Genomic DNA, 57,671 nt, shown 5'->3' on the forward strand with positions numbered 1-57,671 from the left:
TGATGGCCTGGCCAACGTCGCCTTCAATCCGCGCCGCCTCACCCCCGCCGACGCCGGCAAGATGCGCGCCCGCATGGAGAAGCTGTACGGCGACCCCGGCACCACCCTCTTCGACATGGCAGCCAGCACCAACGCCGCCCTGCACGCCAATCCCTTCCCCCAGGCGCCGCAAAACCCGTCGTCCTCCCCGCCGCGCGTAGACACCGTCACACCCGCGGTCGGAACGCCGGCCACCGACACCCGGGCCATGCCCGCCGAATGGCAACAGGCCTACGACGACGCCCCGCCCTACCAGCTCCGCACCGAGCGCTACGTCCCCTCGAAACAGCCCTTCGTCGCCGGCACCCACCAGATGGCCGGCGAGAACACGACCATCAACTTCCGGGTACGCGAGTTCACCGCCCCCGACGGCACACCCGTCCGCGCGTACGACCTCAACCTCGACCTGGTCTCGAAAAACGACGCCGTCACACCGCAGCAACGCCTCGACTACGCACGAGCAGTCCAGAACACCGTCAACGAAATGGTCAACGGCCGCCACACCTTCCCCGACGGCCGCCAACTCCACGTCAACGTCACCTTCAACACCCTCGCCTGGCGCGACGGCATGCTCAACGACTGGCAGGACGACCCCCGCCGCAACCCCCCGATCGAGCTCGTCACCGACCCCACCGCGGACACCCACCAGCACCAGTGGAACACCAACGACAGCGTCGCCGTCGCGGTCCACGAGCTCATGCACTACCTCGGCGACAACGAGGGTTACAAGTCCGACGAACGCCTCCTGCGCACCGAGATCCGCCCCGGTGTCATGGGCCAGGACGTCCGCAAGCTGCCCGTCTCCCGCAGCGAGGCCGACGAGTTCCGGCAACAGAACCGGCCGACGGACTACCTCACCGACGCGGACCTCCGCCTGATGCAGGACGTCGCACAAACCGCAGGCCCCGTACGCGACCCCGCCCCGAAAAGCGCACCCGCCCCGAAAAGCACACCCGCCACCGAGACCACGAGCAGTATGCAGTCGCCGTCCCGCGCACCCCGCGTGGAACCCGACTACGAGCTCGACGACATGTCCCTGCCCATCGGCACAGCGCTCACCACCGACGGCGACGTCGCCGAAGAGATCGGCACAGCCCTGACCACGGAGGGCGACACAGCCGAGCCGGCCCCCCAGCCCCCCGAAGACCGCCTCCCGACGATCCACGAGGAGGAGGAAGAAGAAGACACGATCAACGAGGAGGAGGAGTCCGAACAAGTCCGCGATGAAGAGCCGCCACCACCGGCGAACAACCTCCCCGGCCTCTACTCCCGCCGCCCCGAACTCCTCCGCGACATCGATCTCGACCCCTTCGACGACCCCGACACCCTGATCCGCGACGTCCGCGCCAACACCGTCGCCGCGGTCGACCGGCACGCCCGGGCCACCCACGGCCGCGGCCCCGGCGCGATCGACGTCAGCGAGATCACCCGCGCCCTCAGCGACGAGCCGCAGTCCTTCTTCGACTCCGGCGGCCGCAGCTTCGACGTCCGCGCCGGCCGCTTCGGGCGCCACTACCGCGTGACCGTCGTGCCCGAGTGGGACGCCGCCACGGCGACCGTGCTGCCCAGCTCGCACAAGCCGAAGTACGACACCAAGACCGACGGCGTCACCCAGGCCAAGGAGAAGACGACGGCCGGTCAGGCGCAGACGATCGGCGGCGGCGTCCTGGTGCCCCGGCTGGGCGGGATCGGCGGTGGCGTCAGCGCGGACGTCCAGCTGGCCGAGACGGTCGACGAGCACAGCCGGTCGACCAAACTGCTCAACTCCTCCACCGTACGCAGCGGCGGCGGCTCGCAGGTCGTCAGCGCCCCCACCTCGTTCCGCATCGTCGTCTCGAAGGCCCGCGGTCCCGTGCCCGACCTGTCGAACCCGGGTCCCGCCTGGACGGAAGGCACCCCGGCGACGACCAACACCCGTTTCCGGGCCGTGGACGACATCGCCGGGGCCCAGCCGCGGGACGAGCCGGGCGAGCAGGGGGCGCCGACCATCACGCTGACCGAGCAGACCTCGCTGTTCGTCGAGAACTTCACGCCGGAGCACATCCTCGAGGCGCGGATGGGCAACGACGGGCCGCAGACCCTCAACGGCGTACGCGAAACCCTCCTCAACCGGTTCGCGCCGACCGGCACCACCGACCCGGGCAGCAACGGCGCCGGCCGGTTCCGCGGGATCTTCTCGGACAAGTCGCTGGTCGCCACCGTGATCGGCGCGCTGGAGAACCCGGCCCACCCGGAGCAGATCAACAGCAAGCACGGCCTGGCCGCCCTGTTCCTGGAGCTCGGCGGCACGTTGACCGGGGTCGACGGGCACTCGGACATCGGCAAGTCGACGTTCCGGATGCAGACCGGCGTGACCGAGAGCGCGGCGCGGTCGCAGACCAGCCCGGCCGGCTTCACAGTCAACGTCATCCCGGTCCGGGGCGGCCTGTCCGTCGGCTACGTGCAGCTGCGGGTCATCGGCGGGGTGAGCAAGACGCAGAGCGCCGAGTCGGGGTCGGCGGGTCAGGTGCGGTCCGGCACCGAGTTCAAGGACGTGCCGAACGTGGCGGTGGAGGCCCGCATCCGGCTCGGTGTCTCGTCGACGCTCAACGCCCTGCCCCTCGCCGGCGACCGCCCGCCGCCGGACACGTCGATCGAGCTCGTCGTCTCCGGCCGGATGCCCACGGACAAGGTGCGGCAGCTCTACAGTGCGGCCCCGGCGGCGGCACCGGAAGGCTCGAAGCACGCCCCCTCGTACCTGTCCTACGGCGGGCGCTCGGCGGTCTCGGGCACGACCGGGTACGCCGACCTCCGGCAAGAGGTCACCGATCTGCTCCGGCAGGCGGCTCCGCAGTTTCTCCCCCGCTATGACAAGCCGTCGAAGCGGGGGCGGATGTTCCGGCGCCGGTCGGCGAGCGAGCGCAACAACAACCAGCTCGAGCTCGACAACGTCCTGTCGCCGCTGCGCTTCCGGTCCGATCCGGCCGGGCTCGCCACCACCGGCGTGCCCGCGATCCTCACGCGGACCCGGCCGCACGGCACCGACACCGTCGTGCTGGTCGCGCGCAGCAGTCAGCAGGGCGCCCCGGCCCACCAGGGCATCACGCAGAACGTCGGCGTCCGGGCGGCGACGGCCGGCCGGCGTACGTTCAAGCAGTCCACCGGCATCATGGGCCGCTGGGGTCTCGGCGTCGAGGGCGGCGGCCGGCTCGTCAAGGTGGGCGAGGTCACCGGCATCGTCGTGCCCGGCGGCGCGATCGAGTACTCCGGACAGTACGGCCGCCGGGGCACCACGAAGCTCGCCGGCCAGGAGATGCACCTCCAGGGCGGCACCCAGCACTCGGAGACGTTCACCGGCGACCAGCGGATCACCGTCGACGTGTACGCCTGGAAGCGCCGCTTCGGCTTCGACCCCACCGCCCGTCTCAAGTTCGGCCGCCGCCTCCGCCCCCTGAATGTGACGCCACCGGATGCATCCCGGCTGCAGCGGGTCCGCAAGCTGGTGTGGCACGTCGACAAGGGCGCCGCCACCGACACTCCGGCGCCTCCGCTGCGCCCGCGGCTGCACCCCGCCGACGGCGCCCTCCCCTCCCAGCGCCAGACCCAGCTCGACGCCGGCGGCCTCCGCCAGTGGGTCGACGGTCAGGGCCGGCCGACGGTCGCCCTCAAGCCCGCCGACATCATCTCGGTGCTGGCGATGCCGGGCAGCGAGGGCGTCCTCCAGCTCGCCCAGAACGCGCTGACCGACCTGCAGACCCGCACCGACGCCGAGGGCAACCCGGTCCGCGAGTCGCGCACCCGGCTGCGCGGGGAGCGGGGCACGGCCGGTCTGCGGCCCGGCATGCCCGCCGCCGCCGACCTGTTGAACAGGCTCACCGCGGGTCAGCAGATCGGCATGGTCTCCGGCGCGCTGGCTGATCTCGGGCACATCGACAACCTAACCGACGACTCCGACGGCGTCCGCGTCGACATGGCGCTCGCGCTGGCGCTCACCGATCCGGCGCTGCTGCCCGGCTACACCACCGGCGTCGCGGAGCGTACCTCCGGGGGCGAGGTCGAGGTGGGCAGCTCGCGCACCAAGCACTGGCAGGTCGCCGCGCGCGCGTTCGTCAACGGCCTGGTCCGGCAGAACAGGCAGGAGGGCCAGCCCAGCCGGGTGGCGGCCAGCGCGGGCGCCGCGTACGAACGCCTCCTGCACGCCTCCACCCGCCGCGACGGCGAGACGGTCGCCGGGGCCATCGAGCGCAACATGGTCAACCGCAAGGGCCGCGCCCGGTCGGTGGCCGTGAAGTTCAACCTCAACGCCTCGCTCGGCGCCGACGTCCGCCGCACGCTGGGCCGCACCGCCCCGATCCCGCTGCGCTGGGGCAGCTGGCGCTTCCGGCACCGGTCGATCCAGCGCAACGGCACGATCGACGACGGTCTCGTGGTCGCCGTGACGCCGGCCGCGGCGACGCGGCTCAACCTCTTCCAGCCGTTGCGCGGGGACAACGGCGCGATCGGGGACGGGTGGCAGCCCAGCGGCGCCCGGCCCGACCTGCGGCTGCCGCCGGGGCACAGCGTCGGGCTCGGCCTCTACAACCTCACGGCGGCGCCGGGGCTCAACGACCGGCTGGACACGGCACTGCGCGAGGCGATCCAGCGGCACCGGGACGAGCGGCGGGCGGCCGCGCACGGGTTCCTCGGCCGGATGCGTGACCTGCTGCGCATCGGGCGGCCGGTGACCGCGCTGGAGGCGGCCGAGGCCGGGCTGGACGCGACCGGGCTGCGCAACCCGATCCTCAACGGCCGGCAGCTGCGCCACCTGGCCACCGACCAGGGCGTCGCCCAGCACTTCTCGGCACTGACCGACGGCGGCGCGGCGGCCCTGATCACCCGGCCCAACCTCTTCAGCCGTTCCCCGTACGAGGCCGTGCTCGTCGCCGAGGAGGACGGCGACCCGGAGTTCCTCGGCTTCGTGGCCGACCACGGCGACATCGACGTCAAGGCGACCCTGCGGAACGACACCTCCCGTACGCACCGGACCGCGCACGGCGACGCGGTCGTGGCCTCGGCGGGCGTCGCCGGGCTCGCCAACTCGACCAATGTCGCCGCCGGCCCGGGCGACCGGGTGGGCGCGGGTACGCAGAGCGCGCAGACCGACAGCGACACCTCGAGCACCAGCCGGGTCGCGATCAGCTCCGCCCGCGGCGTCAAGGCGCGGATGCGCTTCCCGATGAAGTTCTCGCTGAAGGTCTATCGGGACGGCAAGCTGCAGGACACCATCGAGGTCGCCCGGGACAGCGTCGAGCAGGAACGCTGGGCCGACGACCTGCGCGCCGCGCCGCAGCAGCCGGAAGCACCTGCCCCGCCGGCGACGTACGAGATCCCGGGAACCGTCCCCCCGGGCTGGACCGAGGCGAACGGCCTGCCCCTCCCCCAGCTCTACACCCCCGAGAACATCGCCCGGCTGGACGTGATCCGGGTCCAGGTCGCCCAGCAGCTCGCCGACGCGGCCCGGCAGCTGTGGCAGCGCACGACCGGCGGCACCGCGCGGTACGCCGGTGAGGGCGGCTTCCCCGAGGCGCACCAGATCCGTCAGCGGCTCACGCCGGAGCTACTGCTGCCGGCCGTCCACGAGCTGTTCTCCGACGCCGGCTTCACGCTGCCCCCGGCGGTCAGCGACCGCATCCTCGGCCGCCGCGCGTCGATCACCGTCAAGCTGACCCCGGAGTCCGCCACGCTGAGCGGGGTCAGCTCCGGCGTCTATCGCGAGCACGCCGGCCTGACGTCCTCCGAGGCCGGATCGTCGCATCAGGACACGAGCCGGGCGCTGCGCGGTCCCGGGCTGTCGGTGACGCAGGCCGGCACCGGGGACCTGCTCGACCCGACCGAGGGCTCCAACCCGGGCGCGCTGAGCAACGACATCATCAGCCAGGCCGAGGGCGCCGAGATCGGCTCGTCGGCCGCGGGGGTGGTCAAGCCGGAGGACCGGTCGGCGCTGCTGGAGTACCAGGCGCGCTCGTCGGTCTCGGTCACCCTGGCCGGGGGCGCGGCGACCACGTCGACGTACTCCAGCGGTCCGAGCGACTCGCTGATCCCGGTGCAGCTGCGGATGGCGCTCAGCGACGCGGAGACCGCGCTCGGGCTGACCGACGGCACCGACCAGCACCGCGACTTCCAGACGGTCGCCCGGCACGAGACGGATCTGGCCGCGGCCGCCGCCCGGTTCGTCACCGCCAACGAGGCGCTGGAGGACGCCCGGATCCAGGGCTTGACGCTGCCGCAGGACAGCGACGCGCGCCGGGCCGTCGAGGACTCGCTCCCCGCGCTGCACCGGGCCCGTGACGAGGCCGGCCAGGCGTGGTGGACCCAGCTCGCCGATCACCATCGGCGCCTGGACGACTTCGCCGCCCGTCATCAGGGCGTCCCGGCCGGCACCGCGCCCGCGCCCCGCTCGCTCTACGAGTCGATCGCCGGGGCGCTGCCGCCCGCGGACGGAGTCACCGCCGACCAGCTCGCCGCCGCGGCGCCGTACCGGACACCGCCGGGTGACCGGGACGCCCGGCTGCAGGCGGCGGCCGACGCGGCGAAGGTCCACTTGGTCGTCCACAACCCGGACGGCACCTCGGAGCAGTTCCGGGCGACCGGCGGGCGGCCGCGCGGCACGCTGAACCTGACCCGCGGCGTGAGCCCGACCGGCGAGATCTCGTACGAAGCCGGCCTGCCCCCGGCGCCCGTCACGCTGCTCGCCCACGACGAGCCGCACCCGCCCGCCCCGACCGGCGCACCAGCGGCGGCCCCGGCCCCGGCACATGTCCCGGGCGGCGGCCTGATCTTCCCGGGCCGCGGCATCCTGGGCCCGCCGCAGCACCCGCCGGTCACGACGGACCGGTACGTGGTCGAGGCCCACGGCAACCGGAACGTCATCTTCTCGGACAGCACCCCGGTCACCCCGGCCGAACTGGCGGCGATCATCCGGGCCGACCCGGAGTGGGGCAGCCGGCCGATCGTGCTCATCGCCTGCGACACCGGCGTCGACAAGGAGAACGGGTTCGCCGCCCAGCTGGCCCGCGAGCTGCCCGGCACCCGCGTTCTCGCCCCGGCCGGGCTCGCCTGGACCGGCAAGCCGGGCTTCGTCACCGTCACGAGCACCCCGGACCACGCGGAGCCGACCTCCGACGACGTCCGCTACTACGAGTTCTTCGTCGCCCCGCACGACCCGGAGCTGCGGGCCGTCGTGCCCGGCCCGTTCTACTTCGACGGGGTCACCCCGCTCGACGCGCCGGCCGATCACGCCCCGCTGGTCTCGACGGTGCAGAGCCTGGGACAGCAGGTGCAGCGTCTGCACGACCGGCGCGCCGGGACGATGAGCGACCTGCACCGCGTCGCCACCGGGGACGACGGTCACCGCGACGCGGCCGACCGGCTCAAGGAGACCGCGAACCGGCTGGAGGAGCAGGTCGATGACGGCCTCGATCCGATCGAGGAACGGCAGTCCGACGCGCGGGACGCGATCGACGAGCTCATCGACCACCCGGCCCTGACCGATGGCGTACGCGACCAGCTGCGCGAGCACCAGGCAGCAGTGAAGGAGTCCTTCGACGCCGCCCGCGCCGCCCGGAAGACGATGCGTGCGCTGTGGCGGGCCGCCGACGAGGCCCGGGACTCCGCCGACATCACGCGCGAGATGCGGACGCAGGCCGCCGACCTGCACACCGCCCTGGAGCCCGCGTGGCAGGGGCTGAAGGCGATCTCCCCGCTGTCCGCGCAGATCGCGAACCTCGTCCCGCTGACCGCCGCGATGCCGCCCGGCGACAGCCGCAGCCACCTGCTGTCGACGTCCCTGCGACAGGCCATCAGTACGGCGAACGAGGCCTATCTGCTCGACAACCGGATGGCGGTGGAACTCAACCAGTACCCGCGCGATTTCCTCCGGTCGGTGGCCGAGCAGGAGCAGGAGGCCGGGCAGCTGCTCGAGGGGGCGAAACAGGCGGAACCAGCCGCGGTCGCCGCGCTCACGACCGCCCGGGACCGCCTCGCCGAGGCCGGCGCCCGGCTCACGACGCTCGAAGCCCTGCTCGACGACGTCGTCGGCCGCCTCGAATCCGCGACCCCGGCCGGGGTCACCCTGCCACCCATCACCCCCGCGCCCCCGGTCCTCACCCTGGACGAAGCCGTGGCCGGGCGGATCGCCGGTACCACGCCCGCCCAGATCCGCGACATCACCGGCGGTGAGACCGGGACGGCCGCTCTCCGGCGGATCGCCGATGCCACCGGTACGGCCCTGCGCGTGCACCGTCCCGGCGGCGGCACCGAGGACATCCGCCCGGTCGGCACCCGCGCCCGGCAGCTGATCGTGCTCGACTCCGATGTGGACCTGGGCAACCCGGCGCAGGTCGTCGCGCACTCGGCGCCGGCGCCGATGCACCTGCCGGGCGGCGGCCTGATCTTCCCAGGCCGCAACCTCGGCCCGCGCTCGCTCGGCGACTCCCCGAGCCAGGTGCCCGACCGCTACTACGTCGTCGGCCACGGCAGCCGGGACGCGATGTCCTCCTTCGACGTCTCACTGTCCCCGGCCGAGGTGGCTGCGCAGATCCGCGCCGACCCGGAGTGGCGCGGGCGGCCGATCCTGCTCGTCGCCTGTCACACCGGCGAGGACCGGGAGAACGGCTTCGCCGCCCGGCTGGCCCGCGAGCTGCCCGGCACCCGGATCTTCGCGCCCGGGGGCATCGGGTGGTACTCCGAGTCGGGGTTCGTCGTCGTGGCCGACCCGCGCCGGCCCGGGGGCGAGCTGCCGCCGGAGAACCGGTTCTACGAGTTCCGGGCCGACCCCGATCACCCGGAACAGCTGACCGTGCACCCGGGCCCGGTCTACTTCGGCCCGGCCACGCCGCTCGACGGCCCGGCCGACCCGGCGCCGGCGCTCCGGACGATCGAGGCGCTGGACCGACCGATCCAGGAGATCCACGACTTCTGGCACGCGGAGCTGGCGGACCTGCACAGCCTGGCCACCGGCGACGACAGCCCGGGCGAGCGGGCCGGCACGCTGTACGGCACAGCCGACGACCTGGACAGCGAGGTCGAGGACGATCTGAATCGCGCCCGGCGCCGGCTGCGGATCGCCCTGGCCGACCTGCCCGACCAGGCCCGGGCGCAGATCGCCGAGACCGCGGCAGCCGTCCGCGCGGCGATCCGGGCCGCCGAGGACGAGCACGAGCGGATCAAGCCCCTGTGGCAGGCCGCGGCGGCCGCCCAGGAGTCCGCCGAGGGCACGGCCGAGCTGCGGGGAGTGGCCGCCGCCCTGTACGCCCGGCTCGACCGCTACTGGCAGCTCGGTCAGGGCATCGACGTCACCAGCCGCGACGCCGTACGGGCGGCCCGGGACGCCGCGACGCTGCCGCCCGGCGACGATCGGGACCGCCTGATCGCCACGGCCTTCCGCGACGTCTTCGGGGCCACCAACGACAACGCCGACATGCACGAGCGGATGGCCGCCGTGCTGGGCCGGGTCGAGCCCCACTTCACCGCGCTGGCCGTCGCCCAGCGCACCAGGACCGGCGACCTCATCAAAGCCGCGGCCGAGCTCGAGGCGGCCGCGGTCGACGCCCACCGGGCCGCCCGGGCGCGGATCGCCGAGGCCGAGGCCGGGCTGACCGCGATCGAGAGACAGGCCGCCCGCAACGCCGCGCTGTCGGCGGCCGGTCCGACCCGGTTCACACTGGCGCCCATCTCCCCGGCGCCCGCGCTGCCGGCGACGGTTCACGCCACTGCCACGACGAGCCGCCCGGCGACCGCGGTGGTCAGCTACGACCCGCAGGGCCGGCCCCGGCTCGCCGTCGCCCGTCACGCGCCCGCGGCCGTGGAGATCCCGGGCGGCCTGGCGCTGCTCGACGACGGCGACGGGCCCGGGTGGGACATGGCCCGGAAACACCAACCGCGCCCCGGCGAGTACGCCGTCTTCGTCGGGGGCCGGCCGGACAGCCCGGAGCGGCTCGTCGAGCGGATCAACGCCGACCCGCGCTCGTACGGCAAGGAGATCGTGCTGGTCGGCGTCGGCGGCGACTATGCCGACCGGCTCGCCGGGCAGCCCGGCATCGGCGCGGTCCGGATCGCATGGATGTCCCCGGCCGGGCGCCTGCTGAGTGCCGGCCCCGGCGCCCGCCTCGGATCCTGGCGCCGCCACGACGAGGGTCAGCGCCCTCACGACGCCGTCCTGACGGCATGACCGCTTCGGGAAAGGGAGTCATGGTCGCCTACGGGGCCGAGTTCCACCGCCTGCTGCTGAAGATCGCCGGGCACGCCCCGGCCGACCGGCTGGTGGCCGCCCGCCGGGCGCTGGCGCGGGACCGGACGGCCGAGACGGCGCTGGCCCTGGGCGACATCATGGCCGCCGCCGGGCTGCCACCCTCCGAAGAGGAGTTCGCCCTGCTCGGCGCCGCGGAACCGGACTCGGTCGAGCCGCTGTCCGACACCCAGCCGGGCGCGTGGCCCGTACCCTCCGTATGGTTCCGGCCCGTCGTGGACGACCGCCCGGACCTGCCGCCGGTGCTGGACCTCACGACCGCCTCCGCGGCGACCGCCGCCGGCCTGACCGATGCCGTCGACCGGACCGCGATCGCGGCGGCGGGCCGGCTGCCCGGCGCCCGCGCGCTGTGGCGGGCCTGGCGCTCCGGGCCCGAGCCGATGCGCGTCTTCCTCCTCGAAGCCGCCCGCCCGGCGGCCGAGCTGCCCACGCTGACCGGTGCCCTGCAGGAGGAGCTGACGGCCGCCGGCCTGCCGCACCCGCTGGTCGAGACGTACGCCCCCGGCGACGAGCTGCCCAGCTATCAGGACCAGGCCCGTGAGGCCGCCGCGCTGCTCTGGACGGCGGAACGGCCGGAGCCCATCGTCGTCGCCCGGGTCTTCGACGGCGCCGACCCGGTCACCGGCCCCTGGTTCGCCCCCGGCCACCCCGTGCTCGCCGGCGCGGAGCGGGATCTGGTGCTGGCCCGGCTGGAGGGTGGTCGCCCGCTGCTGACCACCACGGAACGCGCGGACGATGTCGTGGCGCCGGGGCGGGGCGCGGCGGTGCCGCTCTCCTACCGTACGGACGGCGCCTGGATCTGGACCGACACCGCCGTCTACTACCTGCGCGAACACGGGCTGGCGCCGGACCCCGAGCTGCTCGCCCACTTCCGCGACAAGCCGCCGCTCGAGCCGGATGCGGCGGCTCTCCATCGGGCCCTGGCCACGCTGTTCCCGCTGGACGGGTAAGAACGGGCATCTCCGCCCCGGCGCCGGTCCGCCGCCAGCGCCGTTATGGTCGAATGCTGGGCTATGAGCGACGTGTCCGCCCTGCACTCCACCCTGCTCACCCTCGGCGGCCGGCTGCCGGACGCGGCGCTGGCGGCGGCCCGCCTGACGCTGGCCGAGTCCGGCACGGCGAGCGTCCCGGAGCCCGGCTCGCTGCTGGAGATCGCCTTCACCTTCGTGCCGGCCCTGCCGGACGAGCGTACCTTCGGCCGCAACGTGCCTCCACTGCTCGACCTGGTGGGACGCGAGCTGGGCGACGACGCCGACAAGGCGGCCGTACGCGCGGTGGCCGAGCTGCCCGACGCGGTGGCCCTGTGGCGGGCCTGGCGCCTCGCCCCGCAGTGGGCCGCGGCGACGATCCCGCCCACCCGCGTCTACGTGCTGGAGGCCAACGGGCCGCAGGCGGGGACCACCGCCACGATGATGCGCGAGCTGGAGGCGGCCGGGGTGCAGTGGCCGCAGGTCGAGGTCTACCGCTCCGGCGAGGAGCTGCCCCCGTACGCCCGGCAGGCCCGCAACAGCGGCGCCCTGCTCTGGGTCGAGGGCACCCCGCCGCCGCCCCGCATCGCCCGGGTCTTCGACGTCGTGGACGAGGCCGGCGCCCGTTTCGAGCCCGGGCACGAGCGGCTGACCGGCGACGACCTGGTCCATGTCGCCCGCTATCTGGACGCGGGGGCGCCCGTGCTGGCAACCACCGCCCGGCTCCGCGACGAGGTGGACCCGGCCCGGGGCGAGGTCGTGCCGATGAGCTACCGGACGGACGGCAGCTGGGTGTGGCCCGAGTCGGTGCACTACTACCTGGTCACGCACGGCTTCGCGCCGGAGCCGGAGCTGCTGGCCCGCGCCCGGGCCGCCGGGGCGCTGTTGCCCGCCCCTGACCCGGCCGAGGAGCACCGGGCGCTCGCGCTGCTGTTCCAGTCGGCGGCGTTCGCCCCGGCCGCCGCCTGACGCCGAACCGCACACGTATCGACGCGAGCCTTTGTCGCATTGTGAGCGATAACAAGAATTGATTCGCGACCTGAATTAAGGTCCGCACCTCTCGACAACGCTCTCACCAGCGCATATAAGACGCCCGAACGCCCCGCTGCAACAGCGGGGCGTTCGTTTGTGGTGCCTTGCGCGCGGACCCTTGACAGAAAAAGTTCGAGAGTGCGTGAATGTGTTACGGGATCGTTTCAGGTCGATACCAAGATCATCCTTTGAGGAGCCCCGCCATGAGTGTCCTCTCCGGCCGCTTCAAGCCGGTCGCCGTCGCCTTCGGTGCCACGTTGTTGTTGATCAGTGCCTGCGCCAAGAGCGAGGACGAGCCGGGCAGCGGCACCGCCGCCCCGGCCGACCCGTCCGCCGGCGCGCAGGTCGTCCAGTCGGCGGCGCCCGGCGCCAAGAGCTGCACGCTCGAGCAGTTCGGCGGGCAGAAGATCGACCTCAAGACCGCGAAGATCGGCTTCTCCCAGTCGGAGAAGGAGGCCAACCCGTTCCGCATCGCCGAGACCCAGTCCATCAAGGACGAGGCGGCGAAGCTGGGCATCCCGGCCGCCAACCTGCAGACCACGAACGCCAACTCGCAGTTCAACAAGCAGATCAGCGACGTCGAGCAGATGATCGACTCGGGCGTCCAGCTGCTGGTCATCGCCCCGCTCAACTCCGACGGCTGGGACTCGGTCTTCGCCAAGGCATCGGCCAAGAAGATCCCGATCATCACCATCGACCGGAAGATCAACGCCGAGTCCTGCACCGACTACCTGACCTTCATCGGGTCGGACTTCGAGGAGCAGGGCAAGCGCGCCGCCGACAAGATGGCCGCGGCCCTGGGCAACAAGGGCTCGGTGGCGATCCTGCTCGGCGCGCCCGGCAACAACGTCACCACGCTGCGGACCAAGGGCTTCAAGGACCAGATCGCCAAGGTCGCGCCGGACGTCAAGATCACGTTCGAGCAGACCGGGCAGTTCTCCCGCGAGGAGGGTCAGAAGGTCACCGAGCAGCTGCTGCAGTCCAACTCGGACATCAACGGCATCTACGCGGAGAACGATGAGATGGCCCTCGGCGCCGAGGTCGCCCTCAAGGGCGCCGGCAAGCAGAAGGGCGACGTCAAGATCGTGTCCATCGACGGGACGAAGGGCGCCGTGCAGGGCATCGTCGACGGCTGGATCTACTCGGTGATCGAGAGCAACCCGCGCTTCGGGCCGCTGGCCTTCGAGACCGCCACCAAGTTCTTCAACGGTGAGCCGATCCCCGAGGACATCATCATCAGCGACCGCGAGTACGACGAGTCGACCGCCAAGACCGACATCAACTCCGCCTACTAACAATAGATGTTCGTCTATTGATTGTCGGTGTTCGGACGCGTAACTATGTGTTCAATCCCCCGCTACTCCTGACCCCCCAGAAGGAGAGGCACGTGACCGGACACCGACAGAGGCCCTGGCACCGGCTGCTCGCCGGAGCCGCGGCCGCCCTGACCGCCACGGCCGGCGCACTCATCGCCACCACCGCGCCGGCCGCGGCGTTCGTCCCCAAGACGCCGCCGCTCACCACCCCGTGGACCAGCCAGGTGTCCACGACCAACCCGCTCCCCGAATATCCCCGGCCCCAGCTCACCCGGCCCGACTGGCAGAGCCTCAACGGCATCTGGCAGTTCGCCGGCGCGAGCAACATCAACACTCCGCCCACCGGGCAGACGCTCGGCGAGGAGATCCTGGTCCCGTACCCGATCGAGAGCGCGCTCTCCGGGATCATGCGCCGCCAGGACTACTCCTACTACCGGCGCACCTTCACAGTTCCCGCCGGCTGGTCGGGCCGCAACGTGCAGCTCAACTTCGGCGCCGTCGACTGGCAGTCGAAGGTGTGGGTCAACGGCACGCTGCTCGGCACCCACGAGGGCGGTTACGACAAGTTCTCGTACGACATCACCAGCGCCCTCCGCGCCGGCAGCAACGAGATCATCGTGGGCGTCTGGGACCCGACCGACTCGCAGGACATCCCGGTCGGGAAGCAGCGCATCAACCGGGGCGGCATCTGGTACACCCCGTACTCGGGCATCTGGCAGACCGTCTGGCTCGAGCCGACCAACGCCGCCCGGATCACCCGCCTCGACACGACCCCGAACACCACCGGGCTCGACCTGGTCGTGCAGGCCGCCAACGCCTCGGGCCAGTCGGTCACCGCGCAGGTGCTCACCAACGGCACCGTGGTCGGCACGGCGACGGGCACGGTCGGTTCGTCGATAAGGGTCAATGTCACCAACCCGCACCTCTGGACCCCCGACGACCCCTTCCTGTACGACCTCCGCGTCACCCTCAGCAGCGGTGACACGGTCGGCGGCTACACGGGTCTACGCTCGGTCGGCAAGGCCGTGCTCGGCGGGGTCCTGCGCCCGACGCTCAACGGCAAGTTCGTCTATCAGCTCGGCACCCTCGACCAGGGCTACTGGCCCGACGGGGTGTCGACGGCGCCCACCGACGCGGCCCTGCGCTTCGACCTGGAGCAGCAGAAGGCGCTCGGCTTCAACATGGTCCGCAAGCACATCAAGGTCGAGAGCGACCGCTGGTTCTACTGGGCCGACCGGCTCGGGCTGATGGTGTGGCAGGACATGCCGGCGCTGGCGAGCGGCAAGGAGCCTTCGACGGCCGGGCGCACCCGCTTCGAGAAGGAGCTCAAGGAGCTGATCGACGAGCACAAGGGCATCACGTCGATCGTCCAGTGGGTGCCGTTCAACGAGGGCTGGGGCGAGTACGACGCCGGCCGCATCGCCGACCTCGTCAAGAGCTGGGACCCGACGCGGCTGGTCAACCACAACTCCGGCTCCAACTGCTGCGACTCCGACCCCGACCCGGGCAACGGCGACGTGATCGACGACCACCTGTACGTCGGCCCGGGCATCTCCCGCGCGCCGTCGGCCACCCGCATCGCGGTCAACGGCGAGTACGGCGGTCTCGGCCTGCGCACCTCCCACGAGTTCCCGACCAGCGGCAAGTTCGCGTACGAGTGGCTGCCCGACAGCACGGCCCTCACCAACCGTTACCTCCAGATCACGAGCCGGCTGATCGACCTGATCAACGGCAACGGCCTGTCGGGTTCCGTCTACACCGAGCCGACGGACGTGGAGGAGGAGCTCAACGGCTTCTTCACGTACGACCGGCAGGTCCAGAAGATGGACTTCGCCCGCGTCCGCGCCCTCCACCAGCAGATCCTGGGCGCGGCGAACGGCACGACGCTCCCGGTCAACAAGCTCGCCAGCCTGCGCGTGACTACGCCCGGTTACACCGACCGCTACCTGCGGCACCAGGACGGCGCGGCGCGTACCGATGTCATCAGCGGCACGACGGCTCGCCAGGACGCGACGTTCTGGGTGCGGCCGGGGCTCAGCAACAGCTCTTGCTACTCCTTCGAGTCGCGCAACTTCCCGGGCCGCTACCTGCGGCACCGCAACAACCGGGTCTACAGCGAGGCCAGCACCGGCGGCACGTTCAACGCCGACGCGACCTTCTGCGCCCGGCCCGGCCTCTCCGGCGGCGGCACCTCGCTCGAGTCGGTCAACCTGCCCGGCTCCTACCTGCGGCACCGCAACTCGGAGGTCTGGGTCGAGGCGAGCACCGGCGGCTCGTTCACCAACGACGCCACCTGGGCGGTCTCCCCGGCGCTGTGGAAGAGCGGCGCCGACCTGACCGTGGGCCAGAACCGGTCCTTCCGGGTCACCACGGCCGGCTTCGACACCCGTTACCTGCGGCATCGGGACGGCCTGGCCCGCACGGACGTCATCACCACGGCCAGCGCGGCCACCGACCGGCAGGACGCCACCTTCACCGTACGGGCGGGGCTCGCCAACGACAGCTGCTTCTCGTTCGAGTCGGTCAACTACCCCGGCCAGTACCTGCGGCACGCCAACTACCGGCTGCAGAAGGCCACCAACGACGGGACGACGACGTTCCAGCAGGACGCCACGTTCTGCGCCCAGCCGGCCCTGAACGGCGGCAGCGGCAACCTGTCGCTGGAGTCGTTCAACTACCCCGGCTACTTCTGGCGGCACTACTCCGAGGCCGTCTACATCGCCACCAACGGCGGTGGCAACACGTGGGACTCGGCGAGCAGCTTCGCCGCGGACGCCACTTGGAACAACGCCGCACCACTGGGCTGAGCACAAAGGGGAACCATGGCGTTACTTGAGGTTGCCGGGGTGAGCAAGGTGTTTCCGGGGGTGCGCGCGCTCGACGGCGTCTCCTTCACCTTGCAGCCCGGCGAGGTGCATGCGCTGGTCGGGGAGAACGGCGCCGGGAAGTCGACCTTGATCAAGGTGCTGACCGGCGTCTACACCCCGGACGAGGGCGAGGTGCGCTATCAGGACCGGCCGGTCCGGTTCGGCACCCCGATGGACGCCCAGCGGGCCGGCATCTCGACCATCTATCAGGAGGTCAACCTCGTCCCCTTGATGAGCGTGGCGCACAACCTGTTCCTGGGCCGCGAGCCCAGGAACAGGTTCGGCCTCGTCGACGGGAAGCGGATGGCCGCCGAAGCGCACGAGGTGCTGCGCCAGTACGGGGTCACGGCCGACGTGCGCCGGCCGCTGGGCACGCTGGCCCTCGGCGCGCAGCAGATGGTCGCCCTGGCCCGCGCGGTCATGATCGACGCCAGGGTCGTCATCATGGACGAGCCCACGTCGTCGCTCGAGCCGCGCGAGGTGGAGACCCTCTTCGGCGTGATCGATGACCTGCACTCGCGGGGCATCGGCATCGTCTACGTCAGCCACCGCATGGACGAGCTCTACCGGATCTGCGACGCCGTCACGATCCTGCGCGACGGCAAGCTGGTGCACACCGGCAAGCTCGCCGACCTCGACCGGCTGCGGCTGGTGTCCTTGATGCTCGGCCGCGACATGTCGGCGGTCCGGAAGGAAGGCTTCACCGGGTTCACCGGCGAGAGCAACGCTTCCGGGGCGCCCGTCCTGCGAGCCGAGAAGCTGTCCAGCCGGCACCGCCTGCATGACGTCAGTCTGGAGGTCCGGCCGGGCGAAGTCGTCGGGCTCGGCGGGCTGCTCGGCGCCGGTCGCAGCGAGACGATCAAGGCCATCGGCGGCGCGTTCCCGCTGGACAGCGGGGACATCACGGTGGCCGGGGACAAGCTCGGCAAGCCGACCCCGGTCAAGGCCCTGAAGGCGGGCATCGCCACGCAGCCCGAGGACCGCAAGGCCGAGGGCATCGTGGCCGGCCTGTCCGTACGGGAGAACATCGCGCTCGCCGTCCTCCCCCGCACCTCCCGGCTCGGCCTGGTCTCCGACCGGAAGATCGACAAGATCGTCGAGACGTTCATGACCCGGCTGCGGATCAAGGCGTCCGGGCCGGACCAGCTGGTCGGCGATCTCTCCGGCGGCAACCAGCAGAAGGTGCTGCTGGCCCGCCTGCTCGCCACCGGGCCCAAGGTGCTGCTGCTCGACGAGCCCACCCGCGGCATCGACGTCGGCGCGAAGGCCGAGGTGCAGGCGCTCATCGACGAGCTCGCCGCCGAGGGGCTGGGCGTCGTCCTGGTCTCCTCCGACGCCGAGGAGCTGGTCGAGGGCTCGGACCGGGTCGTGGTGCTGCGCGACGGCGCCGTGGTCGGCGAGCTGCGCGGCGACGACGTGACCACCGAGGCCCTGCTCGAGACCATCGCCGCGGCTGCCGACGGAGACCACGATGACCACTGAGACCCTGAAACCCGCCCTCGACCTGACCCGGCTCAAGGCCTGGCTGCCCAAGTACGGCGTCTACGCGGCGATCCTCGTGCTGATCGTCTACAACATCGCCTTCACCCCGAACTTCCTGACCCTCGGCAACCTGCGCATCCAGCTGATCCAGGTCGCGCCGATCGTGATCGTGGCGCTCGGCATGGCGCTCGTGATCGGCACCGAGGGCATCGACCTGTCCGTGGGCTCGGTCATGGCCCTCGCCGCCGCGCTCATCCCCCTCTACCTGGGGTACGGAGTGGTCGGCGCCATCGCAGTGTCGCTGCTCGCGGGCGTCGCCGTCGGGCTGGTCAACGGCCTGCTCGTGGCGCGCGTCGGGCTGCAGCCCATCGTGGCGACGCTCGCGCTCTTCGTCGGCGGGCGCGGTCTGGCCCTGGTCATCTCGGGCGGGCAGCTCAAGGACGTCCGCAACGACGACCTGGTGTTCCTCGGCTCCGGGGACCTGCTGGGCGTACCGGTGCTGGTGTGGATCGCCGCCGCCCTCGTGCTCGTGGTGGCCTTCGTCGTCCGGCGCACGGTCTTCGGTCGCCGGCTGCTCGCGATCGGCGGCAACCGGCCCGCGGCCCAGCTCGCCGGCGTCCCCGTGCAGCGGGTGCTCATCGGCGTCTACATCCTGTGCGCGGTGCTCGCCTCGATCGCCGGGCTGCTCGCCGTGGCCCGCATCCAGTCCAGCGACGCCTCCTCGGTGGGCCTGCTCATCGAGCTCTCCGCGATCACCGCCGTGGTGGTCGGCGGCACCCCGCTCACCGGCGGCAAGGTCCGGGTCCTGGGCACGGTCGCCGGCGCCCTGCTCATGCAGCTCGTCGTCGCCACCATGATCAAGCACAATCTGCAGCCGTCCACGACCGAGATGGTCCAGGCCGTGATCATCCTCGTCGCCGTGTACGCCGCCCGGGAGAGGAAGTCCCGATGACCATGTCACCGTCGCTGGAGAAAACACCCACCGCTGTCGTCGCCGCGGACGAGCGCCGGGCCGAGCGCACCGACCGGATCGTCGGACTGGTCCAGCGGCAGGGCGCGCTCGCGGTCCTCGTGGTCGTCGTCATCGTGGCGGCCGCCTCGTTCCCGAACTTCCGCAGCTACGACAACGCCGCCACGATCCTGGTCGCCGCGGCGCCCCCGGCCCTCATCGCGCTGGGCATGACCTTCGTGATCATCACGGGCGGGATCGACCTGTCGGTCGGGTCGCTGTACGTGCTCGGGGGCGTCGTCTCGGCGTACGCGTCGCAGTGGGGCTGGATCTTCGCCTTTCTCGCCCCGCTGGCGGTGTGCGGGCTCATCGGCGTGATCAATGGACTGCTCATCGCGTACACCCGGATGGCGCCCTTCATCGTCACGCTCGCCGCGCTGCTCGGCGCCCGGGGCCTGATGCGCGCCCTGAGCGACGAGGGCTCGACCACCTATCTGGTCGGCAGCGACGCGTTCCGCTCCTTCGGCACCGGGTCCTTCCTCGGGCTCGGCTACCCGGTGTGGCTGGTGATCGTCGTCTTCCTCCTGGGCATGGTGCTGCTGGGCCGGACCCGCTTCGGGCACGCCGTCTACGCGGTGGGCGGCAGCGAGGACGCCGCGGCGCTGATGGGCGTGGCGGTCAGGCGTACGAAAGTCTGGGTCTATGTGTTGTCGGGTCTGCTCGCGGGTCTGGCCGGGGCGATCAACGCGGCCAAGCTCGGCTCCGGCGTCACCGTCCTCGGCGAGGGCATGGAGCTGGACGCCATCGCCGCGGTCGTCATCGGCGGCACGCTGCTCACGGGCGGCGCGGGCACGCTGGCCGGCACCATCGCCGGCGTCCTGCTCCTCGGCGTCATCCAGAACATGATCAACCAGGTCGGCAACCTGCCGAGCAGCTACCAGCAGGTCATCAGCGGCGCCTTCCTCGCCGTGGTCGTCGTCGCCCAGACCTACCTCGTCAAGGCACGGCGACGATGAAGGGCTCGACCGTCAGATAGCCGGGACCGACCGGATAGAGCGCCGCGCGCACTGTCCGGTCGTCCTGCCACGCCAGCGCGGCGGCCATCCGATCGAACTTCGCCCCCCAGCTCCTCTGCGGTCCCGGTCAGCGCCAGCTCCATCAGCTTTTGTCCGTCGGCCACGCGGAGCACGACCACCCGGCGGCCCCGATCATTTTCTTCCGCGACCGCGAGCTTGCTGCCGTCCGGTGACCACCGCAGCGCCAGGATCTTCGTGCACCCGTCGGCGTCCCGGCGCAGGCTTGCCGCCAGCAGGTAGGCGTTCCCCGTGCTGCTGGCGACCTCGATGCCGCACAGATCGAACACATAGTCCTGGGCCGGCCGACGGCCGATCGCGTCGGCCGCCGCGGCCATCGTGCCGCCGGTGCTGGTCTTCAGGATCCGCCGCTCGGCCCCGGTGGCGAGCTCGTGGGCGAACAGCGAGTCCCCACGCTGGAAGAAGGCCGTGGTCTCGCTGGCCGCGGTGAGCGTGACCTTCTTCCCGTTCGCGTGGAGGTCACGCCGCAGCCGCACCTGGCCGTCCGGCCCGGCGACCACGAGCTCCGGCCCGCTTCCCCGCGGTACCGGGCCGAGCAGGACGACGCCGCCGTCGGGCAGGGCGGACACCTGCTCGGACTCGCTTACCCGCACCAGGTAGAAGCTCTCGAAGCCGTCGGCTTCCGTCTCCCCGGGCCGCGACACGACCGTCGCCGAAGCATCCATGCCCGGTACACGCCGCCGGGCCCCTAGTAAAGGTAGGCCGTTCCGAGGACGTGCCCGGCTGTGTCGGCGACCTCGATCTCGGCGACGCTGGTGAGCTGGATCGAGCTGGCCCCGGTCACCTTGGCGTTGCCGCTCGGGGTGGGGCCCCAGATCGCCGCCTGCTCGACCTGCCCGCCCCGGTTGCGGACGTGGCAGACGAAGGGTCCGCTGCCGGCGAGCTGCTGGACGGCCAGGTCGACGGAGACGCCCCACGTCTTGCCGGTGAGGACGGCCTCGCCCGTGAGGCCGCTGCCGTCCGCCGAGTGGAAGGCGGCGACGAGGCGGGGCTGGGCGGGGCTGGATCGGGCCAGGGGCGGCGGGGTTTGCGTACCGTTGTCGTGGTTGAGCACGAGGACGCCGGAGACCGCGGCAATCAGCAGGACCGCCGCGGCGACCGCGAGCCTCCGGGCCGTGGCCCGGCGGCGGTCCCGGGCCCGCTCCCCGCGCATGCGCCCCAGCAGGGCCTCGACCCGGTCGGGGGTGGGTCGCGCACCCGGCGGCACGACGGGGTTCGGCTGCGGAAGGGTGCGCAGCAGCTCCGGCACGGGCGCCAGCTGGTCCAGCTCGGCCCGGCACTCGTCGCAGGTCAGCAGGTGCACGTCGAGCCGTTCGGTGTCCGCGTCGCCGAGACCGCCGAGCAGATAGCCGCCGAGCAGGCGGCGCAGCTCGTCGTGGCCCGCGGTCATCGCAGCACTCCCATTTCCTCGAAGACCCGCCGCAGCGCCCGGACGGCGTAGTAGGCGCGCGACTTGACCGTGCCCTCGGGCACCGCGAGGCTGCGGGCGGCGTCCGCGACGCTCTGCCCGTCGTAGTACATGGCCTGGACGACGGCGCGGTGGTCGGCGGAGAGCCGTTCGAGCGCCTCGGCGACCAGCCAGCCCTCGACCAGCTGGTCGACGGTGTCGGCGGAGGCCACGGTCTGCACGGCCTGCTCGTCCATCACCAGCTTCGGGCGGCGCTGCTCGGCCCGCCAGGCGTTGGTGACCACGTTGCGGGCGATGGTGAGCAGGTAGGAGCGGGTGCGGCCGGGCTCCGGGTCGAGGTGGTCGATGTGCTTCCAGGCCCGCAGCAGCGTCTCCTGGACGAGGTCCTCGGCGCGGTGCCGGTCCTGCACATAGCGGGAGACGAAGCCGAGCAGCACCGAGTAGTGCTCGGTGTAGAGCGCGGTCATCAGCTCCTCGTCGGCGCCCGCTCGTCGTCGCATGCCCTGGTGTACCCCACGAAGCGGTTGTCGGTTCAACCTATTCTTCGGCTTCTTCGTCGTCCTCCTCGCCGCACCACCCCTTGCCGCCGAATCCGAACGTACGGTCGCTGCGCCAGTCCACGCTGTAATAGGGGCTCGTGGCCTTCAGGGTGGCCTTGGGCTCGGGGCCGTTGATCATCGAGATCGTGCCGATGCGGGCGGCCCAATCCTCCTTGGCCGGGAGGCCGTTCCCCATCTGCGTGCACGGCTTCTCGCTCGACGCCGCCACCTCACCGAACCACTGGGTCAGGCCGCCCCGGGTGTAGGTGCCGTCCCACAGCTTGTCGGGGAAGTAGCCGATCCACTCGGAGTTGTAGGCGACCCACCACACGCCGCTCGCGTGCTGGATGCCGAACCGCTTCTGCCCCTCGACGGGCAGCGTGTCGCCCGGCTTGACCGTCTTGCTGTACTGCACGAAGCCACAGGCGTTGTAGCAGCCCGCCACGCCGTTCTGCCACGAGAAGACGAACAGGTGCGGATCGGCGTCGCCGTTGACCCCGCGGTCGACGGTCCAGCCGATCTCCACGATCTGCTTGCCGTCCTCGGACTGCAGCGCGATCTCCGCCAGCGAGTGGTAGTCCTCCTCCGCCAGCTCCGGCTTGGCGATGTGGATGTTGGCCCAGGAGCCGTCGGTCGCGCCGACCTGCTTGCCGTACGCGTAGTGGTAGAACACCTCCCGCTGGGCCTTCGGCTCGGCCGACGGCGGCGCGGGGGGTTGCACGTCCGTACGCTCCTCGCGCAGCGGCCCGTTCTTGGAGTTCTTGCCCTTCGGCCCGAACTCGGGCACCGGCAGCAGCGAGCCGCTCCGGTCGGCGGGCGCGGCGTCAGCCCCGGCGGCTGCGACGGCCTTGCTGGTCGCGCCGGGCTTGCCCCGCTTGAGCTTCGACGGCTTGACCCCCCAGGGCAGAAGCGCCGGGGGTACGGGCGCCGCGTCGACGATCGGCGCGGAGACGGACGGTACGGGCGGCTCGGCGGCGCTGGCGTTCAGGGTCCACACGACTCCGGTGGCGCCGACCACGGCGGCGGCCAGACCGGCGGCGAGCAGGCCGCGGCGATTGTTCGGCACGGGTGCGTCCTCTTGAGGTCGGGGGGAGTCGCCAGAGGGGCCGGCGAACAGGCGTCGCAGACGATATAACGGTCTGAATACCCGTGGCTCCGCTGCGAGGTCGTTTCCACCGGAACGGTGAACCGGGCAGGCCGATCTTACGAGCCCGACCGGGCCAAATCGAACTGCGAGTAGCCGTCACGTCGCTCTCGGCGAAAGAGCCGAGTGCGCGGCGACTCTTTCCCTCGATCTTTTTCCGCGCGTCTTCACACCCACGCCACAATCATGCGGTAAACCTATAGAACTGATAGGCAATGTATGCGAAGCGAGGAGATACGACCGTGACGACCGTCGACCTGCGCCTGGACCACCTCAGCATCGCCCGTGAGTTCGCGGCGGACGTCGCCTCCTGGCGCGTCACGCCTCAGTTCAACGCGGCCGAACGCTGGTACGACCGGCTCGCGGAGGAGCCCGACCACGAGGTGTGGCTGCTCACGTGGCTGCCCGGGCAGGGCACCGAGCTGCACGACCACGGCGGCTCGGCGGGCGCGTTCCACGTCTTCTCCGGCACGCTGACCGAGGAGACCGTCGCCGTGCGCCCCGACGGGCCGCCGCGCGTCTCCGTCCGCGAGCTCGGCGAGGGCGCGGGCCGCCGCTTCGGCACCCGGCACATCCATCGCATGACCAACCGCACCAACACCCCGGCGATCAGCATCCACGCGTACGGGCCGGCGCTGACCACCATGACCAAATACCGCATCGGCGCCGCGGGGCTCGACGTGGTGACCGTCGAGCGCGCCGGAGCCCAGTGGTGACCGCCCCCGCCGGATCCCTGGGAATCGACGAGATGCTGAGCGCGGCCCGGGGCCGGCTGCGCCGCCTCGACCCGCACGAGACCCGCCGGGCGGTGGCCGGCGGCGCGGTTCTCGTGGACATCCGCCCGGCCGCCCAGCGCGCCGAGCACGGCGAAATCCCGGGCGCCATCGTCATCGAGCGCAACGTCCTGGAGTGGCGCCTCGATCCGCGCAGCGACGCCCGCCTCTCCTTCACCCGTTACGACCTCGACGTGATCGTCACCTGCCAGGAGGGCTACACCAGCAGCCTGGCCGCCGCCGCCCTGCAGGACCTCGGGCTGCACCGCGCCACCGACCTCGCCGGCGGCTTCCGCGCCTGGCAGGAGGCCGGCCTCCCCACGATCTGACACTCCACAGTGACTCGCCGTGTGGTTTCCCCGCCGAAGATGACCGGCGGGTGACGATCGCGCACCAAAACACCCCGGCCCCCGGCCGATATTTGCGGAACTCACCGGTAACCAGAACGATCGATGAGGAAGATCGTTCGAGGGAGTTGATGAGTGGACACCGCGTACCGCGTGAGTCCGCTGCGTCTGCAGGACCCCACCCGGCTGGGCGACTATGCCCTCGTGGGGCTCCTGGGCCTGGGGGGCATGGGCGCGGTCTATCTGGCGAGGAACCCGGAGGGCCGGTTCGTCGCGATCAAGCTCATCCATCCAACCCTCGCCGCGGATCCCGAGTTCAGCGGCCGGTTCCGCAGCGAGGTCGAGCGCGCCCGGCAGGTGCCGTCGTTCTGCACGGCCGAGTTCCTCGGCGCCGACCTCGCCCACGACCCGCCCTACCTCGTCGTCGAATACGTCGACGGGCCCACCCTGGCCGAGGTCGTCGACGAGCAGGGGCCGGTGCGCGGCGGGGCCCTGCACTCGCTCGCGGCCGGCATCGCCACGGCGCTGACCGGCATCCACGGCGCCGGCGTGATCCACCGCGACCTCAAGCCCGACAACGTGCTGCTCCCACCGGGCAGCCCCAAGGTCATCGACTTCGGCATCGCCCGGCCGTTCGAGATCACCAGCCGCCACACGCGTACGGACAACATGGTCGGCACGGTCGCCTACATGGCGCCGGAACGCTTCTCCGCCGACCCGGACACCCCGATCACGCCGGCCGCCGACATCTTCGCGTGGGGCTGCGTGGTCACGTACGCGGGCACCGGCCGCACCCCCTTCCACGCCGACTCCCCGCCGGCCACCGCGGCGCGCATCCTCACCCAGCCGCCGCACCTCGACGGCCTGCCCGAGAGCCTGCGCGGCCCGGTCGAGCTGGCCCTGGCCAAGGACCCGGCCGACCGCCCGACCGCCCCGGCCCTGCTGGCCATGCTGATCGGCGAGCAGCCGGTTCCCACTCCCCGCGTCATTGAAGAACCCGCGGTCGAGACCCCGGCGCCGCCGCTCAAGGGCCGCGCCCTGCCTTTGGTCCTGGCGGCCCTGCTCCTCGTCGCCGTCCTCACCATCGTCGGCCTGGTCACCACCAGCGGCGACGATCCCGCCCAGCAGCAACAGCAGACCGTCGCCCTGCCCTCCGCCGTGCAGACCCCGCCGCCGAGCTCCCGCCCGTCCCGGCCCGACAAGGCCGCCGACGCGCCGCGCCCCGCCGGCTCCCCCCGCACCGAGCAGCAGGCCCTGCCCTCCCCCGCCCCGAGCCGCTCGAAGAAGCCGTCCCCATCGGCCGCCCCGAGCACGAGCGCCGCCGCCCCCAAGGCCAAGACCAACCCGTCCGGCCGCAACCTCGCCCTGGGCCGCCCCGTCGAAGCCTCCAGCCTCGAAGGCGACCCCTGGTCCGCCGCCGGCGCCGTCGACGGCGACTCGACCACCCGCTGGAGCAGCGCCTTCAGCGACCCCCAATGGCTCCGCGTCGACCTCGGCGCCCGCTACCAGATCAGCCAGGTCGTCCTCCGCTGGGAGAACAGCCACGCCACCCACTACCGCGTCGAACTCTCCAACGACGCCAAGGAATGGACCACGGTCTACTCCACCGTCAGCAGCGCCGGCGGCGTCGCCACCATCCCCGTCGAAAAGGTCCCGGGACGCTACGTCCGCCTGTACGGCACAGAACGCTCCACCCAGTACGGCTACAGCCTCTGGGAGTTCGAAGTCCGCTAGAGATCACACCAGGTCGCCGTATCCTTCGAGCGTCCTCCGGATGTCTTGGAGCAGGATGTAGAGGTCGTTCGGCCGCCGAGGGTCACCCAGCGGGCGAAATCCGTGCCGGACATGGAAGGCTCGCGCCCGGTCGTCGAAAGCATGGAGATCCATGGCATAGGAGTTCACATACCGGGCTGCGTTCGCCGCGGTGATGAACGCGTGCAAGAGCAGGTCGGAGCCGTAACCCCGGCCTTGAAAGCGCCGGTCGATCGCGAACGCCGCCAGGTAGGTGGAGGGAATCGCGTGCAGCGGCTCGATCGCGGCAAGGTCGGCGGGAGCCTTCTTACGTTCGATCCGGCTGGCGACCAACACGTAGTAGCCGATCACTCCGACATCCGCGTCGACCGCCACCCACGGCTTCGCCGCGTTCCTCCACGCGGCGTTGTTACCCCGGTCGCGGAGATAGTCACTGATCTCAGGGACGCCACAATCAAAGTCTCGACGCATGACAATAGGGGGCGGACAATTACCCCTCGATGACGGGCTGCTGCAGACGCCGGGGTCGCTTGATCATCTCCACCATCGCGTCGACCACTTCCGCCGGCTCCTTGATCTCGGCCGCCAGGCGGTCGTAGACCTCGCCCAGTACCTCGAGCCGGTGATCCTCGTTCAGCACGCGCCTGGCCTCCTCGATCGACGCACCGAGCATGAACTCAGTCACGGTCATGCGCTTGGCGGAAGCCGCTTGCCGGATGAGGGCAGCGTCGCCCGCCGTTGCCCGGAGGTTGATGCGCTCGGTCCGGGACGGCGGAGACACGGCCGACTGCTGCGACGCGGGGTCGGTGGCGGACATGGGGCACCCCTCTCTCCGCCATCCAATGTACGTACATGTACTCACGCCGTCAATGACAGAGACTGAGTCACGAGCTGAGCATGAAGTCGGCGACGGCGGCGTCGAGGTAGGGGTGTTTGGGGTTCTGGGAGCGGCCCAGGTAGTTGAAGTGGGTTGCGCCCAGCAGGAGGGCGCCCATGCGTGGGGACTTGTTTTCGCCGCTCAACACGTCGTCCACATAGAACTGCAGGGTCTTGCCGACGACGATCTTGACGGTGGTCCAGGTGCCGACCGGGAGGGCGACGGCGGCGTCGACGTAGTCTTCGCCGTCCATGCCGCCCAGCTTCAGGGCGAAGCGGGCCGTGCCGTTGCCGGTGCGCGGGGTCAGGAACATGTAGCTCTGGGTGTTGAAGCCGAGGTCGAACACGCGGGCCGAGTTGGCGATGCTGTTCAGGCGGACGGCCACCGAGATCGTCAGCTCGGTCAGGTTGGCGGGCAGCCCGGCCGGGAGCGCCACGTGCGCCCCCTTGCCGTCGAGCTCGATGCCCCGCTCGCCCGCCACCGCGCCGCCCGCGAGCACCGCGTCGTCCCAGCGGCGGGTGCGATCCCGCAGCGATCCGGTCAGCGGGTACGCGGCCACGACGCCCCGGCGCCGGACGGGCGGCAAGGCGAAGTAGACGCTGTAGTGCTCGTGGTGCACGTCGAGGAACGGGCTCAGCCGCAGGTCGCCGAGGCTGAACTCGGCCCGGCCCGGTTCCCGTCGGAGCAGCGCCGGGTCCACGGTCGGGACGACGGCCGGCGGGTTGTCGCCGTGCCGCCCGGCCAGCACCAGTGGCCCGTAGGTCAGGGCCCGGATCGCCGGGTTGTCCGGGGCCGCCAGCCAGCGCGGGCGCATCGGCAGGGTCAGTTCCACGACGTCGCCGGTGCGCCACCGCCGGCGGATCGACGCGTACGTTCCCGGGCGTACATGCACCGGCGCGCCCGCGACCCGCAGCGTCGGCCCGCTCACCCAGCCCGGGATGCGGATGCGCAGGGCGAAGCTGCCGCCCTCGGTCACCGTGATCCGGATCGTGTCCGAGTAGGGATAGCCGGTGGTGAGGCGCAGCAATGACCCGCGGAAGGAGATCTCGGAGGGGATGAACAGCTGCACGGTCAGCTCGTCGCCCCGCTGGGCGTAGATCGGCTCGGCGAACTTCGTGTGCGTCTCCAGCCCCGACCCGTGGTCGCAGCTGAAGTTGCCGTAGTCGCTGCTGTACGACCCCGGGTCGGAGACGAGCCCGTCCTTGCCCTTGCGCTGCGTCCCCTGCGACAGCCCGGTGTAGTACGTGACGTTGCCGTGCGCCGAGTCGGGGTCCTGCTCGCCGAGCATCTGGTTGAGCAGCGTCCACTCGTAGTAGTCCAGATAGTCGACGCGCTCGGGCCGCTGGGCGAGCAACCGCAGCGTCAGCTTGAGCATGTTGTAGCTGTTGCAGTTCTCGCAGGTGTTCTCGCCGAGCTGGCTGACGATCTGGTCCGGCGGCCCGAAGAACTCGGCGTTGGCGTTGCCGCCGATCACGTACGTGTGGTGCCCGACCACCTGGTCCCAGAAGTACGAGGCGATGGTCTCGTACCGCGGCGAGCCGGTGATCTGCCAGGCCGCCGCCGCGCCGACGATCTTCGCGATGTCGGTGTTGGCGTGCCGCCCGGCCAGGGTGTCCCGTCGTTCCGACAGCGGCACGAAGATCTCGTCGTGGTCGAACCGCTGCGCCAGCTCGAGATGCGCGGGGTCGCGCGTCACCGCAAAGAGGTTGAACAGTGCCTCGTTCATCCCGCCGAACTCGACGTGCAGCACCTTCTGCATCTGCTCGCGGGTCAGCGCCGACGTGCGCGCGTCGGCCCAGCGCGCGATTCCCAGCGCGACCCGCAGAGCCTGCGACGATCCGAGCAGCCGGTGCTGATCCAGCAGGCCCGCCAGGATCTTGTGAATCGTGTAGTAGGGCGCCCACGGGTTCTTGCCGGCTTCAAGATCGTCGAAGACAGAGGCGGGGAAGGCGGACAGATAGCCGTCCGGGGCCTGACACTCGGCGAGTCCGGCGACGAGCGTGGCCGAGCGAGCGCGCAGTTCGGCGTCGTCGAGGTGATAGGCGGCCTGGGCGAGCCCGGAGAGCAGGTGACCGGTCGTGTGCCCGCGCAGCTGGACGTCGGGAGCCTCCCAGCCGCCCAGAGCGAGAGCCGTGCTCGGCCGGCCGGCGGTCACCCGGAACATGTGCAGCATCCGGTCCAGATCGACGAACCGCAGATACGCAACCGTGCGCATCATGTTCTGCCGGTAGCGACTGTCGAGCAGCCGGACATTTCCGGATCTGACGGAAGGCGAACCCGAGGCCGGGGCTGCGGCGGCCAGGGCGATCGGGACGGCCGCGCCGGCCCCCAGGACAGTACGTCGTTTCATCGGTACCACCTCAGCTGGACGGGCCCGATCAGGCCGTAAGCCTGCCGGGCGGCGATGCCGAACACCTCGGGACTCGTGGTCCGCAACCGGTTGAGCAGCGTCGAGGCCACCTCGACCTCGACGGTGTTGCGCCCGGTCCGCAGCCAGGGACCCAGGTCCACGACCGGATCGAGCACGTCGGCGGGCGGCAGGGCGCGGCCGTTCACGCGTACGCGACAGGTGTCTGTCACCTCGCCCAGGTCGAGCCACGCCTTGAGCCCGCGCGGCACGTCGAAGGAAGTCCGATATGTCCCCACGCCGGACACGTCCTCCAGCCCCGGAATCGTCGACCAGGGCGCGAGCGCCTCAAGCGTGACCCGGTGCCGGGACACGCCCGAGGGCTGCCAGTCCTCGACCTCGAGATCCCACCGCGACAGCGCGGTCGTCTCGCCCGTCGAAACCTGCACGGGCGGCACCGTGATCCGCCCCGGCCGCAGCGCGATCAGCATGGACTGACCGGGCTTCAGCGTGGCCCGGACCCGGACCCGGTTCCCCGAGCGCTCGAAAGGCACGCCCGAAATGTCGCCGGTCCAAGCATCGAGGAGGCGCGGGACAGCGTTGCGTGACTGAGCGGTCAGCCACACGTCCACGTCGATGTCGGTGATCTTCCGGTTCTCGGCGTGCCGCGCGTTCGCCAGGTAGTAGTAGTCGGTGTCCCCGTCCACCCGGTGCACGGTCATCAGCGTCGACTTCTCGTACTCGACGTCGCGGGTGATGCCGCTGAGCGCCGCCGGGATGCCGGTGGCGTCGGCGACGACGGTCGCCCGGGTGAGCAGCTCCCGCAGGACCGTCTGCAACGCGGCGTTCTCGCCGGGCGCGGCCAGCCCGGTCACGTGCGCGTCGGAGGACCAGTCGCCGAGCACGATGATCGGCAGGCCGGCCCGGGCGAGCGCGAGCAGCTTCCGCGCGGCGCGCAGCGAGATCGTGTGCTCCCGGCCCCGGAACGCGTCGCCCTCCAGGATCAGCGCCTTGTAGGCCGGGCCGTCCGGCGCCAGCCGCCCGCCCCGGACCACGGCACTCGGCAGATCCAGCGCGGACTCGGTGAGGAAGCCGTGCGTCCAGCCGATCGGGATGCCGTCGTTCGTCGCCCAGGACGCGCCGATGCCGGTCGCGGTCCAGCCCTTCTGGCGGAAGAACGCGATGTCCGTACGGGCGCGGCCGGTGCGCAACACCAGCTGGGTACGCGCGAACCACCCCGCGATGTCGGACACGTGCCGCCACGTGGGCTGCCGTGGCCCCCACGCCTCGGCATAGCCGATCCCGTTCCCGTTGTACGGGGAGAACGCCGCGAAGCCGGGCCACGCCGCCCCGGGTGCCGTGGCGTACGCGAACCCGTGCAGCACCGCCTGGTTCACTCCCCCGGCGAACACGCTGCCCATCGTCTGGAGCACCTTGTCCCACGTGGTGCTGTAGGCGCCGTTCGCGTAGGCCGCCGACTCGCACGACAGGAGCGCGTGACCCGCCATGTCCCGGCCGGACGCGAGGACCCGGTAGTCGTCGAGGTTCTTGAAGCCCAGCGACTCGCTCTCGGGCACGTCGAGCAGGGTCGCGCTGCGGACGGCGTCGGTACGGAGACCGTACGGCTGGACCCGCAGTCGCATCCCGAGACCGTGCGCGAAGTCCCGCAGTGGGATCAGGTGATTCTCGTGATAGAGGTCGGACAGCACCAGGTCGACGTCGTCGCGGACATGATTCGAGGTGTCGGAGTCGAAGGCGTAGAGATACTTCTCGTTCTTCTGCACGACGATCGGCAGACAGGGCAGCAGGTCGTAACCCGCCCGCCGCTCGAACTCGCGCAGGAAGCCCGGCGTCCAGATCGTCTCGTCCGTCTCGATCTCCAGCGAGTCCTCGAAGAGGTCGCCGCCGGTGTCGCGCAGCAGCTCGCGGATCTTCCGGGTCAGGATCACCTTGCGCCAGAAGTCGAGCACCACGTCGGTGCCGGCCCGGCCGAAGTGGTCGACCACATAGGAGTCGGGCGACGTGTGCGGGCCGCCCTCGGGCTCCTGCCCCGACCCGCGCTCGGTGTAGGCGAGCAGCACCCAGTCGCCTTCGAGCACCAGGTCGATCTGTCCGCTGCGCAGCGTTTTCACCGAGGCGGGATCGAGCACCCCGGCCGACACCACGCGGGCGATCTGCACGATGTCCGCCTCGACCGTCCCGGAATAGGAGCCGGTGAACGGCGTGACCGTGGTGAAGAGCTCCTTGGCCGCGGCCGGGTGCGCGGGCGTGATCGTCGGCACGGCGGTCGGCCAGGACGGGCCCATGGCGAGGTCGACGGTGAGGTTCCGGGCCTTGGCTCGGCGCAGGGCGGTCTCGACGGCGGCGAGCCAGGCGGGGGTGCCCCAGCCGTGCCCCTCGACGTCGAGGTCCGTACGCACGCTGTGGTGCACGTCCTGGATCTCCACCCCGCCGAAGCCGGCGTCGGCGATCTGGTCGACCTCGCGGGCGATCTCCTTCGGGTCGACCAGCCCGTGCGGCCACCACCAGCGGAACTTGGCGCCGGTCTCGGTCCCCGGGTGAGCGAAACGGCGTTCGAACGACGTGCCTTTCTCCGAGGGAAGAGGCAAGGGCAGCGCCGCGCCGAGGCTGGCGGCCAGTAAGGTTCGGCGTTTCATCGGACGGCCTCCAGCTGAGCGGTTGCGACGGCCTGCGGCCGCAAAGTCACCGGGCCCACGAGCCCGGACGGCAGGATCTTGTTGCGCGAGTTGGCAAGGGTGTTGGTGACCCGCACGCTGATTGTGTTGCTACCGGGCCGCAGTGCGCCGGTCACATCCACGGTGTACGGATGCCAGAGCGCGACCGGCAACGCCGACCCGTTGACCGTGACCGTGGCCAGGTCGTGCACCTCCCCGAGGTCGAGCACGAGTCGTCGCTGCGCGAGGTCGTCCCGGGTCAGGTCGACGGTCGTGTTGTAGACGCCGCTGCCCGAGAACGTCGGGTCGAAGGTCGTCCACGAGCCGAGAGGGCGTTCCTCGGCCACGGCGCCGTCCTTCTCCAGCCGGACGGTCCAGGGGCCGGCGACCGGGATCGGGGTGAGCTGATCGGTGACGGTCACGCTGCCGCGATAGTCTCGGTTGCGACTTGTCCCTTCAAGCCGATAGGTGCCCGGCGCGCCGGCGACGATAGTGGCGCGCAGAACATTCCGGACTTCTTCTACGCGTGTCGCGCTGCCACCGGTCAGGTGCGCGGTCTCCTTGACGCCGGCTCGAAAGACCACACCCAATGTCTCGTACGGCTGCAGCGTGATCGGGACCGCGGAACCGTCGTAGGTCGTGGCCGCCGCCGTCGAGCCGGTGCGCGGGTCCCAGATCTCCGGCACGCCCCGCGCCGGGAAGGTCGCCGTGGTTGTGACCACCTGATCACTCTCGTTGTTGAGCAGGAACGCGATGTCGTCCCCACGCCCGGTCCGCTTGACCCGCACCGCCTCGGCGGCCGGCTGCAACGTCACGGCCCGCTCCCCGAGCGTCGACGTCTTGATCCCGCGCAGCACGCTCCGCAACGCCGAGTCCTTGCCCGTCGCCTCGTGCTGCGGCAGCTCACCGGTGACGACAAGCCGACCGCCGCCCCGGACGAATTCCGCGAGTCGCCGCGCGGCCGCCAGGTCCAGAATCGGCGTCGGCGGCAGCACGACCTGCTTGTAGTCGGCCTTCCCGACCCGCAGCACGCCCCGCGACGACGTGGCGTGGAACCGCGTCGCCGGGTCGCCCGCGAGCGCGTTGTCGGTGACCAGGTCGAAGTCGATCTGCTGCCGTTCGAGGGCGAAGGCGGTCTCGGCGAAGTCCTCGTCGAGCGTGTTCTCGGTCGCCCGGCTCTGCTCGGCGGCCCGCTGCGGCTGGATCAGCGCCGTCTCCGCCAGATCGGTGCCGCGGCCCAGCTCCATGACCCGGCCGATCCACGTGTCGACCGTCGGCATCTCGGCCCAGAAGGTGCTGCGTGGCCCGAACGGCGGCGGGAAGTTGACGTTCGTCTCGTCGGTCCACATGGCGTGCAGGAACGTCTGGTTGACGCCCCGGGCCGCCAGCGCGCCGACCGTGGCGTGCATGTAGTCGGGCGCGATCTGCCACCCGCCGTTGCCGAACGTCTCCATCACCACGCGCTCGGCGCCGCTCTGGTGTGCCGCCGACGCGGAGTTGCGGGCGAGCGTGGTCTGCTTGCCGGCCGTGTAGTCGGTGGTGATCATGTCGCTGCCCGGGACCTGCGCCCACTGGTTGTCTTTGCTCAGGTCGCCGGTGCTGATCATCCGGTCCTGCGGGCCCTCCTCGTCCAGCAGCGGGTTCGAGATGAGCTTCAGCCCGTGCCGGCCCATCCACTCGGCCTGCCGCTTGTAGTAGCTGGTGGCGAAGAGGTTGTTCACCGCCCGCCAGTACGTGCCCGCGGCCGGGTCGATCCCGTTGGACGCCGCCAGGTACGCCGTCCCCGGCTTGCCCCCGGCCGCCTTCACCGCGCCGGCGAGCCCGGGCGACCACGCGAGCCGCTTGAACGGGTGCGGTTGCGCCGAGGCGATGAACGACTCGTCGTCCCAGAAGCCCGGGACGACCGTGCCCATGGCCCACGGCCAGCGCCGGGCGTACTCGGTCGGCACCACGTCGAGCCACGCGTCGACCGCCTCGGGGTCGAGCAGGTCGAGATAGTTGCGGACATAGCCGCTGGAGTCGTCGCGCAGCAACGCCGAGGCGAACACGTCGACCTGCCACCGGCCGGCCGGCACCTTCCAGGTCGTCCCGGTGATTTCGGTGATCGCCGAGCTCCCGATCGGCCGGGCGGCGGCCGCCGTGATGCCGGGCAGCGTGACCCGGTCCTGCGCGAAGCCGGTCAGCCCGGTCGCGTCGGTGAAATCATTGGTCCACAGCGTCGCGCCGTTGCTCACAGTGAGCGTGTCCCACTGGGAACGCTGCGTGCCCTCGGCCGAGACCGCGGCCGCGCCGGACGGGTAGGTCGCGTCGGTGGCGACCGGCTGCACCGTGTTGTTGATGGTCGGGGCGATCGTGTCGCCGGTGACCTTCACCGTCACGGTCTGCGCGCGGGTCGCCGAGAAGCCGGGCGTCGGAATGCCGGTGGTGAGCCGCGTCTTTACGCCGTCGTCGACGCGGTAGACGCTCGCCACGCCCTTCGAGTCGACGTCCACGAGATAGCCGCTCGTGCCGGTGACGTCCGCGCGTACCCACAACTGGGTCCCGCCCGTGGTGAGCGTGACCTTGCCGGTGACCGTGTAGTCCGTCCAGCCCGCGCCCGGCAGCAGCGGCGCCGCGCCGGGCTTCGTGGCCGGGTCGACGACCAGCTTGCCGGCGTCGACGCTGAGCCCGCTGGTCCGCGCCAGGGTGAGCGTCGCCGGACCGTCGATCACGCGGGTCGAGCGCAGCAGCGCCTTGAGCCGCAGCTCGGGCCGCGCCTTGATCGTCCGGTCGCCGATCGTGCCGCCGTTGACGACGAACCCGGCGGCCCGGCCGCTCGGGAAGTTGTTGTCGTTGAACAGCCAGATCTTCATGCCGGTGCGCTTCGCCTCGCGCAGCACGTGCTCCACCAGCGAGAACCACGCCTCGGTGAAGAAGGCGGGCTGCATGGCGTCCCCGCCGTACGGGAAGAGGACCGCCTCGTGGATCCCCTTGGCCCGCATCTCGGCCATCTGCTTGTCCGTGATGGCGGTCGTGATGGTGTTGTTCCAGTACCAGTAGACGGCGGGCATGCTGCTCTTCGACGGGTTCTTGAAGGCTTCGGCGTCGAAGCCCTGGTGTGCGCTCGCTTGGACCGGGCCGCTCAGTGTGAGGAGCACCGCCATTGCGGCGACGAGTGCTTTACGCATGGAAGCTCCAAGTGCCAGGGCCGACGTTCCGGACATTTCCGTCGACGTGCACCTCTGCCGTGGCGCCGTTCGGGACGGTGACGCGCAGGTCGGTTTTCGTGCCGGTGCGCTGCCAGGACACCTTTACCGTGCCGTGCGGAGTGTCGTAGCTGCCTTCCGCGTGGGTCAGGTCGCCGACCACGGCCGGATCAATGACCAGCTTGTCGAAGCCGGCCGAGCCCTCCGCCTGGCCGATGCCGGTGAGCCGGGTCAGAATCCACGAGTCGAGCGCGCCGAGCATGAAGTGGTTCTGCGACTGACCGCTGCCGCCGTCCCAGGTCTCCCCGAGCGACGTGTTCCCCCGCACGACCTGGTAGCCGAGGCTCGGACTGGTCGTCTGTGACGCGACCGCGTAGACGACGTCGTCGCGCCCGTTCTCCGACAGCACACGCAGCACGGACGGGAAGGAGATCTCGCCCATGACCAGGTGGTTGCCGGTGCCCTGGATGCTGTCGACGAGGTGCCGCAGCTGGGCTGCCTCGAGGTCCGCGGGCACCGCGCCCATGTCGAGGGCCAGAGCCGTCGCGCCCTGACCGCCGCCGCCGAAGAGGCCCGTCGCCGGGTCGTAGTACTTGGCCCAGACGGCTGCCGCCAGGGCGTCCGCTCTGGCGCGGTAGGGCGCCGGGTCCTGGCCGAGCACCTCCGCGATCTGCGCCATCCCGTCGGCGATCCGCCAGACGCCGAAGCTGCCCGGGATCGCCTTCGGCATGGCCGGCTTCTCGGTGGTGATCCAGTCGCCGAGCCCGTAGTCGTAGACGCCGTTCACCCAGCGCGCCGTCTGACCTTCCAGGTAGGACAGGTATTGCTGCATGCGCGGCCAGTAAGTCTCCAGCTGCGCGGTGTCGCCGTAGGTCCGATAGACCTGCCACGGCACGAGGACCAGGGCGCCACCCCAGTTCGGATCATCCCGGTACGAGCCGGCCAGGGTTACGTAGTCGGGGACTGTGCTCGGGACGAGACCCGACGCCTCCTGCCCGTCGGCCATGTCCTGGACGATCTTGTCGAGATACGCGCGTACGTCGTAGTTGCGGGCGATGGCGTCGAAGGCGAGCTGGTCCTGTTCGAGCCAGCCCAGCTTCTCGCGGCTCGGACAGTCGGTCAGGACGCTGTTCATGTTGCTCTCGACGGCGTGGCGGGTCAGGCGGTGGATGCCGTTGACGATGTCGTTGGAGCTGGTGAACGTACCGGCGCTGGGGTTGTCGGCCATGACCCGCAGGCCGGTGACGCTGACCTGGGCGTCGCCGACGACCTCCAGATAGCGGAAGCTGTGATAGCCGAAGTCCGGGCTCCAGGTCTGGGTGCCGCCCCTGCTGGTGAAGCTGTCCCAGATCGGGGCGCCGACGTTGCTCTTCGACTGGTCGGCGTGACCGTCGCGCAGCGCCTCGGCCGGGAAGACGCGGATCGTCGTGCCCTTCGGCGCGGTGACCGTGAGCTGCGGGATGCCGGCGATGACGCGCCCGACGTCGTAGATCTTCCCGCTCTGGGTGGCGGGCAGCTTCTCGACCACTCGGACAGGCTCGCTTTTTCGTGCGCTGAGCGCCCCGACTGCCTGTCCCGGCACTGCTGGTTGCCAATTCGCCTTGCCGCCGGGCTTGTTCCAGCCCGGAATCTCGCGGCGGGCGTCGTAGTCCTCGCCGCCGTACCAGTTCGAGGACGTCGTCGCCCCGAGCGTCGTGCGCCAGCTGCTGTCGGTGCCGATCCGCTGCTTGCTGCCGTCGGCGAGGGTCAGCTCCAGCTGGGCGATCACTTGCGGGTCGGCGGCCGTACGGGCGAACTTGCGGTAGCGGCCCGCGGTGTGCAGCGCGTTCGCCGTGCCGTTGCCGACCGCGATCCCGATGGTGTTGGCGCCCTTCGTCACTTGACGCGTGACGTCATAGGCCGCGTAGGTGACCCGGTCGGCGTAGTCGGTGTTGCCGGGCTCGAGGACCGCGTCGCCGACCCGGTGGCCGTTGAGGCTGGGGACGTAGATGCCCAGGCCGGACACGTACAGGCGGGCGCTTGTGATCGTCTTGCCGACGGTGAAGTCCTTGGCGAAGAGCGGGAGCGCCTCGGGCAGCCAGGGGTCCGGGGCCTTCTGGCCGGTCACGGCGGCGGCTTGCTGGAAATTGTCGGTCTGCGCGGTCTGGATCGTGTAGTCGACCGGGAAGTTCGGCGTCTTCCCCTCCGCGGTGAGGGTGTCCGTGCGCGGGTAGAGCAGCACTTGGTCGAGATGTTTGGTGTCGCCCAGATCAATGGTCAGCTGGATGCTCGCGTCGGGGCCGGCGTGCGCGGCGCTCTGGTAGCCCGCGTTGCTCGCCTCCTCCGGGTTCGAGGTGGTGAGCCCGTCCGCGACCAGGCCCGGCTCCCACTCCTTGCGGATCGTCTCCGTCTCCGACGCGGTCACGAACTTCTCGCGGCCCGCGGCGAGGTTGACCTCCGGGACGGCCGAGTCGCGCACCTGCACCTCGGCCAGCTGCAGCCGATAGGTGAGCTGCGGGAAGCGCCGGGCGTCGCCAGTGGTCACCAGCTGGTTCTGCGCGTTGATCGGCTGCTCGGCGAGGGGCAGGCCGAGCTTGGTCACGTCGAGGCGGACGTACCGGGCGTCGCGGGCGGGCAGGTCGACGACGACGGGCTTCGGGGCCTTGGTGCCCAGCTGCCAGTCCCGGTTGGCGATCCACTGCGCGGACCAGTCCCTGAGTCCCGTCTCGAACCAGGTCGGGGCGCTCCAGCCGCTGTTCAGGCCGGACCAGCTGCGGACTCGCCAGTAGACGCGCTGGCGGCTGCCGATGGGCTTGCCCCGGTAGGCAGTCTCGCTTTCGCCGCTCCTCACCCGGCCGGAGTCCCAGAGGTCCGGCTTGAGCAGCAGCTTGGCGAGGGAGGTCGCGGCTTGCACCTGGTACGCCGTCTGGGTGGGCGTGGCGATGCGCCAGCTCAGCTCCGGCGCGGTGGCGTCGGTGCCGAGTGGACGGTCCTGGTGGTTGCTGCGCAGGAAGGTGGGAGCGGGTGTGGACGCTTCGGCGGGCAGGGCCGTGCCGGTGAGCGTGAGGACGGCGGCGAGGAGGATGATGGCACTACGACGCACGGCGACTCCTGTCGTGCAATCGTTTCAAGGACACAACGAAGCGGCGACGCGGCGGAACGTCGCCAGCCGTTAACCGTGGACGTGAAACGTTTTAACAGGTTGGTAATGCTGACCGTAAGCTGCGTCACGTCGATACGTCAATAAGTGATCGTGAATGCGCATGCGAACGGGACGGCCCATGGCGGACCGCCCCGTTCCCCCCGGTGCTACAGAGAAACGCTGGTGTACTGCTTGCCGCCCTCGGTCACGACCCGTACCGAGCCGACCTGGTCGAGCGGCACGAGCGCGCTGCCGTCCAGAGTGGTCCCGTCGTCGGCCCCGGCCTCGGAGACGAGCCAGCTGCCCGCGAGCGTGACCTTGCCCGACTTGTCGACGACCTGCAGCAGGCACCGCTCGCCCTGCGGGATGCCGGCCACGGCCGCCTTGACGCGGATCCAGCCCGGCGCCGGCGTCAGCGCCACGGTGATGCGCGCGCCGGTCGTGGCGTCGACCGCGGTGGCCGTACGCGTGCCCGGCGCAGCCGTCGGCCCGGACGACACCGCGGCCGTGGGCGGCTGGGCGACCGGCGGCGCGTCGCTCGGCGAGGTGAAGCGGCCGACCGCGGCACCCCCGGCCACCGCGGCGGCGACGACCACAGCGGCGGCGATTCCCACGAGCGTCGAGCGGCGGCGGTTCGCCCCGGACGACTCCTGGCGGATCTGCCGCAACGTGCGCTGCAACAGCAGGTCGGCGTCGTCGGGTGGGCCGTCCAGCAGCATCGCCTCGGGCACGGCTTCCAGCGCCATGGTCCACTCCTGCAGGGATTCGGCCTCGGCCCGGCACTCGGCGCAGGTCGCGAGGTGCTCCTCGGCCTGGCGGTGCTCGTCCGCGTCCAGCGACTTGGTCAGGTAGCCGGCGAGGTCCACGTGGTTGATGTTCATGAGGCAGACCGTTCCGTTCCGGCGGGGCTCAGCGACTTGATCTCACGCAGGGCCCGGAGGGCGTAGAAAGAACGTGACTTGACGGTCCCGGGTGGGATGCCCAAGGCCTTCGCCGCCTCGGTGACCGTGCACCCTTGCAGATAGAGCTGTTCGAGCACCTCGCGATGCTCCGTCGACAGCTGGCTCAGCGCGTCGACCACCACCATCGCGTTCACCACCTGCTCGGCGTGGTCCTCGTCGGACGGCACGTCGACCGGGCTCTCCCGCACCTCGGGGGCGCGGGCGTTGCGGGCCCGGATCTGATCGGTGACGATGTTACGGATCACGGTCAGCAGCCAGCCGCGTACCGACCCTTTGCCGTTGACCAGGCTCTCGGGATGGCGCCAGGCCCGGACCAGGGCCTCCTGCACGACGTCCTCGGCGGCGGCCCGGTCCCTGGTCAGCTGCGTGGCATAGGCCAGCATCGCCCGGCCGTGCTCGGCGAACAACGATCTGACCAGTGCCTCGTCAGCCACCTCCCGGCGGCGTTGGAGCCTGAACCCCGGCATGCTCTTCCCACCTTCTCGCACGGCTTCGCCCGGCGTGGCCGACGCCGCCGAGGCTGGCCGGACTGGGAGCGCGCGCCCGGCCATCCCCGACCCCCGTTGCGTCGGTCTGACTCTCCCCACACGAGCGCGGGTTCGGAACGGTTCAGAAAAATTTCTTTGAACCGCCCCGGCCGTTCCCCCGTGTGGGTGGCGTAACGCTGAGTTTCGACGCCGACAGTCCCTCAGGGGGAAAGACCATGAAGCGCACCCGTACCGCCGCAGCCGCCCTGGCGCTCACTGCGCTGCTGGGTATGACCGCTTGCGCCCGCCCGGCCCCGGCCGGAGTGGCCGACCTCGCCGCCGACTCCGGCGTGCCCGAGCCCTCGGCCTCCGTGACGCCCAGTGACGACGTCCCGCCGGAACTCCAGGTCATCCCGTCGGCCTCCGCCCCGGCCGGCCAGGGCGCCTCGGAAGAGGAAGAGGCCGTCATCGAGCCGCCGACCGTCGCCAAGACCCAGAAGTGGGTCAAGATCTTCAGCGGCCCGTCCGACAAGGACATCACCCCGCCGGCCTCGATCACCTCCGGCAGCAAGACCGTCGAACTGAACGCCACCGAGAACGACGAGATCGGCACCTACGTCACCGACGGCGCCGGCCGCACCCTCTACCGCTTCGACGAGGACGACAACAAGCCGCCCAAGGCCACCTGCAACGGCGACTGCGCCAAGACCTGGCCGCCGCTCCTCATCAAGTCCCCCGGCAAGATCTTCCCCAAGGGCCTCGACCCCAAGATCCTCGGCTATGTCGAGCGCGCCGACGGTCACTGCCAGGTCACCATCAACGGCTGGCCGGTCTATTACTTCGCCCAGGACACCGAGCCGGGCGACATCAAGGGCCAGGGCGTCAAGGGCACCTGGTTCGCCGTGGCCCCGGACGGCGGCAAGACCCAACTCCCCGACGCCGACGCGGGCTCCACCGACTCGGACCCCGGCTCGTCGGACCCGGACTCCTCCGACTCGGGCTCCGACGCGGACTCCGGCGACTCGGGCACGGGCGGCGGCACCGGCGCCGAGAGCGACGCCGGCCCGATCGAGAACCCGCCGGCCCCCGGCTACTGATCTCCCCGAACCCCGCGACCCCGGTCAGGCTTCAGCACAGGCCAGGCCGGGCCCTCGCGGAGCCACGCCGGTCGCGCCTTCAAGGCGGTGCGACCGGCGTCCGGCATGGACCGAACCCACCCGGACCGGATCAGAGCTCTCCCGCCCGAGTCGCCCCGCCGTCATCGCTGACGGGTGATGGTAGTCACAGACGCGATTGATCGCTCAGCATCCGGGGGCCGACGTCCGTCCTTGGTGGACATGAAATCAGGAGTGTCGATATCTCTCGTGGCGCTGGTGATGGCCGCCTGTTCGGTGCCAACAACGCCCGCGACCTCGACATCGTCCGGGCCGTCCTCGGCGAGAAACAGCTCAACCTGCTCGGCCAGTCGTACGGAACCTATGTGGCCGCTGTCTACGGCACGCTCTTCCCCGCCCGCCTCAACCGCTCCGTCCTCGACTCGGCGATCAACCCGCAGTGGCCGTGGCGCGAGGCTTGGCGGCAGCAGGCGATCGAGCAGAACGCGGTGGTCGCCTCGGACCTGCGGATGTTCGCCGAGAAGTTTCCGTACGCCTGGGGCGCCAAGTCTGCCGTCCCGCAGGCTTGCGCCTTCAACAGCCGCAAGCCGATCGAGCCGCTGGTCTCCCCCCGCCGCTCGGGTTACCCGCAGGGCCTGGTGGTGCAGGGCGAGTTCGATCCCAGCACCCCGTACGCCGGCGGCGTGGCCATGGCCGCCCAGGTCGACGATCGTCTGGTCACGGTCGTCCGGGACGGTCAGCACGTCCCGTACGGCGACAATCCGTGCGTGACAGCGACGGTCGACGCCTACTTCCTCGAGGGCACACTGCCGCCGGTGGGCGCCCGGTGCCCTGGGGGCGACCCGGCGAGCCGATGACGTATCGAAATGTGACGCTGTCTCTTTTGCTACACGCTGGGTGTGTCGGCGCCTGCGTATGGTGAAGGTATGGCGGACGCGTGGAGCCGGCGCCGGGCTGTCACGTTGACCCTGGCGATCGAGCTGGTGCTCGCCGGGGTGGCGATCGGTGCCGCGCGCGTGACGTCGCCGCAGCTCGGGCCCGATTATGTCGACATCGCCAAGGTGCCGGCCGCGACGGTGCCGGTGGCGGCGCCCGGCTCCTACACCTGGGACTGCGGCCGCAACGAGATCGGCCACCGCAACACCGCCAACATCGTCGTCACGCCGCGCCGGCCCGGGCCTGTGCACCATGTGCACGATTACGTCGGCAATCTGTCCGTCGACGTGGGCTCGACCGTCGAAAGCCTCCCCGGCGCCGCGACCACCTGCACGAACGGTGACCAGTCCACCTACTACTGGCCGGCCCTCCGCATGGGCGGCACCGGCGAGCACGGCGGCGCGGTCCAGGTGCCGGCCGAGGTGACTCTGCGGTTCTATGGAAATGCGCGCACGCCGGTTGTTCCGATGCCGCAACTGTTGCGGGGCGCGGTCGGGGACGCCTATGCGTACACGAATGGCGGCGCCCTGGCGGCACCCGTCTGGAGCTGCTCGGGCGAAACCGATCGGCGCACTCTGCTCTATCCGGTGTGCGGCCGGGGCGAGCGGGTCCTGCGCATTTTCGACTTCCCGAGCTGCTGGGACGGCCGGCGCGTCGACAGCAAGGGCCACCGGCAGCATCTCGTCTTCCCGGAGGCGGGCGGCGGGTGTCCGGTGTCGACCTTCCCGGTGCCGCGGTTGGAATTGACCGTCGCCTATGACGTGCCGCGCGGGACGCCCTATCGGATCGACGCCTTCGACGCGCAGCGGCACAGTCCGCGGACGGATCACGCCTTCTTCGTCAATCTCATGCCCGACGGGTTAATGCGGCAGATCGCCGAGTGCCTCAATGCCGGCCGGACGTGCCGGTGACGATCGCGGCGCCTGCGTGAGCCGTGCTTCTGCTGCGCGACGGATCGAGCTGATCGACAATCTCGCCGGGTCACCTGGGCGTCGCCTCGCTCCGCCCCCACGATCGGCACCGTCGCCGCCCACGTCAATGACGCGCGAGCGGCGGCTGGTCACCCGCGCCACTGGAGGAGCCGCCTGCTGGAAAGGCAGCGGCCGCGGCGACGATCGGGAGTGAGGCGGAGCGGACCAGGGTGAGGTGGGGCCTCACCCTGGCCAGGTCACTTCTTGACGTACGCCTCGTATTCCTTCATCACCGCGTCGGTGGGGCCGTCGGCGCGGATCTTGCCGGACTCGAGCCAGATGGCGCGCTCGCAGGTGTCGCGGATGGACTGTTCGCTGTGGCTGACCAGGAAGACCGTGCCGGCCTCGGCGCGGAGGTCGCGGACGCGCTGCTCGCTGCGCTTGCGGAACTTGGCGTCGCCGGTGGCGAGGGCCTCGTCGATGAGCAGGACGTCGTGCTTCTTGGCGGCGGCGATGGAGAACTTGAGGCGGGCCGCCATGCCGGACGAGTAGGTGCGCATCGGCAGGGAGCTGAAGTCGCCGCGGTCGTTGATGCCGGAGAAGTCGATGATCTCCTGGGTGCGGGCCTTGACCTCGGCCGGCGACATGCCCTGGGCGAGGCAGCCGAGGACGACGTTGCGCTCGCCGGGTAGGTCGTTCATGAGGGCCGCGTTGACGCCCAGCAGCGACGGCTGGCCGGCCGAATAGATGGCGCCCTTCTCGACCGGGAGCAGGCCGGCGATCGCGCGGAGCAGGGTGCTCTTGCCCGAGCCGTTGGTGCCGATCAGGCCGATGGCCTCACCCTTGTACGCGACGAAGCTCACGCCCTTGACCGCGTGCACCTCGCGCAGGCCGGAGGGCTTGGCCCCGGTGACGATGCGCTTGAAGCTGGCGACCGGGCTCTTGGCGCCGCCGCCCGACTGCTGGACGCGGTAGACGATGTGGGCGTCGTCCACGATGACGGTGGGTTCGCGATCAGCCACGGCCGTAGCCCTTCTCTCCGCGCCAGAAGTAAGCGTAACCGCCGAGGCCGGCGACGGCGGCCCAGCCGGCGGCCAGGATCCAGAGCGTCAGCGGCGAGGAGGCCAGCGGCACGTCCTGCATCAGCGCGTGACGCATCAGGTCGATGTAGACGAGCAGCGGGTTCGCCTCGATGAGCTCGCGCAGCCAGCCGATGTGCACGGCCTCCTCGAACTTGGTGACCGGGTAGATCACCGCGGAGCCGTAGAGCCAGATGCGCATGATGAAGGGGACCAGCTGCTTGAAGTCGGCCACCTTGGAGCCGAAGCGGGCCACGGCCATCGCGAGGCCGGCGTTGAAGATCGACTGCAGCAGGAAGATCGGCACGATGAGCAGCCACTCGAGGGTGATCGGCTCGCCGAAGGCCAGCACGATGACCATGAGGACGGCCATCGAGGCGACCATGTTGCGCACCTCGACCATGGTGATGGCGAGCGGCAGGCTGGCCCGGGGGAAGTGCAACGCCCGGATCAGGCCCATGTTGCCGCTGATCGCCTGGGTGCCCGCCTGGACCACCGACTGGGTGAACCCGAAGACGAAGACACCGGTGCACAGGTACGCCGTGAAGTTGTCGATGCCCCGGGAGGTCTCCAGGATGACACCGAAGATCACGTAGTAGACCGCCGCGTTGAACAGCGGCGTCAGCACCTGCCAGAGCATGCCCAGCCGGGTCTTGCCCAGCGAGGAGGTGACCTTCGCGTTCGCGTACGAGGCGATGAAGTGCCTGTACGCCCACAGCTGCCGCGTGTACTCGGGCAGGCTGGGCAACCGTCCGGCGAAGGTGAGCCCGTGGCGGCGAGCGAGCTCGCCGAGAGGCACACCGGTGTCGGAATCGGCGACCGCCGTCTGAGACATGGGGTGGCGCTCCGATCTGGTCGGTCCGTCGGGGGATGGGGACCTGGGTTCGCGCGGTAACACACCAGCAAGTGTGCCGCGATGAAACGCTGTCGTATCGACGACCGGTCGAAAACTAACCGAACGAACGTCGAAACGCAACCGTTGCGTTCTGGCGTATAGTGTCCCCGTGGCGACAGCAAAACGTGCACCGGCCGGTGCGGCCGTTCTCCGCGGGGACATCACCGCGGCCATCCGCAACGCCGTGATGCACGAGCTGGCCGAGGTCGGTTACGGCCGGCTCTCCATCGAGGCGGTGGCGCGCCGGGCCGGGGTAGGCAAGACCGCTGTCTACCGCCGGTGGAAGAACAAGCTCGAGATGGTGCTCGAGATCGTCTCCGGCGTGGCAGAGCGTAGCGTGCCCATGCCCGACACCGGTAGCTTTGCGTCGGATCTGCAACTCTTGATGTTCATCGTCAGCAAGGCGCTCCAGCACCGGATCGCCTCGCAGATCATCCCTGACCTCATGGCCGAGGCCGCCCGCAACCCGAAGATCTCGGAGACGCTGCAGCGGGCCTTGCGCACGCATCAGGTCACTCTCGGTGAAAAAATCGTCGGTCAGGCGATCGAGCGGGGCGAGCTGCCCGCGGGCACCGACCCCGAGATCGCGGTCGATCTCATGATCGGCCCGCTCTACTGGCGGCTCGCGGTCTCCCGCACCCCGATCGACGACGACTACCTCGAGAAGATGGCGGCCTCCGTCACCGCGGCACTGAAAGCCGGTCCTCCGCCAGGGTGAAGCCGCTGATCAGCTCGGGCGCCATCGGCCGGGCGAAGTGGAAGCCCTGCGCCCGCAGATAGCCCAGGTCGCCCAGCCGCGCGGCCTGCTCCGGCGTCTCGACGCCCTCGGCCACCGCCTCCACGCCCATCGTCCGGGCCAGCTGCAGGACGGCTCCCGCGATCGCGTCCGGGCCGGCCCCGGGAGCGAACGAGCGGTCCAGCTTGATCTGGTCGACCGGGCAGTTCTTGAGCAGGCTGAGCGTCGAGGCGCCGGTGCCGAAGTCGTCCAGCGACAGCCGCACGCCCAGCGCCCGCAGCTCGCTCAGCGTCTCGTGGGTCGCCCCGCCGCCCAGCGCGATCGACTCGGTGATCTCGATCGTGAGCCGCGACGCCGCCAGCCCGGTCTCGGCCAGCACGGCCGCGACCTCCTCGGCGAAGCCGGCGTTCTGCAGCTGCCGCGCCGACACGTTGACGCTCATGGTGCCCGGGGCGCGGTCGCCCAGCTCGCGCTCCCACGCCGCCGCCTGCCGGCACGCCTCGCGCAGCACCCAGCGTCCCAGCGGCACGATCATGCCGGTCAGCTCGGCGCCGGGGATGAACTCGCCCGGCCCGAGCAGGCCACGTTTCGGGTGCACCCAGCGCACCAGCGCCTCCACGCCGGTCAGCTCGCCGCCGGGCAGGGTCACCACCGGCTGGTAGTGCAGGACGAACTCCTCGCGCTCCAGGGCGGTGGTGAGGGCGGCCGTGATGCGGTGCCGTTCGGCGCCCCGGGCCTCCGAGCCCGGCCGGTAGCGCTGGTAGCCGCCGTCGCCCCGCTCCTTGGCCTCGTACATGGCGATGTCGGCCTGGCGCAGCAGGTTGCCCGGGTCGTCGCCGCCGCGGCCCTCGACCACGCCGAAGCTCGCGCGCACGCTCAGCAGGTGCCCGTCGATGTCCACCGGTACGGCCAGCGCGTCCGCGATCCGCTCCAGCACCCGGTCGACGCTCCCGCCGTCCAGCCCCTCGAAGAGGATCGCGAACTCGTCGCCGCCGAGGCGGGCCACGGTGTCCGACGGCCGTACGGTCGACAGCATCCGCTCCGCCACCGCGACCAGCAGGCCGTCGCCGGTCGCGTGCCCGAGCGTGTCGTTGACGGTCTTGAAGTCGTCCAGGTCCACGAGCACGATGCTGACCGCCTGGCCGGCCCGGGCCCGCCGGACGCACGCCTCGACCCGCTCGCCGAAGAGCGCGCGGTTGGCCAGCCCGGTCAGCACGTCGTGGGTCGCCTCGTAGCTGAGCCGCTCGTGCGCCTCGACCGTCTCGGTGACGTCCCGGCCGTTGCTGATGATGCCGCCGACGCTCGGCTCGCCCGCGAGGTTGGCGCTGGTGACCTCGAGGGTTCGCCACGAGCCGTCGGCGTGCGCGAAGCGCGTCCGATATGTCGCGATCGTGCCGGTGGGCGCCGCGGCGAGCGCCGCCACGGCCTTGGTGAGCGGCTCCCGGTCCTCGGGGTGCACGCGCTCGCGCAGATCGGTGCCGACCACCGTGCCGGGTGCGTAGCCGAGGACGTTCTCGACCGCGGGACTGATGTAGGAGATGACGCCGCTGCCCAGCTCGGTGATGGTCACGACATCGCTCGAATTCTGCACGAGCAGGCGGAACCGCTGCTCCTTGAGCCGCAGCTCGAGCATGTTGGTGTCGAGCCGGGCGAGCAGCTGGTTGTTCTCCCGCATCGAGGTCAGCTGGCGCACGATCACCAGGGCGGTGAGCGCGACGGCGGCCACGGCGACCGGCAGCAGGTCCCGGCTGTCCCGCACGATCAGGACGATGAGCAGCGCGCTTGTGGCGCCGGCGGCCAGGTAGGGCAGCGTGCTGTAGCGACGGGCGGGAGCAGCCGGCCCCTGCGACCGCGCGGCCAGGGCGACGAAGAACGAGCCGACCGGCAGGATGAGCAGGTTGGCGTCCAGGTACTCGTGCCGGTCGAACAGCGGCGTGAGCACCGCGCCGGCGATGCCGGTCAGGAAGGCGAGACGCAGCGCGCGCATCGACCGGTCGTCGAGCGTGGCCGCGGCCGTGATCGCCGTCTTCGCGATCGCGAGCGCACCGAGCAGACCCGCCGCGACCAGGGCGATGCCGGCCACGGGGGCGACGTGCTGACTGCCGTCGAACATGCTCCGCGCGGAGAAGTGCCAGTAGAAGATCCCGACGGCGGCGACGACGATGCCGATGTCGAGGCCGGTCGCGATGCGCTGGGCCCGGGAGGTCAGCCCCCACGGCAGCGCCAGCAGGCTCCAGACCATCAGCACGGTGCCGGCCGTCTGGAGCAGGCCGCCGGACGTGCTCACCTCGGTGACCATGTGGAGGCCGGCGTGCAGCGAGGTCGCCGTCCGCAGGGCCGCCGCGGCGGCGAGGATGCCGAGCGAGACGCCGAAGCGCCGCCAGAACCGCCGGAGGGCGACCGCCTCGGACGCGGAGCCGGCCCGCCAGCAGAGGACGGCGGCCACGGCCGCGGACACGGGAGCGATCAGCCACCCGGTCAGCTCGGGACCGACGGGACCGGTGAGGAAGGCGAGAACCAGCCAGGCGACGGCCGCGGCGGCCAGCGATCCGGAGATCACGAGCAGCCGCCGGTCCCACCCGGCAGCGCGGGGCTCGCGGTCCATGGCAGTCCTCTCCTGGGGGTGGCGTTGCCCGCACGATCGGTACTCCCGCGAGCCGGCTGAGCATTCCGGAGCCCGCCCCCGGGAGCAAGAGGGTGGCCGCGGCGGGTTTTCGCACCCGGTTCGAACCGTTGATCAAGCTCATGCCGCCGGGCCGCCCGCCGAAAGGAGGGGTCCCCTGATCCCCCGACCGCTCGGAGCGTCATGTCCAGCACCACGATCTTCGGCTCAGCCTCCCTGCTGACCCTCGCCCTCAGCGGCACCGACACGCTCGAGGTGACGCTGACCCACCCTGCCACTCCGCCGGCCGGGTTCGTCGGCTTCTGGCAGAACGCGGACGGCTCGGTGCGCCTGTGCCTGGCCGAGGACGGCTCGTTCGAGGGCCGGGTCGCCGGGCGCCGCCGGGCCGCGCGGGGCACGTACCACCCGGAAGGCGCGGGCGTGCTGCTGCGTGACGAGTCGGGGTTGCGTACCCCCGTCAACCGGGCCGCGGACGGCCTGGAGATGGCCGGTCACCAGCTCTTCAAGGTGCGCTAAGCGTCGGCCGCCGGCCGCCGAAGCGAAGGGCATGCGGTTCCTCGCGCTGCTCCTGCTCGCCGTCCCGGTGACGGTCGGCGGCTGCAGCGCGCTCGGGCTCGGCTCGGGCTCCGGCCAGGGCGGCTCCGCGGCGAGCGCGACACCCACCCCCGGCACCCCCTGGATCGTGTACGACCAGGGCAGTCCAACGCCCAGCCCGAAGGTCACCTTCAAGGGGGGCTCACGATCGCCGGTGCTGCCCCCGGTCTCGTTCCTGCCCGTGGACCCCGCGTGCGCCAGGAGCTGGACGGTCAACCCGGTGCTGATCCCGATGGAGGTCACGCCGGGCCAGGGCAGTCTCAAGGTCACCTGGCCCCGGCAGTTCGGCTCCGACTACCGCATCACGGCGGTCAAGCAGCCGCTGGTGTCGGGGAGCCAGCCGCCGTACACGTGGAAGAAGATCGCCGCGGCGACCGGGTGCACGGTCACCACGACGATCAGCGGGCTGCAGTCCGGGACGCCGTACGTCGTGTGGCTCGACGCTCCCGGCACCGGTTACGAACCTGACGGGACGCGTCACCCGTACAGCGGGAAGTCGGGTGTCGTCTATCCGCGGTGAGCGAAACCGGAGCCGGGCCTGACGTGCGCTTGAGGTTGAGCGAGCAGACTTAAGCAGTCACCGGGGATCAGGGGGCTGTCACGGTGGCGGCGGCGGAATTCTCGGCGGTGTCGGTGCGGTAGGCGACGACCTGGTAGGTGCCGCTCAGACCGGCCGGGGCGGTGAACTGCTCGGTGGCCGTGCCGGTCACCAGGCCGAGCCGGTCGAGCAGGTGGGACTCGCCGACGACGGTGTTCTCGACCATGACGAACGCCTGAACCGAGACCGCACCGGCCGGGGCGACGGCCGAGTAGTTGCTGGTCATCCAGCCCGCGGCGGCGTCGACCGTCGAGGCGTTGGAGCTGGCCAGGCGGGTGACCTTGCCGCTCGCGTCGGTGAAGGCGAGACCGGCGCGGACCCGGCGCGCGGTCGTCCCGGCCTGGAAGCTGGCGACCGAGGTGTAGGTCTGACCCACGACCGGAGAGACCTTCTTGCTGTACGTGCTGATCTGACCGGCCGTCGCGGAGGTCAACTGCAGCGAGGCGCCGCTGTTGGCCCCGCCCGAGGTGCTGCGCGAGATCTTGGTGCCCGAGCCGCCCGCGGTCCAGCCGGCCAGCCCGGCGGCGGCGTTCTCGAGGCCGGACGCGTCGGTGTCGAGCAGGTTGGCCGGGATCTCGGTGCTGCCGACCGGCAGGGTCGCGACAGGCAGGCCGTTGTTGTAGATCTTGTAGCCGGCCACGGCGTTCCCCGAGGCGTACGTCTCGTCCCAGGTGATCGTGTCCCCGGCGGCGGTCAGGTTGCCCGGCGTCTCCGGGGCGTTGGCGGCGGTACGCACGGCCGAGCCGATGACACCGCTCGTCGTGTTGCCGGTCACCGTGGTGTACGTGGGCTTGGCGCTGCCCTTGCGGACGCCCAGCTGAACGCCGTACCAGGTGGTGGGGCTGGCCTGGTCGTCGATGATCGTGTTGCCGGAGATCACGTCCTTGGCCCCGACCGAGATGCCGATGCCGGACGTGTCGAAGTAGCCCGCGCCGGTGCTGTACGCCGTCGAGCCACCGAAGCCGGCGTCGACGATGCGGTTGCCGGTGATCGTGTCCGCGGCGTTCTTGGTGCCGGACATGCCGTAGACAATGATGCCGGTCTCGCCGGAGCGCTCGATCACGTTGTCCCGGACGACATTGTTGCCGCCGGCCCGCACGACGTGGTCGCTGTCCGCGCTGCTGAAGTCGTCCCAGCCGCCGAGCGTGCCCGTGGTGCCGTCCGCGTCGGTGTAGTCGTCGTACGCCACCGCGACGCCGACCGTGTGCGAGTCGCGGATCGTGTTGCCCGTGACGACCATGTCGCGCGGGTTCGTGACGTCCTTGTTGTTGCCGGTGTGCGCGTAGCCGGAGTTGCTCTTGAGGACGATGTGAGAGCCCTCGAGCGTGTTCCCGCTGACGGTGCCGCCGACGACGCCCTCGAAGTACATGTTGCCGTACTCGTCGACGCCCCGGGCCTGGGCGACCGCGGGAGTCGTGTGGACGACGTTGTTGCGGACGACCGTACGGATGGCGTTGGTGAAGTCGAAGCTGTTGCCGTTGATCGTCGCGTCGAACTGGTTGTCCTCGATCACGGTGCCGTCGTTGCGGCCGCCACCACCGATGTTGTCCTCGTCGCCCGACTCGGCGCCGCCCCGGTTGTCCCAGCGGTTGTCGACGATCCGCGCGCCGGTCGCGTAGTTGATCCACAGCTTGAAGTACTCGAGGTTGGTGAAGCGCACCTGGCGTACGGTCCACCGGTCCCCGACCGAGATGCCGCCGGCGGTGTTCGTGCTGGCCCCGAGCGTGGTCCGGAAGTCGCACAGCTCGCCCGGCCGGCCCGGCATGGTCGCGTCGTCGAACGCGCCTGCGCCGGTGCGGCAGTTGCCGTTGACCGTCAGGTCGGAGACCAGGTTGCTGCTGCCGGCGACCTTGTCGTCGGTGGGCCGGACGATGAAGCTGTAGCTCCAGTTCTTCCAGTTCGACGTCGGGTCGGCGAGCAGGACCGTCTTGTCGATCCCGGCGCCACGCAGGCTGACGTTCGGGGGCAGGCGCAGACCCTTGGAGAGCCGGTACGTACCCTCCTGCAGCGCGACCGTGGCTGGCGTCTTCGTGGCGGCCTTCGTGATCAGCGCCGTGAGCACGGAGTAATCGTCGGCGGTCCCGCCCTTCGGCGCCGGAGCGGCGAAGCAGGTGGCGTCGCTCGCACAGTCGGCGGCAGTGAGCGGCGCGGGGCTGATGGTCGAGGTCAGCTCGTACGTCGGGACTGCGGCGGCATGCGCCGGGGCCGCGAGGAAGCTCGTCGCGGCCACGACCACGGCGGGGAGGATCAAACGCATTCTTACTCCGGCTACTTTCGGTTGCTGGGGGGTTGCAACCGTAAAAGTTCTTCAGTTTCGCCCGCCTCCTCCGAACGGACCATGTCGGACTTGTCCGACTAGCGGTCAGCGCTCAATACGCTCCGTAACGTGACCGAGGTCACCAGGTCGGGTGTGACATTTGTGCTACGTTGCTGGGGTGGGTGCCTTCTGGGACGACCTCGGCGAGGATCTGGCCGACCCCTTCCTGCGCCGGACCTACGCCGTGGAGTCCGTGCGCCAGGCCACGGTGAGCCGGATCGTCGCCCAGCTCGAGGAGGCCCGCCGCGCCGCCGGCCTGTCCAAGGCGGCCCTCGCCCGCGCCGTCGACACCAACCCCGACGCCCTGCGCCGCCTCCTGACCGCCGGCAATGTCAACCCGACGCTGAGCACCGTGGCCGAGATCGCCGCCGTGCTGGGCCTGCAGCTCACCCTGACCCCGCTGGCCGAGGAGGATCGCGCCCTCCTCACACCACCGATCGAGGATTCCGGCTCAGATACTCGGCGCCGAGAGCTCTGACCCACCGATAGTCGGCAGGCGCGAACCCGGTCCCCGGCGGCTTCCGCAGCCCGGCCACCACCACGAGCCACGGCCGCTCCGCCCCGATCGCCGCGGTGTCGATGAGACAGAAGAGCCTGTACTGCATCCGGTGCCGCCCGCTGCGCCGAGCCTCGTACCACCCGGTCATCTCCCCGTGCATCGCCTCCCACAACCCACCCCCGGCAAACCGATGCGGCGGCGCGTTGGCCACGGCGGCGAGGGTGGCCCGCAACTTCATGCGTACGGAGGGGTCGCACACCCGCAGGAACTCCCGCCCGGGCGCCATCTCGAACGGATCGTCCTCGGGGTGGCGCCGGAAGAACTTGATCTCGTGCGCGTCGTCCCGGGAGGGGCCCGTCCGGACGATCGGTGGTCGGCGAGTAGTCACTCGTACACTTATACAACGCCAGTTGTCCTGCGACTAGCACAGGTCTACCATCGGCACATGCGATCGACAGGCACAGAGGCGGTATACCGCGCGTATATTGAGCCCATGAATGAGCCGGTGAAGTCTGCGGCGGCACCGAAGAGCACGACGATGAAGATCAGCACGGCCCATCGCGACGCCTTGGCGCGCATCGCCTCCACCCTGGGGGTCGCCACCCTCGACGAGGCGCTCGGCGACGTCATCTTTCTCTACGAGTCCATGCGCGCCGTCGAGCAGTTGTCGGCCCAGGAGATCGCGGAGTGGCGGCGCGAGGCACACGAGTGGGCCGAGGCGGGCCCCGAGGTGTCCGACCGGTGACCGACGAGACCGTCCGGGTCCACCCGTGGGAGGTGTGGTGGGCCCAGCTCAGTCCGCAGGTCGGCCGTGAGCAGGCGGGTGAACGACCGGTGATCGTCGTCGGCTCGATGGTGGCCTGCGCACTGCCCAACGAGATGGCCCTGCTGGTCCCGTGCACGACGACCGGACGCGGCCTGGCGTTCCAGCCGCCGGTGACGCTGGCCGGCCGGCCCGGATACGCCATGTGCGAGCAGATCAAGGCCCTGTCCGTCCGGCGATTGGTGCGGCGGCACAGGCAAGGGCTCCTCGACACGGAGGAACGGCCCGCCGTGCGACGCGCGCTGCGGCAGATGCTGGTCTGATCAGGCGGCGAGGGTGTTGCGGCCGCTCCACTTGGCCGCGTAGAGGCGGTTGTCGGCCGCCTGGAAGAGGTCTTCGCCGGTCAGGCCCGGGCGCCAGGTGGCGATGCCCACGCTGACCGTCATGTGCACGTCGGCCAGGATGTCGGCCCGGGCGACCGCGGCGCGGATGCGTTCGCCGACTTCGGCGCCCGCGGGGGCTTCGGCACGAAGGAAGATCACGAATTCGTCGCCGGCGTAACGGACTGCCTCGTCGCCCTGGCGGCAGTGGGTGCGCAGGATGGCGGCCACCGCGCGGAGGGCCCGGTCGCCCGCGCTGTGGGAGTGGGCGTCGTTGACCGCCTTGAAGTGGTCGAGGTCGATCAGCAGCAGGGTCAGGGGGCCGCTGCCGGCCGGGTCGACGGCGTCGAGGAGGAGGTCGAAGCGGCGGCGGTTGCCGAGGCCGGTGAGGGGGTCGCGGAGGATCTCCTGTTCGGCTCGGGCGCGGGCGGCTTCGAGCTCTTCGCGCTGGCGGGCCTGGCGGAGCATGGCCAACCGTTGCAGGCGGAGGCGCCACAGGTCGCGGACCTGGCCCTCGATGGTTTCGAAGAGGTCGCGGCTGGCCGGGCCCGCGTCCAGATCGAGGGCGGTCAGGGCGAGCTCGAAGCGGATGATCGGGCGCTCGTCGGGGCGGGCGCCGGCCTCGGTGAGGTCGCGGGCGGCGATGAGCTCGCGGCGGGCCTCGTGGGGGTAGCCGTGGGCGCGCAGGCTGATGCCCAGGGCCAGGTGGGCCATGCGGGCGTACTGGTGGGTGCCGCCCGCGCGCAGCTCCATGACGACCGGGCGGGCCAGCTTCTCGGCGATGGTGGTCTCGCCCAGCTTGGCCAGGGCCAGGGCGTGGGCGGCGGTCACGGTCGGGTCGGGGTTGGTCTCCAGCCAGGCCCGGGTCAGCTCGGCGCTGCGCCGCAGCCGGGTGCGGGCCTCGTCGGCGCGGCCCACGTGGGCCAGACGCAGCCCCCAGTAGAGCAGCGTGACCGCGTGGACCAGGTCGAAGGACGAGGTGCGGTGGCGCAGGTGCTCGTACGCGGCGGCCGCCGTCTCGTAGAGCTCGGCCGCGGTGGCCGCCTCGGCGTAGGAGCACAGGGCGGAACGGTGCCGGTCGCCGCCGTGCGGCTGCGAGGTGAGCAGGACGCTCGCGCGGGCCAGGTTGCGCAGGCAGTCGACGTAGTGGCCGCTCAGCATGTGGATGTGGGCGAGGTCGCACAGCGCCTTGGCCCGGTCGGCCGCCGAGCCGGTCGCCTCGAGCAGGGCCGTGGCCAGCGGGAAGGCGTCGCTCACGCGGCCGAGGGCCAACAGGGCGTACATCCGGCCCTGCAGCAGGAACCGGACCGTCTTCTCGTCGTGCCGGGAGCGGGCGATCATCAGGTACGCGTCCACGGCCGCCAGCGCCTCGTGCGCCTGCCCGGTGTCGACGAGGTGGTGCACGCGCCGGGCCAGCAGATGCAGCGGGCCGTACGCGGTCACGTGCACCGGGAGCCGCGAGATCCAGTCCGCCATCACATCAGTATCGGTGGTTGATCCCCGTACCGAATGGCCTGACTTTTCAAATTGTCTCTGGTTTTGCTCAAGTTGATCTTGCCCCTGTCCGAACCTGCAGGTGAACGACGGCGGGACGGCCGTTGATCGAGTTTCCGACTGGGGAGTGGTGAATGGCTACGAAGCGCAGTGTTCAGCAGCGTCGCAAGAACCGTCGTCGCGCGGCGCTCGTCATGGTGCCGACGGTAGCGGGTGTGTTCGTCGCGGGCACCGCTTTCGCGTATTGGACCACCTCGGGCGCGGGCACCGCGACCAGCACCGCCGGCACCAACACCGCGGTGACCGTGACCGGCGTGGGCGCGACCGGCCTGACGCCGGGTGGCACCGCGCAGCCGATCACCTTCACGATCAACAACCCCGGCACGACCGCCCAGTACATCAGCTCCGTGGCGGTCAGCATCGCGAGCGTGACCAAGGCGTCCGGCGCGACCGGCAGCGACTGCACCGCGGCCGACTTCACGCTGACCCAGCCCAACGCCATCAACGAGGACATCGCGAGCGGCAGCAAGAGCTACGGCAGCACCCAGGGCGCCAAGATCGCGATGATCAACACCGCGGTCAACCAGGACGGCTGCAAGGGAGCCACGATCAACCTGGCGTTCGCTGCGTCCTGATACCGACCGGCCGAGGAGGGACACCATGCAGCGAGCCGTGCTGGCCGGCATCGTGCTGTCCCTTCTCGCCTCCGGCGCGGCCTTCGGCTACTGGTCGACGGCCGGCGGCGGCACGGGCACGGCCGCGGCGAGCGCCCCGAGCCCGATCACGCTGACTCCGGGCACGCCCGCCGGGCTGCTCTACCCCGGCGGGACGGCCGATCTCGCCGTCACGATCACCAACCCCAACACGTACGCCGTCCGCGTCCCGCAGCTCGCCCGTGACCCGCTCCAGGGCACGGGCGGCTACGCGGTCGACGCGGGGCACTCGGCGTGCGGGGTGGGTGCTCTTTCGTACACGACGCAGACCAACGGCGGCAGTGGCTGGACCGTGCCCGCTTCCGGCTCGCTGACCCTGGCCCTGACCGGGGCGTTGTCGCTGGCCGGCAGCGCCGCGAACGCCTGCCAGGGCGCGACCTTCCGCGTCTACCTGGGTACGGGCAGCGGCGTATGAGCCGGCGCTGGGTCGTCCTGCTCTTCGTCGCCGGCGCGCTGCTGGTCGGCGGCGGGGTGGCCTGGGCGTACTGGACGGCCCCGGCGACTCCCGGCAGCTCCGGCGGCGGGACAGCGGCCGAGGTGCCGGCGGCGACGACGCCCACGGTGGGCCGCTGGGCGGATCGCGCGGTGCAAGTCAGCTGGCCCGCGGTCACCCTCTCGAACGGCGTCCCGGCCGGCGGCTACGTCGTCCGCCGCTACCACGCGACCACCGGCGTCGCGCAGACCACCGGGCCGGGTTGCTCGGGCACGCTCGCCACCCTGACCTGCACGGAGACCGGTGTCCCGGCCGGCTCGTGGCGCTGGTCCGTCCAGGCGGTCATCGGCGCGAACTGGACCGGCGCCGAGAGCGCCAGGTCCGCGACGGTCGCCACGAGCACGGCCACGCTGACGCTCGCGCAGACCGTGTTCCGCGGCCCGTTCCCCGTCACCACGACCGGCACGCTCGCCGGCTTCGGCCAGAACGAGACCGTCACCTACAAGCTCGACGCCGGCACCACGCTGACCGGCTACCCCGGCGTCGTCGATGTCACGGGCGGGGCGCCGATCAGCTCGCTCGGCATCCCGTCGGCCGCCGACGGCACGCACACCGTCACGGCGACGGGCGGCAACGGCTCGGTCGCCACGACCACGATCACCATCGACACCACTCCCCCGGTCGTGTCGTCGCTGCAGTCGCCGGTCGCGCAGAACGGGTGGAACACCGCTCCGCCCGTACAGGTGACGCTCTCCGCAATTGACGCCACGACCAGCGTCGCGTCGATCCGCTACACCACCGACGGCAGTGATCCCACATCGTCCGGGACCGCGCAGACCTACACCGCACCCTTCTCCGTGTCGGCCACGACCACTGTGCGCTACTTCGCGACGGACACCGCGGGCAACGCGTCGGCGATCGGCTCGCGCACGATCCAGTTCGACCCCACCCCGCCCGCGAATTCGGTCGCCGTCTCCGCGGGGGCCCTGCTCTCCGGCGGCACGATCTACTACCGGGGTACGGCCGCCGGCTCCTTCACGATCACGAACACCGTCACCGACGCCCTCTCCGGCCCGGCCTCCAGCGCGACGGCCCTGAGCGGCACGACCACGGGCTTCACGCACACCCCCACCACGGTGAGTACGCCTCCGTACGTGTCGAGCCCCATCTCCTGGACCGCCGGGACCACCGCCGCGCCGACTGTGACAGTGACCGGCGCTGACGTCGCGGGCAACACCGCCGCCACCGTGCTGACGCTGACCAATGACTCCACGGCTCCGACCGGCGGTGGCGTGGACGCGACCGGTCTCACCGTCGGCCGGTACTCGACGACGACCTCGCTCTCCGTCGGCTTCACCAAGGGCACCGACGCCGGCGTGGGGCTGGCGGCCTCCGGCGCGCGGCTGCAACGGATCTCCGCCTCGCTCAGCAACGGCACGTGCGGTAGCTACGGGACGGCTGTCGTGCTCGCGACCGACCCCGGTTCCCCGTACGCGGACACCGCCCCTGACCAGGCCTGCCACCGCTACCAGTACGTGGTGCCGGACCGCCTCGGCAACACGGTCACCTACGAGTCGGGCGACGTGAAGGTCGACACCACCGCCCCGACCGCACCGACGTTCACCTACACGGCCGGGCCCGGCACGTACGCGTCCGGGCAGACCCTCTACTACCGGGGTGCGTCGGCTTCCGGCTCGTTCACCGTCGCCGCGTCGTCCAGCGATCCCGCGTCGGGCATCGCCGCGTACTCCTATCCGGCGTCGCTCGGCCCCGGCTGGACCGGCTCCTACGCGTGGACCAGCGCGAATCCGGCCGCCCCAGCCAACAAGACGGTCACGGCGACCAACAACGCGGGCCTGAGCGCGAGTGCCGTCATGACGCTGATCGAGGATTCCGTGGCGCCGACGGGCGGCTCGATCACGTACGCCACGGGCTTCCGGGTGAAGGCTTCGCAGACCCTGACCCTCAGCCCGGGTA

General features: G+C 71.1%; 41 protein-coding genes (1 of these 41 running past the window's edge). 23 read left to right on the top strand and 18 right to left on the bottom strand.

Annotation, left to right across the window (positions count from 1 at the left end; genetic code table 11):
* The first annotated feature begins 73 nt into the window (after positions 1-73).
* The 8 genes from RAN62_RS27075 (at position 74) to RAN62_RS27110 (ending at position 19,933) form a co-directional block, all read left to right on the top strand.
* Positions 74-10,225, top strand: a complete 10,152-nt coding sequence (locus RAN62_RS27075) for a DUF8616 domain-containing protein (protein WP_305787598.1) — start codon at positions 74-76, stop codon at positions 10,223-10,225.
* Positions 10,226-10,245: 20 nt separating this feature from the next.
* Positions 10,246-11,253, top strand: coding sequence for a hypothetical protein (locus tag RAN62_RS27080; protein ID WP_438874564.1), 1,008 nt, complete (start codon positions 10,246-10,248; stop codon positions 11,251-11,253).
* Positions 11,254-11,316: 63 nt separating this feature from the next.
* The gene (locus tag RAN62_RS27085) at positions 11,317-12,240 is read left to right on the top strand and encodes a hypothetical protein (protein WP_305787600.1); all 924 of its coding nucleotides are present in this window, start codon (positions 11,317-11,319) and stop codon (positions 12,238-12,240) included.
* 266 nt (positions 12,241-12,506) lie between these two features.
* The gene (locus RAN62_RS27090) at positions 12,507-13,598 is read left to right on the top strand and encodes an ABC transporter substrate-binding protein (protein WP_305787601.1); all 1,092 of its coding nucleotides are present in this window, start codon (positions 12,507-12,509) and stop codon (positions 13,596-13,598) included.
* 92 nt (positions 13,599-13,690) lie between these two features.
* Positions 13,691-16,426 (top strand): AbfB domain-containing protein, encoded by a 2,736-nt coding sequence (locus RAN62_RS27095; RefSeq protein WP_305787602.1) that lies wholly within the window; start codon positions 13,691-13,693, stop codon positions 16,424-16,426.
* A gap of 39 nt (positions 16,427-16,465) precedes the next feature.
* Positions 16,466-17,968: a sugar ABC transporter ATP-binding protein gene (locus RAN62_RS27100; protein ID WP_305787603.1), complete on the top strand. Its 1,503-nt coding sequence runs from the start codon at positions 16,466-16,468 to the stop codon at positions 17,966-17,968.
* Positions 17,958-18,920: an ABC transporter permease gene (locus RAN62_RS27105; protein WP_305787604.1), complete on the top strand. Its 963-nt coding sequence runs from the start codon at positions 17,958-17,960 to the stop codon at positions 18,918-18,920. The genes RAN62_RS27100 and RAN62_RS27105 overlap by 11 nt, the downstream gene beginning before the upstream one ends.
* On the top strand, positions 18,917-19,933 hold the full coding sequence (locus RAN62_RS27110; protein WP_305787605.1) for an ABC transporter permease: 1,017 nt from the start codon (positions 18,917-18,919) through the stop codon (positions 19,931-19,933). The genes RAN62_RS27105 and RAN62_RS27110 overlap by 4 nt, the downstream gene beginning before the upstream one ends.
* Here the strand turns inward: RAN62_RS27110 and RAN62_RS27115 are convergent.
* The 4 genes from RAN62_RS27115 to RAN62_RS27130 are packed head-to-tail and all read right to left on the bottom strand — an operon-like array spanning position 19,906 to position 23,024.
* The gene (locus RAN62_RS27115) at positions 19,906-20,655 is read right to left on the bottom strand and encodes a hypothetical protein (RefSeq protein ID WP_305787606.1); all 750 of its coding nucleotides are present in this window, start codon (positions 20,653-20,655) and stop codon (positions 19,906-19,908) included. The genes RAN62_RS27110 and RAN62_RS27115 overlap by 28 nt on opposite strands.
* Positions 20,656-20,699: 44 nt before the next feature.
* Positions 20,700-21,401, bottom strand: a complete 702-nt coding sequence (locus tag RAN62_RS27120) for an anti-sigma factor family protein (protein WP_305787607.1) — start codon at positions 21,399-21,401, stop codon at positions 20,700-20,702.
* A complete protein-coding gene (locus tag RAN62_RS27125; RefSeq protein ID WP_305787608.1) occupies positions 21,398-21,919 on the bottom strand; it encodes a sigma-70 family RNA polymerase sigma factor in 522 nt (173 codons plus the stop codon). Before RAN62_RS27125 ends, RAN62_RS27120 begins: the two co-directional genes overlap by 4 nt.
* A 37-nt stretch (positions 21,920-21,956) precedes the next feature.
* Entirely contained in the window at positions 21,957-23,024 is a 1,068-nt protein-coding gene (locus RAN62_RS27130) for a neprosin family prolyl endopeptidase (protein WP_305787609.1), read from the bottom strand.
* Between the two features lie 320 nt (positions 23,025-23,344).
* On the opposite strand from RAN62_RS27130, the gene RAN62_RS27135 reads away from it, so the two are divergent.
* The 3 genes from RAN62_RS27135 to RAN62_RS27145 all read left to right on the top strand — a co-directional run bounded on the left by RAN62_RS27135 (position 23,345) and on the right by RAN62_RS27145 (position 25,956).
* Positions 23,345-23,818: a cysteine dioxygenase gene (locus RAN62_RS27135; RefSeq protein WP_305787610.1), complete on the top strand. Its 474-nt coding sequence runs from the start codon at positions 23,345-23,347 to the stop codon at positions 23,816-23,818.
* A gap of 32 nt (positions 23,819-23,850) precedes the next feature.
* Positions 23,851-24,204: a rhodanese-like domain-containing protein gene (locus RAN62_RS27140; RefSeq protein WP_305787860.1), complete on the top strand. Its 354-nt coding sequence runs from the start codon at positions 23,851-23,853 to the stop codon at positions 24,202-24,204.
* 153 nt (positions 24,205-24,357) lie between these two features.
* On the top strand, positions 24,358-25,956 hold the full coding sequence (locus RAN62_RS27145; RefSeq protein WP_305787611.1) for a protein kinase domain-containing protein: 1,599 nt from the start codon (positions 24,358-24,360) through the stop codon (positions 25,954-25,956).
* A gap of 3 nt (positions 25,957-25,959) precedes the next feature.
* Here the strand turns inward: RAN62_RS27145 and RAN62_RS27150 are convergent, their stop codons facing one another.
* From RAN62_RS27150 to RAN62_RS27185, 8 genes are all read right to left on the bottom strand, one after another.
* Positions 25,960-26,445, bottom strand: coding sequence for a GNAT family N-acetyltransferase (locus RAN62_RS27150; protein WP_369077205.1), 486 nt, complete (start codon positions 26,443-26,445; stop codon positions 25,960-25,962).
* 19 nt (positions 26,446-26,464) lie between these two features.
* Complete coding sequence (locus RAN62_RS27155) at positions 26,465-26,791, bottom strand: type II toxin-antitoxin system TacA family antitoxin (RefSeq protein WP_305787613.1); 327 nt, start codon at positions 26,789-26,791, stop codon at positions 26,465-26,467.
* 67 nt (positions 26,792-26,858) lie between these two features.
* Positions 26,859-29,201: a glycoside hydrolase family 127 protein gene (locus tag RAN62_RS27160; RefSeq protein WP_305787614.1), complete on the bottom strand. Its 2,343-nt coding sequence runs from the start codon at positions 29,199-29,201 to the stop codon at positions 26,859-26,861.
* Positions 29,198-31,855, bottom strand: coding sequence for a glycosyl hydrolase (locus RAN62_RS27165; RefSeq protein WP_305787615.1), 2,658 nt, complete (start codon positions 31,853-31,855; stop codon positions 29,198-29,200). Before RAN62_RS27165 ends, RAN62_RS27160 begins: the two co-directional genes overlap by 4 nt.
* Entirely contained in the window at positions 31,852-35,040 is a 3,189-nt protein-coding gene (locus RAN62_RS27170; protein ID WP_305787616.1) for a glycosylhydrolase-like jelly roll fold domain-containing protein, read from the bottom strand. Before RAN62_RS27170 ends, RAN62_RS27165 begins: the two co-directional genes overlap by 4 nt.
* The gene (locus tag RAN62_RS27175) at positions 35,033-38,140 is read right to left on the bottom strand and encodes a family 78 glycoside hydrolase catalytic domain (RefSeq protein ID WP_305787617.1); all 3,108 of its coding nucleotides are present in this window, start codon (positions 38,138-38,140) and stop codon (positions 35,033-35,035) included. Before RAN62_RS27175 ends, RAN62_RS27170 begins: the two co-directional genes overlap by 8 nt.
* A 206-nt stretch (positions 38,141-38,346) precedes the next feature.
* A complete protein-coding gene (locus RAN62_RS27180) occupies positions 38,347-39,060 on the bottom strand; it encodes an anti-sigma factor family protein (RefSeq protein WP_305787618.1) in 714 nt (237 codons plus the stop codon).
* Positions 39,057-39,608, bottom strand: a complete 552-nt coding sequence (locus RAN62_RS27185; RefSeq protein WP_305787619.1) for a sigma-70 family RNA polymerase sigma factor — start codon at positions 39,606-39,608, stop codon at positions 39,057-39,059. The genes RAN62_RS27180 and RAN62_RS27185 overlap by 4 nt, the downstream gene beginning before the upstream one ends.
* A 236-nt stretch (positions 39,609-39,844) precedes the next feature.
* Here RAN62_RS27185 and RAN62_RS27190 point away from each other — a divergent pair, with 236 nt between their 5' ends.
* The 3 genes from RAN62_RS27190 (at position 39,845) to RAN62_RS27200 (ending at position 42,570) form a co-directional block, all read left to right on the top strand.
* Positions 39,845-40,705: a hypothetical protein gene (locus tag RAN62_RS27190; protein WP_305787620.1), complete on the top strand. Its 861-nt coding sequence runs from the start codon at positions 39,845-39,847 to the stop codon at positions 40,703-40,705.
* Between the two features lie 260 nt (positions 40,706-40,965).
* Positions 40,966-41,580, top strand: a complete 615-nt coding sequence (locus RAN62_RS27195; protein WP_369077210.1) for an alpha/beta hydrolase — start codon at positions 40,966-40,968, stop codon at positions 41,578-41,580.
* A gap of 69 nt (positions 41,581-41,649) precedes the next feature.
* Entirely contained in the window at positions 41,650-42,570 is a 921-nt protein-coding gene (locus tag RAN62_RS27200) for a DUF1996 domain-containing protein (protein WP_305787621.1), read from the top strand.
* Between the two features lie 257 nt (positions 42,571-42,827).
* On the opposite strand, the gene RAN62_RS27205 is transcribed toward RAN62_RS27200, so the two are convergent.
* Both RAN62_RS27205 and RAN62_RS27210 read right to left on the bottom strand, forming a co-directional pair.
* Positions 42,828-43,592, bottom strand: coding sequence for an ABC transporter ATP-binding protein (locus RAN62_RS27205; protein ID WP_305787622.1), 765 nt, complete (start codon positions 43,590-43,592; stop codon positions 42,828-42,830).
* The gene (locus tag RAN62_RS27210; RefSeq protein WP_305787623.1) at positions 43,585-44,484 is read right to left on the bottom strand and encodes an ABC transporter permease; all 900 of its coding nucleotides are present in this window, start codon (positions 44,482-44,484) and stop codon (positions 43,585-43,587) included. Before RAN62_RS27210 ends, RAN62_RS27205 begins: the two co-directional genes overlap by 8 nt.
* A gap of 169 nt (positions 44,485-44,653) precedes the next feature.
* Between RAN62_RS27210 and RAN62_RS27215 the strand changes: the two genes are divergently transcribed.
* Positions 44,654-45,262 (top strand): TetR/AcrR family transcriptional regulator, encoded by a 609-nt coding sequence (locus RAN62_RS27215; protein ID WP_305787624.1) that lies wholly within the window; start codon positions 44,654-44,656, stop codon positions 45,260-45,262.
* Here the strand turns inward: RAN62_RS27215 and RAN62_RS27220 are convergent.
* Entirely contained in the window at positions 45,225-47,885 is a 2,661-nt protein-coding gene (locus RAN62_RS27220; protein ID WP_305787625.1) for a putative bifunctional diguanylate cyclase/phosphodiesterase, read from the bottom strand. The two genes, RAN62_RS27215 and RAN62_RS27220, sit on opposite strands and share 38 nt — an antisense overlap.
* A 201-nt stretch (positions 47,886-48,086) precedes the next feature.
* Here RAN62_RS27220 and RAN62_RS27225 point away from each other — a divergent pair, with 201 nt between their 5' ends.
* A complete protein-coding gene (locus RAN62_RS27225; RefSeq protein WP_305787626.1) occupies positions 48,087-48,419 on the top strand; it encodes a hypothetical protein in 333 nt (110 codons plus the stop codon).
* A gap of 31 nt (positions 48,420-48,450) precedes the next feature.
* Positions 48,451-49,017, top strand: coding sequence for a hypothetical protein (locus RAN62_RS27230; protein ID WP_305787627.1), 567 nt, complete (start codon positions 48,451-48,453; stop codon positions 49,015-49,017).
* 67 nt (positions 49,018-49,084) lie between these two features.
* Here RAN62_RS27230 and RAN62_RS27235 read toward each other — a convergent pair whose 3' ends face one another.
* Entirely contained in the window at positions 49,085-51,352 is a 2,268-nt protein-coding gene (locus RAN62_RS27235; RefSeq protein WP_305787628.1) for a glycosyl hydrolase family 28-related protein, read from the bottom strand.
* Positions 51,353-51,530: 178 nt separating this feature from the next.
* On the opposite strand from RAN62_RS27235, the gene RAN62_RS27240 reads away from it, so the two are divergent.
* Positions 51,531-51,890 (top strand): helix-turn-helix domain-containing protein, encoded by a 360-nt coding sequence (locus RAN62_RS27240; RefSeq protein WP_305787629.1) that lies wholly within the window; start codon positions 51,531-51,533, stop codon positions 51,888-51,890.
* Here the strand turns inward: RAN62_RS27240 and RAN62_RS27245 are convergent.
* Positions 51,838-52,299: a hypothetical protein gene (locus RAN62_RS27245; protein ID WP_305787630.1), complete on the bottom strand. Its 462-nt coding sequence runs from the start codon at positions 52,297-52,299 to the stop codon at positions 51,838-51,840. The genes RAN62_RS27240 and RAN62_RS27245 overlap by 53 nt on opposite strands.
* A 105-nt stretch (positions 52,300-52,404) precedes the next feature.
* Here RAN62_RS27245 and RAN62_RS27250 point away from each other — a divergent pair, with 105 nt between their 5' ends.
* Both RAN62_RS27250 and RAN62_RS27255 read left to right on the top strand, forming a co-directional pair.
* Positions 52,405-52,656 carry a hypothetical protein gene (locus RAN62_RS27250; RefSeq protein ID WP_305787631.1) on the top strand — a complete coding sequence of 84 codons (252 nt, stop codon included), beginning with the start codon at positions 52,405-52,407 and terminating at the stop codon, positions 52,654-52,656.
* Positions 52,653-52,997: a type II toxin-antitoxin system PemK/MazF family toxin gene (locus RAN62_RS27255; protein ID WP_305787632.1), complete on the top strand. Its 345-nt coding sequence runs from the start codon at positions 52,653-52,655 to the stop codon at positions 52,995-52,997. The genes RAN62_RS27250 and RAN62_RS27255 overlap by 4 nt, the downstream gene beginning before the upstream one ends.
* Here the strand turns inward: RAN62_RS27255 and RAN62_RS27260 are convergent, their stop codons facing one another.
* Positions 52,998-54,530: a GGDEF domain-containing protein gene (locus RAN62_RS27260; protein ID WP_305787633.1), complete on the bottom strand. Its 1,533-nt coding sequence runs from the start codon at positions 54,528-54,530 to the stop codon at positions 52,998-53,000.
* A gap of 152 nt (positions 54,531-54,682) precedes the next feature.
* Between RAN62_RS27260 and RAN62_RS27265 the strand changes: the two genes are divergently transcribed.
* The 3 genes in view from RAN62_RS27265 to RAN62_RS27275 are tightly spaced (at most 25 nt apart) and all read left to right on the top strand, a layout consistent with a single transcriptional unit that may run on beyond the window.
* On the top strand, positions 54,683-55,183 hold the full coding sequence (locus RAN62_RS27265; RefSeq protein WP_305787634.1) for a hypothetical protein: 501 nt from the start codon (positions 54,683-54,685) through the stop codon (positions 55,181-55,183).
* A gap of 25 nt (positions 55,184-55,208) precedes the next feature.
* Entirely contained in the window at positions 55,209-55,676 is a 468-nt protein-coding gene (locus tag RAN62_RS27270) for a hypothetical protein (RefSeq protein ID WP_305787635.1), read from the top strand.
* On the top strand, positions 55,673-57,671 hold the 5' portion of the coding sequence (locus tag RAN62_RS27275; RefSeq protein WP_305787636.1) for a LamG-like jellyroll fold domain-containing protein. 1,235 nt of this gene lie beyond the right edge of the window; 1,999 of the gene's 3,234 nt are visible here — the first part of the coding sequence; it begins with the start codon at positions 55,673-55,675; its stop codon lies beyond the right edge, outside the window. The genes RAN62_RS27270 and RAN62_RS27275 overlap by 4 nt, the downstream gene beginning before the upstream one ends.

It is taken from the genome of Symbioplanes lichenis (assembly GCF_030709675.1).
Lineage (GTDB): Bacteria > Actinomycetota > Actinomycetes > Mycobacteriales > Micromonosporaceae > Actinoplanes > Actinoplanes lichenis.

Coding starts and splice junctions, on each gene's coding strand:
- RAN62_RS27085 (WP_305787600.1), top strand. CDS start 11,317: ATGAGCGACGTGTCCGCCCTGCACTCCACCCTGCTCACCCTCGGCGGC.
- RAN62_RS27125 (WP_305787608.1), bottom strand. CDS start 21,919: ATGCGACGACGAGCGGGCGCCGACGAGGAGCTGATGACCGCGCTCTAC.
- RAN62_RS27250 (WP_305787631.1), top strand. CDS start 52,405: ATGAATGAGCCGGTGAAGTCTGCGGCGGCACCGAAGAGCACGACGATG.
- RAN62_RS27190 (WP_305787620.1), top strand. CDS start 39,845: ATGAAGCGCACCCGTACCGCCGCAGCCGCCCTGGCGCTCACTGCGCTG.
- RAN62_RS27185 (WP_305787619.1), bottom strand. CDS start 39,608: ATGCCGGGGTTCAGGCTCCAACGCCGCCGGGAGGTGGCTGACGAGGCA.
- RAN62_RS27105 (WP_305787604.1), top strand. CDS start 17,958: ATGACCACTGAGACCCTGAAACCCGCCCTCGACCTGACCCGGCTCAAG.
- RAN62_RS27225 (WP_305787626.1), top strand. CDS start 48,087: ATGTCCAGCACCACGATCTTCGGCTCAGCCTCCCTGCTGACCCTCGCC.
- RAN62_RS27230 (WP_305787627.1), top strand. CDS start 48,451: ATGCGGTTCCTCGCGCTGCTCCTGCTCGCCGTCCCGGTGACGGTCGGC.
- RAN62_RS27080 (WP_438874564.1), top strand. CDS start 10,246: ATGGTCGCCTACGGGGCCGAGTTCCACCGCCTGCTGCTGAAGATCGCC.
- RAN62_RS27155 (WP_305787613.1), bottom strand. CDS start 26,791: ATGTCCGCCACCGACCCCGCGTCGCAGCAGTCGGCCGTGTCTCCGCCG.
- RAN62_RS27210 (WP_305787623.1), bottom strand. CDS start 44,484: ATGTCTCAGACGGCGGTCGCCGATTCCGACACCGGTGTGCCTCTCGGC.
- RAN62_RS27260 (WP_305787633.1), bottom strand. CDS start 54,530: ATGGCGGACTGGATCTCGCGGCTCCCGGTGCACGTGACCGCGTACGGC.
- RAN62_RS27165 (WP_305787615.1), bottom strand. CDS start 31,855: ATGAAACGCCGAACCTTACTGGCCGCCAGCCTCGGCGCGGCGCTGCCC.
- RAN62_RS27170 (WP_305787616.1), bottom strand. CDS start 35,040: ATGCGTAAAGCACTCGTCGCCGCAATGGCGGTGCTCCTCACACTGAGC.
- RAN62_RS27110 (WP_305787605.1), top strand. CDS start 18,917: ATGACCATGTCACCGTCGCTGGAGAAAACACCCACCGCTGTCGTCGCC.
- RAN62_RS27200 (WP_305787621.1), top strand. CDS start 41,650: ATGGCGGACGCGTGGAGCCGGCGCCGGGCTGTCACGTTGACCCTGGCG.
- RAN62_RS27180 (WP_305787618.1), bottom strand. CDS start 39,060: ATGAACATCAACCACGTGGACCTCGCCGGCTACCTGACCAAGTCGCTG.
- RAN62_RS27150 (WP_369077205.1), bottom strand. CDS start 26,445: ATGCGTCGAGACTTTGATTGTGGCGTCCCTGAGATCAGTGACTATCTC.
- RAN62_RS27140 (WP_305787860.1), top strand. CDS start 23,851: ATGCTGAGCGCGGCCCGGGGCCGGCTGCGCCGCCTCGACCCGCACGAG.
- RAN62_RS27265 (WP_305787634.1), top strand. CDS start 54,683: ATGGCTACGAAGCGCAGTGTTCAGCAGCGTCGCAAGAACCGTCGTCGC.
- RAN62_RS27220 (WP_305787625.1), bottom strand. CDS start 47,885: ATGGACCGCGAGCCCCGCGCTGCCGGGTGGGACCGGCGGCTGCTCGTG.
- RAN62_RS27160 (WP_305787614.1), bottom strand. CDS start 29,201: ATGAAACGACGTACTGTCCTGGGGGCCGGCGCGGCCGTCCCGATCGCC.
- RAN62_RS27235 (WP_305787628.1), bottom strand. CDS start 51,352: ATGCGTTTGATCCTCCCCGCCGTGGTCGTGGCCGCGACGAGCTTCCTC.
- RAN62_RS27075 (WP_305787598.1), top strand. CDS start 74: ATGGAGAAGCTGTACGGCGACCCCGGCACCACCCTCTTCGACATGGCA.
- RAN62_RS27090 (WP_305787601.1), top strand. CDS start 12,507: ATGAGTGTCCTCTCCGGCCGCTTCAAGCCGGTCGCCGTCGCCTTCGGT.
- RAN62_RS27120 (WP_305787607.1), bottom strand. CDS start 21,401: ATGACCGCGGGCCACGACGAGCTGCGCCGCCTGCTCGGCGGCTATCTG.
- RAN62_RS27270 (WP_305787635.1), top strand. CDS start 55,209: ATGCAGCGAGCCGTGCTGGCCGGCATCGTGCTGTCCCTTCTCGCCTCC.